The 57,450-nt window shown below is 73.0% G+C and carries 51 protein-coding genes and 6 riboswitches (1 of these 57 only partly in view); of the genes, 31 read left to right on the forward strand and 20 right to left on the reverse strand.

Going from position 1 to position 57,450, the window contains the following annotated elements; translation table 11 throughout:
- The 5 genes from BM142_RS19570 to BM142_RS19590 form a co-directional block, all read left to right on the forward strand.
- The coding region (locus BM142_RS19570) for a flavin reductase family protein (protein WP_139228952.1) at positions 1–306 on the forward strand (306 nt) is incomplete at its 5' end.
- Entirely contained in the window at positions 303–1,556 is a 1,254-nt protein-coding gene (locus BM142_RS19575; protein ID WP_092202398.1) for a bifunctional 3,4-dihydroxy-2-butanone-4-phosphate synthase/GTP cyclohydrolase II, read from the forward strand. The genes BM142_RS19570 and BM142_RS19575, both read left to right, overlap by 4 nt.
- A 456-nt stretch (positions 1,557–2,012) precedes the next feature.
- Positions 2,013–2,687 carry a (2Fe-2S)-binding protein gene (locus BM142_RS19580; protein WP_217640803.1) on the forward strand — a complete coding sequence of 225 codons (675 nt, stop codon included), beginning with the start codon at positions 2,013–2,015 and terminating at the stop codon, positions 2,685–2,687.
- A 19-nt stretch (positions 2,688–2,706) separates the two neighbouring features.
- Positions 2,707–2,880: riboswitch (cobalamin riboswitch) on the forward strand.
- Between the two features lie 86 nt (positions 2,881–2,966).
- Entirely contained in the window at positions 2,967–3,119 is a 153-nt protein-coding gene (locus BM142_RS19585) for a CbtB-domain containing protein (protein WP_217640804.1), read from the forward strand.
- Positions 3,120–3,129: 10 nt separating this feature from the next.
- Complete coding sequence (locus tag BM142_RS19590) at positions 3,130–3,873, forward strand: CbtA family protein (RefSeq protein ID WP_092202404.1); 744 nt, start codon at positions 3,130–3,132, stop codon at positions 3,871–3,873.
- Between the two features lie 182 nt (positions 3,874–4,055).
- On the opposite strand, the gene BM142_RS19595 is transcribed toward BM142_RS19590, so the two are convergent.
- Positions 4,056–4,988: an alcohol dehydrogenase catalytic domain-containing protein gene (locus BM142_RS19595; RefSeq protein WP_217640805.1), complete on the reverse strand. Its 933-nt coding sequence runs from the start codon at positions 4,986–4,988 to the stop codon at positions 4,056–4,058.
- Positions 4,989–5,059: 71 nt separating this feature from the next.
- A riboswitch (TPP riboswitch) is annotated at positions 5,060–5,168 on the reverse strand.
- A 58-nt stretch (positions 5,169–5,226) separates the two neighbouring features.
- Positions 5,227–5,320: riboswitch (TPP riboswitch) on the forward strand.
- Here BM142_RS19595 and thiM point away from each other — a divergent pair.
- The 3 genes from thiM to thiD all read left to right on the forward strand — a co-directional run bounded on the left by thiM (position 5,314) and on the right by thiD (position 7,603).
- Positions 5,314–6,126 carry a hydroxyethylthiazole kinase gene (gene thiM / locus BM142_RS19600; RefSeq protein ID WP_092202512.1) on the forward strand — a complete coding sequence of 271 codons (813 nt, stop codon included), beginning with the start codon at positions 5,314–5,316 and terminating at the stop codon, positions 6,124–6,126. It overlaps the preceding riboswitch by 7 nt.
- Positions 6,123–6,797 (forward strand): thiamine phosphate synthase, encoded by a 675-nt coding sequence (gene thiE / locus BM142_RS19605; protein ID WP_092202408.1) that lies wholly within the window; start codon positions 6,123–6,125, stop codon positions 6,795–6,797. The genes thiM and thiE overlap by 4 nt, the downstream gene beginning before the upstream one ends.
- On the forward strand, positions 6,794–7,603 hold the full coding sequence (gene thiD / locus BM142_RS19610) for a bifunctional hydroxymethylpyrimidine kinase/phosphomethylpyrimidine kinase (protein ID WP_092202410.1): 810 nt from the start codon (positions 6,794–6,796) through the stop codon (positions 7,601–7,603). Before thiE ends, thiD begins: the two co-directional genes overlap by 4 nt.
- A 10-nt stretch (positions 7,604–7,613) precedes the next feature.
- Here the strand turns inward: thiD and BM142_RS24920 are convergent, their stop codons facing one another.
- The 4 genes from BM142_RS24920 to thiC all read right to left on the reverse strand — a co-directional run bounded on the left by BM142_RS24920 (position 7,614) and on the right by thiC (position 11,122).
- Positions 7,614–8,225 carry a nicotinate-nucleotide--dimethylbenzimidazole phosphoribosyltransferase gene (locus BM142_RS24920; protein ID WP_217640806.1) on the reverse strand — a complete coding sequence of 204 codons (612 nt, stop codon included), beginning with the start codon at positions 8,223–8,225 and terminating at the stop codon, positions 7,614–7,616.
- Positions 8,222–8,686, reverse strand: a complete 465-nt coding sequence (locus BM142_RS24925; protein WP_217640807.1) for a nicotinate-nucleotide--dimethylbenzimidazole phosphoribosyltransferase — start codon at positions 8,684–8,686, stop codon at positions 8,222–8,224. Before BM142_RS24925 ends, BM142_RS24920 begins: the two co-directional genes overlap by 4 nt.
- Complete coding sequence (gene bluB, locus BM142_RS24930) at positions 8,683–9,378, reverse strand: 5,6-dimethylbenzimidazole synthase (RefSeq protein WP_217640808.1); 696 nt, start codon at positions 9,376–9,378, stop codon at positions 8,683–8,685. Before bluB ends, BM142_RS24925 begins: the two co-directional genes overlap by 4 nt.
- A gap of 4 nt (positions 9,379–9,382) precedes the next feature.
- The gene (thiC, locus tag BM142_RS19620; RefSeq protein ID WP_305764373.1) at positions 9,383–11,122 is read right to left on the reverse strand and encodes a phosphomethylpyrimidine synthase ThiC; all 1,740 of its coding nucleotides are present in this window, start codon (positions 11,120–11,122) and stop codon (positions 9,383–9,385) included.
- A riboswitch (TPP riboswitch) is annotated at positions 11,116–11,228 on the reverse strand. (Overlaps the previous gene by 7 nt.)
- 103 nt (positions 11,229–11,331) lie before the next feature.
- Between thiC and BM142_RS19625 the strand changes: the two genes are divergently transcribed.
- The 3 genes from BM142_RS19625 to BM142_RS19635 are packed head-to-tail and all read left to right on the forward strand — an operon-like array spanning position 11,332 to position 13,153.
- Positions 11,332–11,883, forward strand: coding sequence for a histidine phosphatase family protein (locus BM142_RS19625; protein WP_092202414.1), 552 nt, complete (start codon positions 11,332–11,334; stop codon positions 11,881–11,883).
- The gene (cobU, locus tag BM142_RS19630) at positions 11,880–12,401 is read left to right on the forward strand and encodes a bifunctional adenosylcobinamide kinase/adenosylcobinamide-phosphate guanylyltransferase (RefSeq protein WP_092202416.1); all 522 of its coding nucleotides are present in this window, start codon (positions 11,880–11,882) and stop codon (positions 12,399–12,401) included. The genes BM142_RS19625 and cobU overlap by 4 nt, the downstream gene beginning before the upstream one ends.
- Positions 12,398–13,153 carry an adenosylcobinamide-GDP ribazoletransferase gene (locus tag BM142_RS19635; protein WP_092202418.1) on the forward strand — a complete coding sequence of 252 codons (756 nt, stop codon included), beginning with the start codon at positions 12,398–12,400 and terminating at the stop codon, positions 13,151–13,153. Before cobU ends, BM142_RS19635 begins: the two co-directional genes overlap by 4 nt.
- A gap of 7 nt (positions 13,154–13,160) precedes the next feature.
- Here BM142_RS19635 and cobN read toward each other — a convergent pair whose 3' ends face one another.
- On the reverse strand, positions 13,161–16,796 hold the full coding sequence (gene cobN / locus BM142_RS19640; RefSeq protein WP_254791089.1) for a cobaltochelatase subunit CobN: 3,636 nt from the start codon (positions 16,794–16,796) through the stop codon (positions 13,161–13,163).
- Positions 16,797–16,847: 51 nt separating this feature from the next.
- Positions 16,848–16,916, reverse strand: a riboswitch (cobalamin riboswitch).
- Between the two features lie 185 nt (positions 16,917–17,101).
- Between cobN and BM142_RS19645 the strand changes: the two genes are divergently transcribed.
- The 3 genes from BM142_RS19645 to BM142_RS19655 are packed head-to-tail and all read left to right on the forward strand — an operon-like array spanning position 17,102 to position 20,396.
- The gene (locus BM142_RS19645) at positions 17,102–18,283 is read left to right on the forward strand and encodes a nitrite/sulfite reductase (RefSeq protein ID WP_092202422.1); all 1,182 of its coding nucleotides are present in this window, start codon (positions 17,102–17,104) and stop codon (positions 18,281–18,283) included.
- The gene (locus BM142_RS19650; RefSeq protein WP_092202424.1) at positions 18,283–18,903 is read left to right on the forward strand and encodes a precorrin-8X methylmutase; all 621 of its coding nucleotides are present in this window, start codon (positions 18,283–18,285) and stop codon (positions 18,901–18,903) included. Before BM142_RS19645 ends, BM142_RS19650 begins: the two co-directional genes overlap by 1 nt.
- Positions 18,900–20,396 carry a precorrin-2 C(20)-methyltransferase gene (locus BM142_RS19655; RefSeq protein ID WP_092202426.1) on the forward strand — a complete coding sequence of 499 codons (1,497 nt, stop codon included), beginning with the start codon at positions 18,900–18,902 and terminating at the stop codon, positions 20,394–20,396. The genes BM142_RS19650 and BM142_RS19655 overlap by 4 nt, the downstream gene beginning before the upstream one ends.
- 313 nt (positions 20,397–20,709) lie before the next feature.
- Here BM142_RS19655 and BM142_RS19660 read toward each other — a convergent pair whose 3' ends face one another.
- Positions 20,710–21,441: a cobalt-precorrin-6A reductase gene (locus tag BM142_RS19660; RefSeq protein ID WP_092202428.1), complete on the reverse strand. Its 732-nt coding sequence runs from the start codon at positions 21,439–21,441 to the stop codon at positions 20,710–20,712.
- A gap of 26 nt (positions 21,442–21,467) precedes the next feature.
- Between BM142_RS19660 and BM142_RS19665 the strand changes: the two genes are divergently transcribed.
- The gene (locus tag BM142_RS19665) at positions 21,468–22,562 is read left to right on the forward strand and encodes a cobalt-precorrin-5B (C(1))-methyltransferase (RefSeq protein WP_092202430.1); all 1,095 of its coding nucleotides are present in this window, start codon (positions 21,468–21,470) and stop codon (positions 22,560–22,562) included.
- Between the two features lie 5 nt (positions 22,563–22,567).
- On the opposite strand, the gene cobM is transcribed toward BM142_RS19665, so the two are convergent.
- Both cobM and cbiE read right to left on the reverse strand, forming a co-directional pair.
- A complete protein-coding gene (gene cobM / locus BM142_RS19670) occupies positions 22,568–23,308 on the reverse strand; it encodes a precorrin-4 C(11)-methyltransferase (protein WP_092202432.1) in 741 nt (246 codons plus the stop codon).
- Complete coding sequence (gene cbiE / locus BM142_RS19675) at positions 23,305–24,537, reverse strand: precorrin-6y C5,15-methyltransferase (decarboxylating) subunit CbiE (protein WP_092202434.1); 1,233 nt, start codon at positions 24,535–24,537, stop codon at positions 23,305–23,307. The genes cobM and cbiE overlap by 4 nt, the downstream gene beginning before the upstream one ends.
- A gap of 55 nt (positions 24,538–24,592) precedes the next feature.
- Between cbiE and BM142_RS19680 the strand changes: the two genes are divergently transcribed.
- The 14 genes from BM142_RS19680 to BM142_RS19745 all read left to right on the forward strand — a co-directional run bounded on the left by BM142_RS19680 (position 24,593) and on the right by BM142_RS19745 (position 40,696).
- Positions 24,593–25,543: a cobalamin biosynthesis protein gene (locus BM142_RS19680; RefSeq protein ID WP_092202513.1), complete on the forward strand. Its 951-nt coding sequence runs from the start codon at positions 24,593–24,595 to the stop codon at positions 25,541–25,543.
- Complete coding sequence (locus BM142_RS19685) at positions 25,540–27,030, forward strand: cobyric acid synthase (protein WP_092202436.1); 1,491 nt, start codon at positions 25,540–25,542, stop codon at positions 27,028–27,030. Before BM142_RS19680 ends, BM142_RS19685 begins: the two co-directional genes overlap by 4 nt.
- A 78-nt stretch (positions 27,031–27,108) precedes the next feature.
- Positions 27,109–27,252, forward strand: a riboswitch (cobalamin riboswitch).
- 72 nt (positions 27,253–27,324) lie between these two features.
- Positions 27,325–29,406 (forward strand): putative cobaltochelatase, encoded by a 2,082-nt coding sequence (locus BM142_RS19690; RefSeq protein ID WP_092202515.1) that lies wholly within the window; start codon positions 27,325–27,327, stop codon positions 29,404–29,406.
- Position 29,407: 1 nt separating this feature from the next.
- Entirely contained in the window at positions 29,408–30,022 is a 615-nt protein-coding gene (cobO, locus tag BM142_RS19695; protein WP_092202438.1) for a cob(I)yrinic acid a,c-diamide adenosyltransferase, read from the forward strand.
- On the forward strand, positions 30,016–31,437 hold the full coding sequence (locus tag BM142_RS19700; RefSeq protein ID WP_092202440.1) for a cobyrinate a,c-diamide synthase: 1,422 nt from the start codon (positions 30,016–30,018) through the stop codon (positions 31,435–31,437). The genes cobO and BM142_RS19700 overlap by 7 nt, the downstream gene beginning before the upstream one ends.
- Positions 31,434–31,778 (forward strand): cobalamin biosynthesis protein, encoded by a 345-nt coding sequence (locus tag BM142_RS19705; protein WP_092202442.1) that lies wholly within the window; start codon positions 31,434–31,436, stop codon positions 31,776–31,778. Before BM142_RS19700 ends, BM142_RS19705 begins: the two co-directional genes overlap by 4 nt.
- Positions 31,775–32,833 (forward strand): Rv2231c family pyridoxal phosphate-dependent protein CobC, encoded by a 1,059-nt coding sequence (gene cobC, locus BM142_RS19710; protein WP_092202444.1) that lies wholly within the window; start codon positions 31,775–31,777, stop codon positions 32,831–32,833. The genes BM142_RS19705 and cobC overlap by 4 nt, the downstream gene beginning before the upstream one ends.
- Positions 32,830–33,924 carry a nicotinate-nucleotide--dimethylbenzimidazole phosphoribosyltransferase gene (cobT, locus tag BM142_RS19715; protein WP_092202446.1) on the forward strand — a complete coding sequence of 365 codons (1,095 nt, stop codon included), beginning with the start codon at positions 32,830–32,832 and terminating at the stop codon, positions 33,922–33,924. Before cobC ends, cobT begins: the two co-directional genes overlap by 4 nt.
- Positions 33,921–35,255 (forward strand): uroporphyrinogen-III C-methyltransferase, encoded by a 1,335-nt coding sequence (cobA, locus tag BM142_RS19720; protein WP_092202448.1) that lies wholly within the window; start codon positions 33,921–33,923, stop codon positions 35,253–35,255. Before cobT ends, cobA begins: the two co-directional genes overlap by 4 nt.
- Positions 35,256–35,572: 317 nt before the next feature.
- A complete protein-coding gene (locus BM142_RS19725; RefSeq protein ID WP_092202450.1) occupies positions 35,573–36,925 on the forward strand; it encodes a transposase in 1,353 nt (450 codons plus the stop codon).
- A 110-nt stretch (positions 36,926–37,035) separates the two neighbouring features.
- Entirely contained in the window at positions 37,036–37,416 is a 381-nt protein-coding gene (locus BM142_RS19730) for a hypothetical protein (protein WP_092202452.1), read from the forward strand.
- Between the two features lie 64 nt (positions 37,417–37,480).
- Positions 37,481–37,876 carry a tyrosine-type recombinase/integrase gene (locus BM142_RS19735; protein ID WP_175527371.1) on the forward strand — a complete coding sequence of 132 codons (396 nt, stop codon included), beginning with the start codon at positions 37,481–37,483 and terminating at the stop codon, positions 37,874–37,876.
- A 649-nt stretch (positions 37,877–38,525) separates the two neighbouring features.
- Positions 38,526–39,890, forward strand: a complete 1,365-nt coding sequence (gene fliD, locus BM142_RS19740; RefSeq protein ID WP_092202456.1) for a flagellar filament capping protein FliD — start codon at positions 38,526–38,528, stop codon at positions 39,888–39,890.
- Between the two features lie 161 nt (positions 39,891–40,051).
- Positions 40,052–40,696, forward strand: coding sequence for an arsenate reductase/protein-tyrosine-phosphatase family protein (locus BM142_RS19745; RefSeq protein ID WP_092202458.1), 645 nt, complete (start codon positions 40,052–40,054; stop codon positions 40,694–40,696).
- On the opposite strand, the gene BM142_RS19750 is transcribed toward BM142_RS19745, so the two are convergent.
- From BM142_RS19750 to BM142_RS19765, 4 genes are read right to left on the reverse strand one after another with little or no spacing between them, the layout of a single operon-like run.
- A complete protein-coding gene (locus tag BM142_RS19750) occupies positions 40,693–41,655 on the reverse strand; it encodes an LCP family protein (protein ID WP_254791091.1) in 963 nt (320 codons plus the stop codon). The two genes, BM142_RS19745 and BM142_RS19750, sit on opposite strands and share 4 nt — an antisense overlap.
- A gap of 11 nt (positions 41,656–41,666) precedes the next feature.
- Entirely contained in the window at positions 41,667–42,992 is a 1,326-nt protein-coding gene (locus tag BM142_RS19755) for an acyltransferase family protein (RefSeq protein WP_139228954.1), read from the reverse strand.
- Between the two features lie 5 nt (positions 42,993–42,997).
- A complete protein-coding gene (locus BM142_RS19760; protein WP_092202462.1) occupies positions 42,998–44,260 on the reverse strand; it encodes a nucleotide sugar dehydrogenase in 1,263 nt (420 codons plus the stop codon).
- Entirely contained in the window at positions 44,257–45,198 is a 942-nt protein-coding gene (locus BM142_RS19765) for an NAD-dependent epimerase/dehydratase family protein (RefSeq protein ID WP_217640809.1), read from the reverse strand. The genes BM142_RS19760 and BM142_RS19765 overlap by 4 nt, the downstream gene beginning before the upstream one ends.
- 153 nt (positions 45,199–45,351) lie before the next feature.
- Here BM142_RS19765 and asnB point away from each other — a divergent pair, with 153 nt between their 5' ends.
- A complete protein-coding gene (gene asnB, locus BM142_RS19770) occupies positions 45,352–47,289 on the forward strand; it encodes an asparagine synthase (glutamine-hydrolyzing) (protein WP_092202464.1) in 1,938 nt (645 codons plus the stop codon).
- A gap of 23 nt (positions 47,290–47,312) precedes the next feature.
- On the opposite strand, the gene BM142_RS19775 is transcribed toward asnB, so the two are convergent.
- The 4 genes from BM142_RS19775 to BM142_RS19790 form a co-directional block, all read right to left on the reverse strand.
- Positions 47,313–47,912, reverse strand: a complete 600-nt coding sequence (locus BM142_RS19775) for a methyltransferase domain-containing protein (RefSeq protein WP_092202466.1) — start codon at positions 47,910–47,912, stop codon at positions 47,313–47,315.
- 154 nt (positions 47,913–48,066) lie between these two features.
- Positions 48,067–49,455, reverse strand: a complete 1,389-nt coding sequence (locus BM142_RS19780; protein WP_092202468.1) for an O-antigen polymerase — start codon at positions 49,453–49,455, stop codon at positions 48,067–48,069.
- Positions 49,456–50,577, reverse strand: coding sequence for a glycosyltransferase (locus BM142_RS19785; protein ID WP_092202470.1), 1,122 nt, complete (start codon positions 50,575–50,577; stop codon positions 49,456–49,458).
- Positions 50,570–51,817, reverse strand: a complete 1,248-nt coding sequence (locus BM142_RS19790; RefSeq protein WP_139228955.1) for a lipopolysaccharide biosynthesis protein — start codon at positions 51,815–51,817, stop codon at positions 50,570–50,572. The genes BM142_RS19785 and BM142_RS19790 overlap by 8 nt, the downstream gene beginning before the upstream one ends.
- Positions 51,818–52,086: 269 nt before the next feature.
- On the opposite strand from BM142_RS19790, the gene BM142_RS24275 reads away from it, so the two are divergent.
- Entirely contained in the window at positions 52,087–53,187 is a 1,101-nt protein-coding gene (locus BM142_RS24275; protein ID WP_254791093.1) for a glycosyltransferase, read from the forward strand.
- A 61-nt stretch (positions 53,188–53,248) separates the two neighbouring features.
- Here the strand turns inward: BM142_RS24275 and BM142_RS19800 are convergent, their stop codons facing one another.
- The 3 genes in view from BM142_RS19800 to BM142_RS19810 are tightly spaced (at most 37 nt apart) and all read right to left on the reverse strand, a layout consistent with a single transcriptional unit that may run on beyond the window.
- Positions 53,249–54,307, reverse strand: a complete 1,059-nt coding sequence (locus BM142_RS19800; protein WP_092202474.1) for an MraY family glycosyltransferase — start codon at positions 54,305–54,307, stop codon at positions 53,249–53,251.
- Positions 54,304–56,133, reverse strand: a complete 1,830-nt coding sequence (locus BM142_RS19805; RefSeq protein WP_217640810.1) for a nucleoside-diphosphate sugar epimerase/dehydratase — start codon at positions 56,131–56,133, stop codon at positions 54,304–54,306. Before BM142_RS19805 ends, BM142_RS19800 begins: the two co-directional genes overlap by 4 nt.
- 37 nt (positions 56,134–56,170) lie before the next feature.
- Positions 56,171–57,450, reverse strand: the 3' portion of a protein-coding gene (locus tag BM142_RS19810; RefSeq protein WP_175527375.1) for a tyrosine-protein kinase domain-containing protein. It continues 271 nt past the right edge of the window; 1,280 of the gene's 1,551 nt are visible here — the last part of the coding sequence; its start codon lies beyond the right edge, outside the window — the gene reads right to left on this strand; its stop codon occupies positions 56,171–56,173.

The raw sequence follows: 57,450 nt of genomic DNA on the forward strand, positions 1-57,450 counted from the left end.
GTCCGGGAGTGCGGTCGCTTCGGGGTCAACGTGCTCGGGTCGACCCAGTCCGCTCTTGCGCTGGGGTTCGCCAAGAAGGGCGGGACCGGCAAGTTCGACGGTGTTCACTGGGAGCTGCACGACGACCGGCCCCGGCTGCCGGGGGCCCCGGGGTGGCTGGCCTGCGAGGTCACGAGCCTGGTCGACGGTGGGGACCACGTCGTGGCTCTCGGCACGGTCGTAGCCGCGGGAACCCTCGACGGCCGGCCGCTGACGTACCACGGTCGGGTGTTCGGCACCCACGCCCATCTCGAGGAGTCGGCGTGACCACCCGGCAGCCGCCGGCCGAGGCGGTGCAGCATGCCGTCGCGGCCCTGGCCGAGGGCCGGATGGTGATCGTGGTGGACGACGCCGACCGGGAGGACGAGGGCGATCTGATCCTCGCCGCCGAGTGCGTGACCGAGCAGCAGATGGCGTTCCTGGTACGCCACACGACAGGGATCATTTGCGTCCCGATGCGCGCCGACCGCGCCGAGGGGCTGCGGTTGCCGCAGATGACCGCGGACAACACCGACGCGCACGGCACCGCGTTCACGGTGACGGTCGACCACGTCGACACGGGCACGGGCGTCTCGGCGGCAGACCGGGCACGGACGGTGCGTGCACTCGCCTCCCCGGCCACCCTTGCGGACGAGCTGCGCCGGCCGGGGCACATCTTCCCGCTGCGAGCTCGGGAGGGTGGCGTGCTGGTCCGGGCGGGGCACACCGAGGCCGCCGTCGACCTGACGACCATGGCCGGACTGTCGGGCGTCGGGGTGATCGGCGAGATCGTGGACGAGGACGGGTCGATGCGCCGCGGCGCCTCCTTGGCCGCGTTCGCCGCCGAGCACGACCTGCCGGTGCTCGCCATCGCCGATCTCATCCGGTACCGGCGGGCCACAGAGCAGCTGGTGGAGCTGGTCGCCAGCTCGCAGATGCCGACGAAGTTCGGGGACTTCCGGGCGCTGGCCTACCGCAGCACCCTGGACGGAAGCGAGCACCTGGCGCTGGTCCTCGGGGACGTTGCGGCAGCGGGACGGACCGAGGGCGGCGCACTGGTCCGCGTGCACTCGGAGTGTCTCACCGGCGACATCCTGGGCTCCCTACGCTGCGACTGCGGCGGACAGCTAGAGCAGGCGCTGCGGGCCGTGGCCGCGGAGGGCTGCGGCGCGGTAGTCTACCTGCGCGGACACGAGGGCCGCGGCATCGGGCTGGCGCACAAGATCCGCGCTTACGCCCTGCAGGAGCAGGGTCTGGACACCGTCGATGCCAACACCGCCCAAGGGCTGCCCGCGGACTCACGCAGCTACGGAGTGGGTGCGCAGATCCTGGGTGATCTCGGCATCACTCGGCTGCGGCTGATCACCAACAACCCGGCCAAGTTCGGAGGGCTGGACGGCTACGGCCTGACCGTCGCCAGCAGGGTGGCCCTGCCGGTGGTGGAGACACCGCACAACGTCCGGTACCTGCGCACCAAGCAGGAGCGGATGGGCCACGTCTTGGAGGTGTCTTCGTCCGACTGGCTACGGGACGGCTGAGACGCCGGGGACTCCCCGTCGGCATCCGTATGGAACCGTGCAGGAACCAGATAACGGTTCCCGCCCCGGGTAAAGTGTGGGCAGTATCCCGATCGGCGGCGCTGCCAGGCCTGTGAGCTGGCCTTTTGCTCCCCCGATTGGACTCGAACCAATAACCCTGCGATTTGATCTTGCGCGGTTTGGTCGCGTTGGGACGCGTTGAAACCGCAGCTCAGGCCTGATCTGAAGCGTTGGCTGCCCCTGTGGGGGACGACTGGGAACGGGTGTATTGGGTGCCTAAAGAGTCCCGATCCCGGCAGTCGCGCGCTTACGACCACTCCCTCCGGCTTGACCTGATTGGGGCGCTCGATGGCCTCGAGCTCCGGGCATGCTGATCGAATGATGGCGCTCCGTTTCGATCATCAGAGCGGGGGCCGAGCAATGGCGGCGGCCGGGGTCCTCGGGCCCTTCTTCTGTGTGGACGAGCGCAGGGCACCCGACTGGACCTGCTGGGCCGCGCTGAGCGCCGACGCGAAGGCGCTCCGCCTCCGGACCGACGAGGTCCGTGCCGTGCTCGCCGCCGGCCCGGGGTCTCCGGACGTCGAGCCCGGGGTGGTTGCTTCGCTCACCCATCTCGGACTGGTCGCCCGGTTGGTCTCGCCGCTGCTGGGGGCGGCGCTGCTGTCGGGCGTGCTGCCCGTGACGCCGGTCGAGGACGTGCACATCGATCTCACAGGTGCGAACCCGCTCCCCCTGGCGTTACCGGCGACCTCAGCGGTCGCCATTGGTAGCGCCGAGGAACTGGCCGCGGCCTTCCAGCTCCATTGGCTGACGCCCGCCGTCCGCCCGTTCACTCGTGCGGTGCGCGCCTTCTGGTCCGTCTCCCCCCGGGTGCTCGAAGGCAACGTGACCTCCGCGGTCGCCGGCGCGCTGCGGATGGCCGGGACCGCTCGTCCCGAGCTGGCCGCGCGGGCCGACGCCGTCCTGGACGCGCTGCTCGGCTCCGGGCCCCTGGCGGGCACAGGGCGGCGGCGTGACGACGGCTCGTTCGTGCGGCGCTCCTGCTGCTTGTTCTACCGGCTGCCCGGCGCGGGGATCTGTGGTGACTGCGTCCTCGACGCACGAGCGCGAGGAGACGAGAACGGCGCGTGAGCCCGGTGGCGGCCGGGTGTAGCGTCACCCGCGCCGCAGTGTCAGGGAAGCCGGTGCAACACCGGCACGGTCCTCGCCACTGTGACCGGGGAGCGGACCCCCACGACACCACTGGTCGCCACACGGCGACTGGGAAGGTCGGGGCGAGCATCGATCCGGGAGTCAGGAAACCTGCTGCGGCGCGTACTGCTGCATTCCACGAGGCATGGATGAAAGGACTCCTCCCGCATGACCTCTCTTCAGCACGCTCAGCCGTCCTCCGCTCACACTCGGATCCAGGTGCCCGCCTGGGCCTGGGCGCTCACGCTGCTCGCCATCTTCGCGCTGTACCTGGTCGCGCAGGACAACGGCGTCGTTCTCGCCCAGTTCGGTGACACCGCGCACGAGTTCTTCCACGACGCCCGGCACTCGCTGGGCATGCCCTGCCACTGAGGCGGCGGTCATGACCGGGACCCTCCACCGTCCCCACACGCTGCAGCCGCCTCCGTTCGCACCGCTCCTCGGCCGCATGGTCCTGGCCGGCCTCGTCGCCGGCGCGCTGGCCGGGATCTACTCCCTGCTCGTCACCGAGCGCGCGATCGCACCGGCCCTCGACCTGGAGGAGACTCGCGCGGCAGCCGAGAGGGGCGCTCACGACCATGGCGGGGCGCTGTTCAGCCGCGGTGAGCAGCTCGTCGGCGGTTTCCTCGGGACCCTGCTGGCCGGCGTGGTGCTTGCGGTGGTCTTCGCGGCCGTCTATGCGCTGGTTCGCCATCGGCTGCCCGGCCACACCGATCTGGCCCGGGTGTGCCTGCTCGCCGGGATCGGTTTCGGCATCTTCGCCCTGCTGCCGGCGCTGAAGATCCCGGCCAACCCGCCGGCCGTCGGTGACCCCGCGACCGTGGGCACCCGCACAGCGGTCTACGGGGCCGTCCTCCTGTGCGGCATCGTCTCCGCGATGCTGGTCGCGGCGCTGGTCAGCTTCCTGCGCAGCCGCGCAGTGAGCACCGCCGCGACGGCCACCGTCGCCGTGGGGACGCTCGCCGTGCTCCTCGGTCTCGTCCTCGGCCTGCTCCCCGGCAGCCCCGACCCGATCGCCGCGGACGTCCCTGCTGACGTGGTGTGGGACTTCCGGGTCGCCTCGCTGGGTCAGCTCGCCGTGCTGTGGACGACCCTGGGTCTGGCCGGCGGCTGGCTTGTCGACTGACCCGCCCATCGATCGGCAGCTGACCGGGTGCGCGCATCTCCGGTTCGGAGCGTGTTCGACCCGATCACGACGTGCGTGACCGGACCTGCCTCGTCGACCCCGATCCGCCCTGGCCATGGGCAGTCGAACGGGCATGCGAGTGGGAAGGCATGAAGGTGGGACAGCGCCCGGGGGCATGACGGTTACGGGATGAGTACGGCACGGCCGAGTACCCGGCCGGCGCGCAGGTCGTCGAGCACCTGCTGGACGTCTTCCAGCGGGTGCCGGGTCACGCGGGTGACGAGCCGGCCTCGAGCGGCGAGGTCGAGGGCCTCCACCAATTCGGAGCGGCGGTTGCCCACCGACGTGACGATGCGCTGTTCCGGCACGACGAGCGACAGTGGATCGAATTCCACCCGGTCGAAGCTGTAGCCGACATAGACCAGGGTGCCGCGCTTGGCGAGGGATGCCAGCGCAGCGGCGCCGGTGGCCCGAGTACCGACCAGTTCGAAGACCACGTCGGCCCCGGCCCCGCCGGTCGCCGCGCGGATCGCGGCGGCCACGTCCTCGCTGGCGGCGTTCACCGTCGTCTCGGCGCCCAGCTCGCGCGCCAGTGCCAGCCGCTCCGGATTGCGAGCGACGGCGATGGGTCGCGCTCCCGCCTCGCTCAGCATCTGCACGAGCGCGAGGCCCACTCCACCGGTGCCGTAGACCACCGCACTGGAGCCGGAGGTGAGTCCGGCCACGTCGACCGCGTGGAGTGCCGTGGTGCCGCTGCAGCAGAGAGCGGCCGCCTCCGCCAGGTCGAGTCCCGAGGGAACGGGCACGGTCGCCGACGCCGGGACGACGACCTGCTCGGCGAACCCCCCGTCGGTGCCGAAGGCCAGGAAGCCCAGCGGGGCGTCGCAGAGATGGTCATCCCCGGTCCGGCACCACCGGCAGCGGCCGCAGGCATGCAGGTAGTGCACCGCGACCCGGTCACCCGGCTGGACGTGCTCGACAGCCTCGCCGACCTCGGCGACGACGCCCGCGACCTCGTGGCCGAGGGTGATCGGCGTCCGGCCCGGGGTGAGCAGCCCGTCCAGGAAATGCAGCTCGGTGCCGCAGACCCCAGCCGCCGCAACGTCGATCAGCACGTCCCACGGGCCTGGCCGAGGCGCCTCGACGTCCTCCGTCCCCAACGGTCGACCGACCTCGTGAAACCGCACAGCACGCACAGCTGCCTCCCTACGCCGGCATGACCCGGACAGGTTCGAACGGTCGGCGGCTCCAGCCGCCCTCTCAGCCCATTCGGATGGGCTCCCGCGATACGGCGGCGAGGCTACCGCCAGGGTCCGAAGCGGCGCGCCCCGAGCCGGCTGTTACGTTCGCGGCGTACGTGGCACGGGGTGTCCCGCCCGGGACTGAGAACACACCCGTCGAACCTGCTCCAGTTGACACTGGCGAAGGGATGTCACCGGCATGTCCGGATTCAGCACGGAAGTCATCGACCTGCGCGCTGCCCGCGAGGCGTTGTGGGAGACCGCGCCCCTGGTGCACTGCCTGACCAACACCGTGGTCCAGGCTCTCACCGCCAACGCGCTTCTGGCCGTCGGTGCCGCGCCGGCGATGGTGGACGCCCCCCAGGAGGCCGGCGACTTCGCCGCCGTCGCCTCGGCCGTGCTCGTCAACGTGGGGACGGTGCACGAGCGCACCGCCGAGGCGATGCGGCTGGCCGCGCGTTCGGCCGGGAAGGCCGGGACGCCGTGGGTCCTCGACCCGGTCGCCGTCGGTGCCCTGGCCTACCGCACCGCGCTGGCCGCCGAGCTGGTCGAACTCCGCCCCACGGTGGTGCGCGGCAACGCCTCGGAGGTGATGGCCCTGGCCGGTGCCGGAGCCGGGGGCCGGGGCGTGGACAGCACGGCGGGCGCCGATGACGCAGGGAGGGCCGCCGTCGAACTGGCCCTGCGCACCGGCGGGGTCGTCGCCGTCAGTGGCGAGGTCGACCTGCTCACCGACGGACAGCGGACGGTCCGGGTCGGGGGTGGTTCGGTCCTGCTCACGCGGACGACGGGTGCCGGCTGTGCTCTCGGTGCGCTGGTCGCCGCCTATCTGGCGGTCACCGACGACCCCTTGCTGGGTGCGGTCGCCGCGCACGCGCACGTCGCGCTTGCCGCCGAGCGCGCCGCGCGTACCGCCGCCGGACCGGGGACCTTCGCGCCCGCGTGGCTCGACGCCCTCGACGCGGTCGACGGGGAGACGCTGGCGACGGCCGACGTGCGTCTCACCGCATGAGGCCGCCGTTCGATCCGACGCTGTACCTGGTCACCGACACCGGCCTCTGCCGGCCGCGGTCCGTGGCCGACGTCGTCCGCGCGGTGGTGGCCGCTGGGGTCACCGCCGTGCAGGTGCGGGACAAGCACGCCTCCCGCAGGGAACTGCTGGCGCTCACCCGCACGGTGCAGGCAGCGGTGGTCGACCACCCCGGCGTGGCGGTCGTCGTCAACGACGCGGTGGACGTCGCGGTGCTGGCCGATGCCGACGGGGTCCACGTCGGCCAGGACGACCTGCCGGTCGAGGAGGTGCGGGCCCTGATCGGTGCGGACCGGCATCTGGGGCTCTCCGTCTCCTCGGCAGCCGAGCTGGACGCGGCCCTGGCGTTGCCGCCGGGAACGGTGGACCTCGTCGGGTTGAGCCCGGTCTGGGAGACTCCGGTCAAGCCCGACGCCGGCCCGGCGCTCGGCCCTGCCCGCGCCGCCACGCTGGCGACCGCGGCCCGTGCAGGCGGGCTGATAGCGGTGGCGATCGGCGGCATCACCCTCGATCGCGCCGCCGAGGCCGCAGCCACGGGCGTCGACGGCATCTGCGTCGTCGCCGCTGTCTGCCCGGAAGCCGATCCCGCGGGGGCCGCTCGACGACTCCGCGAGGAGATCGTCCGCGGGCGTCTGGCGCAGGTGGCTCGATGACGGCCGTGGCGCTGACCGTCGCGGGCAGCGATCCCAGTGGCGGCGCCGGGGTCCAGGCCGACCTGAAGACGTTCAGCGCACTGGGCGTCTACGGGACCGCCGTAGTCACCGCGCTGACCGCGCAGAACACCCGCGGAGTCACCGGGGTGCACGGGGTGCCGGCGCCGTTCGTCGGGCTGCAGCTGCGGACCCTGCTCGACGACGTCGAGGTCCACGCCACCAAGCTCGGCATGCTGGGGACCGCCGAGGTGGTGCGCGAGGTGGCCGCCGTGCTCGCCGAGCGCCGTCCGGGCCCCGTCGTCTGTGACCCCGTGATGGTCGCCACGAGCGGGGACCGGCTGATCGACGAGGCCGCGGTGTCCGCCGTCCGCGACGAGTTGTTGCCGCTCGCCGACCTGGTCACACCGAACGTGCCTGAGGCCGCGGCACTGCTCGACGTCGCCCCGGCCACCGACGTCGACGCCCTCCCGGAGCAGGCCGTCGCCCTCCTGGCGCTGGGTCCGCGCGCCGTGCTGCTCAAGGGCGGGCACCTCGGCGGCCCGGAGAGCGTCGACGTGCTGGCCTCCGCACACGGTGTGCACGTCACCCGGCGCCCGCGTGTGCCCACGACCGCGACCCACGGCACCGGATGCACGCTGTCCTCGGCGATCGCTGCGCTCGCGGCCCGCACACCGGGCGCCGCCTGGCCGGTGCTCGTCGACGGCGCCCGCGACTACCTGCAGCGGGCGCTGCAGGCCGGCGGTGAACTCGGCATCGGCTCGGGCCACGGACCCGTACACCACTTCGCCGGGATCTGGCCGGACTGACCGGCTGTGGTCAGTGGTCGACCCGCGCGGTGCCCCGCCGGAGCGCGAGGCCGTCGAGGAGCAGGCCGGTGGCGAGCACGGCACCGACCCCTTCGCCGGCGCGCAGCCGCAGGTCCAGCAGCGGCTCGCAGCCCAGGTGCTCGAGGACGAGCGCGTGCCCGCACTCGCGGCTCCGCTGACCTGCGACCAGGCAGGCCTGGACGGCGGGTTCGAGCTGCACCGCAACGAGGGCCGCGAGCGAGACCGCGAAGCCGTCGAGGACGACGACCGCGCGCGCCTCCGCCGCCCCCCACGCGACCCCCGTGAGCACCGCCAGTTCGGGACCCCCGAGCTCGGCCAGGGTGAGCAGTGGGTCCTCGCCCAGCATCGGGTGCGGCCGGCGCGCTCGCGCAACGGCGGCGGACACCACGTTGCGCTTACGGTCGAGCATGGCCGCGTCCGCGCCGGATCCGAGACCGACCACCGCGGCAGCGTCGGCACCGAGCAGCCCGCAGGCCAGGGCGGCCGCCACCGTCGTGTTGGCGACGCCGACCTCCCCGAGCGCGACGATGCCGGCAGAGCCGACGTCCCGCCCCAGCCGGCGTCCGACCTCGACCAGGTCGCGGGTGTCGGCGACCGTCATCGCCGGCGTGTGCACGAGGTCGCCGCGGGGTCCCGCCGGACGCAGCGCCGTAGCGCCGTAGCGCCGGGAACGGGTGCCCCGGCCACGCCCGCGTCGACGATCCGCAGCTCCAGGCCGACCGATCCGGCCGCGACGGCGCCGAGCGAGGTCCCGTGGACAGCGGCATCCAGCACGTCCCGGCTGACCGACGAGCTGTAGGGAGAGACCTCGTGCGCCGCGACGGGATGATCCGCGGCGGCCAGCACGAGCACCCCCCCGTCGGCGGAGCCCCGGCCCAGGGCGACGACACGGTCGACCGCCCGGTCCAGCACCCCCAGGGAGCCGGGCACGGTGAGCAGCCGGTCGGCGTGGTCCCGGGCACCGACCACCGCGGGCTGGTCGGGCGCGCGCAGCCGGGACGGCGGCGCGGGCGGCGCACCGTCGTTGTCGGGCCACCGGTCGGCGAGCACGACAGCGCTCAACGGGAGCCGCCGCGACCAGCCGGCGCGTTCCAGCCCAGGCGTCGGCGGGCGCTCGTCGGGCCAGCCGAGGCACAGCCAGCCCAGGTGACCACCCCGTCCGGCAGACCGAGCAGCGCGGCCAGGTCCTCCGGGCGGAAGAGGGTGACCCAGCCGACCCCCAGCCCCTCCGCGCGGGCGGCCAGCCACAGGTTCTGGATGGCGGCGGCACAGCTCCACAGGTCGGCGTCGGGGAAGGTGGCCCGGCCGAGGACCCCCGCGGCAGGGGTGCGCCGGTCGCAGCAGACGACCACGCCCAGCGGGGCCTCGCGCACCCCCTCCAGCTGCAGGTCAAGCAGCCTGCGGGCCGCGTCCTCCTCCAGCAGCGCGGCCTGCCTCAGCCGCTCCCGATCGGTGAGCAGCGCCGCCCGGTCGCGCAGCTCCGGATCGCGGACGAGCAGGAACCGCCACGGCTGGCTGTGCCCGACCGAGGGCGCCGCATGCGCGGCACCGAGGACCCGCTGCAGCACATCGCCGGGAACCGGGTCGGGACGGAACCGGCGGACGTCGCGGCGGGCTGCGATCGCCTCGTACAGTCCGGCCCGGGCGTCCGGCGCCAGTGCCCAGCCGGCGGGGTCGGCGGCCCGCTCGGAGGCCGCCGACCCGTCGCCGACGAGCGGCACCGGGCGAGGCCACATCCGTTCGTCCGCTGTCATGGAGCTACGGCACGACCGGCAGCTGGATGCGGCCACCGTGCGCGGTGAACTCGGCCGCCTTCTCGCGTAAGCCGGACTCGATCGCCTCCTCCGAGGTCAGGCCGCGCTCCTCGGCGTAGCGGCGCACGTCCTGGGAGATCCGCATGGAGCAGAAATGCGGGCCGCACATGGAGCAGAAGTGCGCCGTCTTGGCCGGTGCCGCCGGCAGCGTCTCGTCGTGCATCGACCGGGCGGTGTCCGGATCCAGGGCCAGGTTGAACTGGTCCTCCCAGCGGAACTCGAACCGGGCATCGGACAGCGCGTCGTCCCACGCCTGGGCACCTGGATGCCCCTTGGCGACATCGGCGGCGTGGGCGGCGATCTTGTACGCGATCATGCCGTCCTTGACGTCGTCCCGGTCGGGCAGGCCGAGGTGCTCCTTCGGGGTGACGTAGCAGAGCATCGCCGTGCCGTGCCAGGCGATCATCGCCGCGCCGATGGCCGAGGTGATGTGGTCGTACCCGGGCGCGATGTCCGTGGTGAGCGGCCCGAGGGTGTAGAAGGGCGCCTCGTGGCACAGCTCGAGCTGGAGGTCCACGTTCTCCTTGATCTTGTTCATGGGCACGTGCCCGGGACCCTCGATCATCACCTGGACGTCGTGCTCCCACGCCACCGTCGTCAGCTCTCCAAGGGTGCGCAGCTCGGCCAGCTGCGCCTCGTCGTTGGCGTCGGCGATGCTTCCCGGCCGCAGGCCGTCGCCCAGGGAGAAGGTGACGTCGTAGGCCCGCAGGATCTCGCAGAGCTCGGCGAAGCGCGTGTACAGGAAGTTCTCCTCGTGGTGGGCCAGGCACCACGCCGCCATGATCGATCCCCCGCGGCTGACGATGCCGGTCTTCCGCTTGGCGGTGAGCGGCACGTACCGCAGCAGGACGCCGGCGTGCACCGTCATGTAGTCCACGCCCTGCTCGCACTGCTCGATCACCGTGTCGCGGTAGACCTCCCAGGAGAGCTCCTCGGCCTTGCCGCCCACCTTCTCCAGCGCCTGGTAGATCGGCACGGTGCCGATCGGCACCGGGGAGTTGCGCAGGATCCACTCGCGGGTGCTGTGGATGTTGCGGCCGGTGGAGAGGTCCATGACCGTGTCGGCGCCCCACCGGGTCGCCCAGGTCATCTTGTCCACCTCCTCCTCGATGGAAGAGGCGACGGCGGAGTTGCCGATGTTGGCGTTGACCTTCACCAGGAACTCCCGGCCGATGATCATCGGCTCGGCCTCCGGGTGGTTCACGTTGGCCGGGATCACGGCCCGGCCCCGGGCCACCTCGGCACGCACCTGCTCGGCTGGCACGCCCTCCCGGACGGCGATGAACTCCATCTCGGGAGTGACCAGGCCGCGCCGGGCGTAGCCGAGCTGCGTCACGCCCGCGTTCCCGGCCGCGCGCCTGGGACGGCGGCCGCCGCCCGCGAAGACCGCGTCGAGATTGCGCAGGTCGCCCGGCCGGCGACCGTCGTCCTCGGCCCGGACCGGTCGCCCGTCGTAGTGCTCGGTGTCGGCTCGCTCCGCGATCCACGCCGCCCGAACGGGCGGGAGCCCCGCCCGGACATCGGTGTCGACGGCCGGGTCGGTGTACGGGCCGGACGTGTCGTAGAGGACGACGGAGTCGCCGGTGCCGAGCACGACCTCGCGCATCGGCACGCGCATGTCCGGACGCGAGCCCGTCAGGTAGGTCTTGCGACTGCCCATGGAGGTGGTGGACAGAACTGTCAAGGGGATCCCCTCCCTACGCCGGTACGAACCGGATCAGGTTGTGGCGGTCAGCGGCCGTCTCAGCCGTCTTCTCAGCCCGATACGCCGGGCTCCCGCGGTGGCGGTCAGCAGCCTAACCCTCTGGGACAGACCCGTTCCCCGCAGCTGGTGACCCCCCTGCCAGGAGCCCACCGACCCGCGCCCGGCACTGGCCTACGCTGCGTTCCACCATGACCGGCCCGCTCACCCTGCTGCTCGTCCGCCACGGGCAGAGCGAGTGGAACGCCGCCGGGTTGATGCAGGGCCAGACGCCGCACCCGCCGCTGACCGCGCTCGGCCAGGCCCAGGCGGCGACGGTCGCACAGGAACTTGCCGCCCTGCGGCCGGGGGCGCTGGTCTCCAGCGACCTGCTTCGCGCCACGCAGACCGCCCGGCACTGCGCCCGCTCCACCGGCCTGCCGTTCTCCACCTCCTCGGAGCTGCGCGAACAGGGTTACGGCGTCCTCGAGGGCCGCCCGTCCCGGGAGTTGTGGGACCTCGTGGACTGGACCGACCCGCACTGGGCGGCCGAGGGCGGAGAAAGCCTGGCGCAGCTGCACCGGCGGGTGTCGGTCTACCTCGGGCAGCTGGCCGCCGAGCCACCGGCCGACGTCGTGGCGCTGGTCACCCACGGAGACACGATCCGGGCGGCCCAGGCGGTCGTCTGCGGGCTCGGGCCCGAGGCCATGCCTGCGGTCACCCCGCCCAACGGCTCGGTAACCCGGCTGCAGCTGCGCTCATGAGCCGGGTCCTGGTCCTCGGCGGCTCCCGTTCGGGCAAGTCCGCGCACGCAGAGGCGCTGCTGGCGGGACGCCTCGACGTCACATACCTGGCGACGTCCGCCCCCTCCGGCGACGACCCCGAATGGGCCGCGCGGATCGCGGCCCACCGTGCCCGCCGGCCGGCGTCGTGGACGACGGTCGAGACGACGGCGCCCTCGGACCTGCTGCGTGGAGGCACGGTCCTCGTCGACAGCGTGACCACCTGGGTCGCCGCTCTGATGGACGAGAGCGGCGTCTGGGGCGACGAGCCCGGCGCCGGGGAACGGCTGGCCGCCCGGTGCGACGCCCTGGTCGACGCCTGGACGACGACCTCGGCCCACGTCGTCGCGGTGAGCGACGAAGTGGGGCTGGGCGTGGTCCCGGAGACCCGCTCCGGCCGGAAGTTCCGCGACGCCCTCGGAGCGGTCAACCAGCGGCTGGCCGGCAGCGCGGACGAGGTGTGGTTCGTCGTCGCCGGCCTTCCCCAACGCCTGCGATGAGGTGGACCGGGCCGCTCGAGTCCGCCGCGCTGCTGACCGTGTTTCCCGTACCGGCCCGGGCGGCGGCCTCGACGCGGGGCGTCCTGCCCTGGGCGCCGCTGATCGGTCTGGCCCTGGGCGGGGCCGCCGCCGGCGCGGCCGTTCTGGGCGACCGGTGGGTGTCCCCCACCGTCGGTGCGGTGCTCGCCGTCGCGGTCCTGGCGGTCCTGACCCGCGGGCTGCACCTGGACGGGCTGGCCGACACCGCCGACGGACTCGGTCCGCTGCGAGGACGGGAACGAGCCCTGCAGGTCATGCGGCAGGGCGACGTCGGCCCGTTCGGCGTCGTCACGCTCGTGCTGGTCCTGCTCCTCCAGGTCGCCTGCCTGGCCGCGCTGGCGGCTGCCGACGGCGGCTGGCTCCCGCTCTGGGTGGCGGTCGTCACCGGGCGCCTGGCGATGGCCCGGACGGGCCTCCCCGGCGTGCCGGTCGCGGAGGGTTCCTCGCTCGGGCGCACCGTGGCCGGCACCGTCTCGCCGCCGTGGCTCACGGGCTGCGCGCTCACCGCCGCCGCCCTGATCGCAGTCGCCACCGGCGGGGAACTGTTGCGCGCTGCTCAGCTCGCCGGCTGCGCCGTCGCCGGCCTGCTCGCCGCCGAACTCCTGTTCCGCCGGGCGCGGCGCCGGCTGGGCGGCGTCAACGGTGACGTCATGGGCGCGATGGGCGAGATCGCGACGACGGCGACGGTCTTGGCCGCCGCCGTCGTCCTCTGAGCCCGGGTCAGGACGAGGGGACCCGCTGGGCGGGGGTGTCTCCGCCCTCGAGGTCGCCCTCGGTGTCGAGGTAGGCCTGCTGCAGCCCGGCGAGCAGGGCCGGGTCCGGCTCGGCCCACATCTTCCGGTCGACCGCCTCCAGCAGCCGCTCGGCGATGCCGTGCAGCGCCCACGGATTCGACGTCTCCAGGAACTGGCGGTTCTCCGGGTCCAGCACGTAAGTCTCCGCGAGCTTCTCGTACATCCAGTCGGCGACGACGCCCGTGGTGGCGTCGTAGCCGAACAGGTAGTCGACGGTCGCGGCGAGCTCGAAGGCGCCCTTGTAGCCGTGCCGGCGCATCGCGGCCAGCCACTTGGGGTTGACCACCCGGGCCCGGAACACCCGGGAGGTCTCCTCGACCAGCGATCGGGTCTTCACCTGCTCGGGGCGCGTGGAGTCGCCGATGTAGGCCGCCGGCGCCGTCCCGGTCAGCGCGCGAACGGTCGCGACCATCCCGCCGTGGTACTGGAAGTAGTCGTCGGAGTCGGCGATGTCGTGCTCGCGGGTGTCGATGTTCTTGGCCGCCACCGCGATCCGCTTGTAGGCGGTCTCCATGTCCGGCCGGGCGTTGACGCCGTCCAGCCCGCGGCCGTAGGCGTAGCTGCCCCACACCGCGTAGACCTCGGCCAGGTCGGCGTCCCCCCGCCAGTTGCGGGAGTCGATCAGCGACAGCAGGCCGGCCCCGTAGGCGCCCGGCTTGGAGCCGAACACCCGGGTGGTGGCCCGCCGCCGGTCGCCGTGCGTCGCCTCGTCCGCGTCGACATGTGCCTTGACGAAGTTCTCGTCGTCGGACTCGGGGAGCGCGGCCACCAGGGTCACCGCGTCGTCCAACATGGTGACCACGTGCGGGAAGGCGTCGCGGAAGAAGCCGCTGATCCGGACGGTGACGTCGATCCGCGGCCGGCCGAGCTCGGACAGCGGGATCGGCTCCAGGCCTGTCACCCGGCGGGACGCGTCGTCCCAGACCGGGCGGACGCCGAGCAGCGCGAGCACCTCCGCGATGTCGTCGCCCGAGGTGCGCATCGCCGACGTGCCCCACACAGACAGCCCGACCGAGCGCGGATGCTCCCCGTGGTCGGTGACGTAGCGCTCGACCAGCGACTCGGCCATGGCCTGCCCGGTCTCCCAGGCCAGCCGGGAGGGGATGGCACGGGGGTCGACGGAGTAGAAGTTCCGTCCGGTCGGCAACACGTTGACCAGCCCGCGCAGGGGGGACCCGGAAGGCCCGGCCGGCACGTATCCGCCCTCCAGGGCGTGCAGGGTCATGCCCAGCTCGTCGGTGGTGCGCTCCAGCCGGGGCACCACCTCGTCGACGGCGAACCGCAGGACGGCGGCGACCGCGTCGTCGTCCCGTCCCAGCACGTCGCCGACGACGAGCGGCACGGCCTCGGGCGTCCAGCCACGCTCCTCCATGCCGGCCACCAGGGCGGCGGCCTGGGCCTCCACCGCGTCGGTGGCGTGCAGCCCGGCGGTGCCGTCCTCGGTCAGGCCGAGCGCCTCGCGCAGGCCGGGAAGCGCCACGGCGCCGCCCCAGATCTGCCGGGCGCGCAGCATCGCCAGCACCAGGTCGACCCGGTTCGCACCGCTCGGCGGGCTGCCCAGCACGTGCAGCCCGTCGCGGATCTGCGAGTCCTTGATCTCGCACAGCCAGCCGTCCACGTGCAGGATCAGCTCGTCGAACTCGGCGTCGTGCGGCCGGTCGGCCAGCCCCAGGTCGTGGTCGAGCTTGGCGGCCTGGATCAGCGTCCAGATCTGCTGGCGGACGGCGGGCAGCTTCGCCGGGTCCATCGCGGCGATGTTGGCGTGCTCGTCGAGCAACTGCTCCAGCCGGGCGATGTCGCCGTAGGAGTCGGCGCGGGCCATCGGCGGTACCAGGTGGTCGACCAGCGTGGCGTGCGCGCGACGCTTGGCCTGAGTGCCCTCGCCGGGGTCGTTGACCAGGAACGGATAGACCAGCGGCAGATCGCCGAGCGCGGCGTCCGGCCCGCAGGCCGCCGACATGCCGACGGTCTTGCCGGGCAGCCATTCCAGGTTACCGTGCTTGCCCACGTGCACCATCGCGTGCGCCCCGAAGGAGCTCCGCAGCCACCAGTAGGCGGCCAGATAGTGGTGGGACGGCGGCAGGTCGGGGTCGTGGTAGATCGCGATCGGGTTCTCCCCGAAGCCGCGGGGCGGCTGGACCATCACCACGACGTTCCCGGCCCGCAGTGCGGCGAAGACGATCGCGCCGTCGGTCTCGTCGACGAACAGCGAGCCGGGCGCCTGGCCCCAGTGCTCCTCCATCGCCTCCCGCAGGTCGGCCGGCAGGGTCTCGAAGAAGGCGCGGTACTCGGCGGCCGGGATGCGGACCCCGCTGCCCTCGACCTGTTCGAGGGTGAGCCAGTCGGCGTCCTGCCCGCCGGCGGCGATCAGGGCGTGCACCAACGCGTCGCCGTCGAGGTCGGCGACTCCGGGCAGCGCGTCGGGGCCGTCGAACGGGCCGATGTCGTAGCCCTGCCCGGCCATCGCGGCCAGCAGCCGGACGACCGACGCCGGGGTGTCCAGGCCCACGGCGTTGCCGATGCGGGCGTGCTTGGTCGGGTAGGCGCTCAGCATCACGACGATCCGGCGCTCAGCCGGCGGGGTGTGCCGCAGCCGGGCATGCGCGACGGCAGTCCCGGCGACGCGCGACGCGCGCTCGGGGTCGGCGACGTACTGGGTGAGGCCGTCGGCGTCGGTTTCCTTGAAGGAGAACGGCACGCTGATCAGCCGGCCGTCGAACTCGGGGATGGCGACCTGGTTGCCGACGTCGAGCGGGGACAGCCCGTCGTCGTTCGCGGCCCAGACCTCGCGGCTGCTGGTCAGGCACAGGCCCTGGATCACCGGGATGTCGAGGGCGGCCAGTTCGCCCACGTCCCAGGCGCCGTCGTCACCTCCTGCCTGCGCGGCGGCGGGGCGGGAGCCGCCCGCGGCGAGCACGGTGACCACCATGGCGTCGGCGGCGCGCAGCGTCTCGAGCAGACCCGGGTCGACGGTGCGGAGGCTGGCGGTGAAGACGGGCAGCGCCTGACCGCCGGCGTCCTCGATCGCGGCGCATAGCGCCTCGACGAACGCGGTGTTCCCGGCCAGGTGATGGGCGCGGTAGTACAGGACGGCGACCGTGGGGCCGTTCGTCGTCCGTGCGTCCCGGGACAGCACGCCCCAGTCGGGAGCGACCGTCGGCGGGTCGAAGCCCTCACCGGTCAGCAGCACGGTGTCGGAGAGGAAGCGGCGCAGCTGGGTGAGGTTCTCCGGGCCGCCCTGCGCCAGGTAGCCGTGCGCCTCCGTGGCGACGCCCATCGGCACGGTGGAGAGCTCCATCAGCTCGGCGTCGGGTACCTGCTCGCCGCCCAGGATGACTACCGGCGCGGCGCCGGCCACCAACGGCGCAAGCATCTCCTCGTACTGGCGCCGCACCCCGAGGATGCGAACGACGACCAGGGCGCTGCCCTCGACCAGTGCGGCGATGCCGGCCTCGTCGAGCCGCGCCGGGTTGCCGAGCCGCCAGCCCCCGCCGCTGGCCCGGGCCGAGAGCAGATCGGTGTCGCTGGTGGACAGCATGGTGAATTCGGGCTGGTCGCTCAACGCGCTACCTCACTCGGGGTCCGCGCCCCGGGTCGTCGGGCACGGCAGCCGGAGTGTCTGGCTCGCCCGGTTCTCGGGCTCACAGTGGCGGGACCGCGCCGGGCTTTCACCGGCTTCCTCGCTGCACTGCCGTGATGAGCCAGACGCTACCGCCCCGGCCGGCGCTCTCCACCGGCCTCGGGTCGACCGCGCTCCTCGACCGGCCGCGGGTCGACCGCGCTCCTCGACCGGCCGAGGCTCCCGCTCGGTGCCGGGCCCCGCGCCGGGGCAGAGGACCGAGGGCAGGAAGTAGCCTCGCCAGCGCCATGACTTCCGGAACGACCGCAGCCCTCCCTACCCGCGACCGGGTCGACGCCTGCCCGGGGGCAGTGCAGACGCATGCCGCGGCCGACGGCCCGCTGGCCCGGGTCCGGGTCCCCGGTGGAGCACTCTCGGGAGCGCAGTTCCGGGTGCTGGCCCGGGCCGCCGTGGAATTCGGCGACGGCACTCTCGAACTCACCAGCCGCGGCAACGTCCAACTTCGCGGGTTGACAGCGGGCACGGGGGCGGAGTTGGGCGAGCGGCTCGCCGCCGCCGGTCTGCTGCCCAGCGCCACCCACGAGCGGGTGCGCAACGTGCTGGCCAGCACGCTGACCGGCCGGGCGGGCGGGCTGCTCGACGTCCGGCGGTGGGTCGCGGCGTTCGATGCCGGGCTGTGTGCCGACCCGGCGCTCGCGGACCTCCCCGGCCGCTTCCTCGCCACCTTCGACGACGGTCGCGGCGACGTCGCCGGCCTCGGCGGCGACGTCGGGTTGCTCGCCCTCGGTCCAGCCTCGGCGGCCCTGCTGCTCGGCGGTACGGACACCGGGCTGCGCACGACGCCGGAGGACGCGGTCGGCCTGGCCCTCGCCGCGGCGCGCGCCTTCCTCGCCGAGCGTGCCGAGCAGGGCGGCACCGCCTGGCGTCTGACCGAGCTGGCGGACGGCGTCGAGCGGGTCGCCGCCCGGCTACCGGGCTCCCGCACAGAGCCGGTTCGCGTCCCCACGGCCCCGGACATCGGCCCCGCCGGGGAATTCGCCCAGAACGACGGGCGGACGGCGCTGGTCGCCGTCGTCCCACTGGGGCGGCTGACCGCCGATCAGTCCGACCTCCTCGCCGAAACGGCAAACGAGCTGCAGGTCACGCCGTGGCGCGGCGTGGTCCTCCCCGACCTTCCCGACGCGTCGGCGGCCGCCGCGCTCGCCGGCGCGGGGCTGGTGGTCGACCGCGGCAGCCCGTGGCTACGGGTCACCGCCTGCGCCGGTCTGCCCGGCTGCGCGAAGTCCCGGGCCGACGTCCGGACGGACGCGGCCGCTGCCGTCGCCGTCGGAACCCTCCCCGCGGACGGCGCACGGCAGCACTGGGCGGGGTGCGAGCGCCGCTGCGGCCGTCCGCGGGGCGCCGTCGTGGACGTCATCGCGACAGGCGCCGGCTACAGGATCGAAGTACACCGAGTCGAGAAGAGCTGATGTACGAGTACGAAAAGGACGGCGCCGCGATCTACCGGCAGTCGTTCGCCACCATTCGCCGCGAGGCTCACCTCAGCCGGTTCCCGGCCGACATGGCGCAGGTCGTGGTCCGGATGATCCACGCCTGCGGTCAGGTCGACCTCGTCGACGACGTCGCCTTCTCCCCCGCCGTCGTCGAGCGTGCCCGCGAAGCGCTGGACGCCGGGGCGCCGGTGCTCTGCGATGCGCAGATGGTCGCGTCCGGGGTCACTCGCCGGCGGCTGCCGAAGGACAACGACGTGGTCTGCACCCTGAACGATCCGCGCACCCCCGCGCTGGCCGCCGAGCTCGGCACCACTCGCACCGCCGCGGCACTGGAGCTGTGGGGCGACCGGCTCGACGGCGCGGTCGTCGCCATCGGCAACGCACCCACCGCGCTGTTCCACCTGCTTGAGATGGTCGCCGCCGGAGCACCCCGGCCCGCCGCCGTTCTCGGCATCCCCGTGGGCTTCATCGGTGCCGCGGAGTCCAAGGAGGCACTCGCCGCCTCCGACCTCGAGTTCCTGGTCGTCCGCGGACGACGCGGCGGCAGCGCCGTCACCGCGGCCGCGGTCAATGCGATCGCGAGCGACGTCGAATGACCGGGCGTCTCTTCGGCGTCGGGCTCGGCCCCGGCGATCCCGAGCTGGTCACCGTCAAGGCCGCCCGGCTCATCGGCGCCGCGGACGTCGTCGCCTTCCACGCTGCGCAGCACGGCCGCTCGGTGGCTCGCGCCGTGGCCGCCCCCTACCTGCGCGAGGGGCAGATCGAGGAACTGCTGATCTACCCGGTCACGACCGAGACCACCGACCACCCCGGTGGCTACCAGGGCGCCATCGACGAGTTCTACGAGACCGCCGCCGCCCGGCTGGCAGCGCATCTGGACGCCGGGCGGACCGTGGTCGTGCTCGCCGAGGGCGACCCGTTCTTCTACGGCTCCTACATGCACATGCACAAGCGGCTCGCCCGCCGGTACCCGACCGAGGTCGTGCCCGGGGTGACCAGCGTCAGCGGCGCCGCGGCGGCCGTCGGCCGACCGTTGGTCGAGCGCGACGAGGTGCTCACCGTGCTGCCGGGCACCCTTGGCGCGGACAAGCTCACCGAGTGGCTGGCCACCACCGACTCCGCAGCGGTGCTGAAGCTCGGCCGCACGTTTCCGGAGGTCCGCGAGGCGTTCGACCGGGCCGGCGTCCTGGACCGGGCCATCTACGTCGAGCGGGCGAGCACCGACCGGCAGCGCACGATGCCCCTGGCCGACGTCGACCCCGCGAGCGTCCCGTACTTCTCGCTCGCCCTGCTGCCGAGCCCGCTGACCGACGCGACTGTCGCGCCCTACCGGCCGGCGGCCGGCGAGGGGCACGTGGGCGAGGTCGTCGTCGTCGGGCTGGGCCCTGGCGCGCGCAGCTGGACGACGCCCGAGGCCGCCGACGCCCTCGCCTGCGCCGACGTCCTCATCGGCTACGGCCCGTACCTGGACCGGGTGGCGGTCAACCCGCGCCAAGAGCGCTTCCCCAGCGACAACCGGGTCGAGGCCGACCGCGCGGCGCACGCGCTGGAGCTCGCGCAGGCGGGACGGCGCGTGGCGGTGGTCTCCAGCGGGGACCCGGGGATCTTCGCGATGGCGGCCGCCGTCCTCGAGGTGGCCGAGCGGCCGGAGTTCGCGGGCATCCTGGTGCGGATCGTGCCCGGGCTGACGGCCGCGCAGGCCGTGGCCGCCAAGGTGGGCGCCCCCCTGGGCCACGACTTCTGCGTGCTGTCCCTGTCCGACGTCCTCAAGCCGTGGGACGTCGTCGTCGACCGGCTCCGCCACGCGGCCGCTGCCGACCTGGTGATCGCCCTCTACAACCCGCGGTCGAAGCACCGGCCGCATCAGCTCGGCGAGGCGCAGAAGGTCCTCCTCGAGAGCCGCTCGCCCGACACGGTCGTCGTGGTCGGGCGCGACGTCGGCGGGCCGAAGGAACAGCTGATCGTGACCTCGCTCGGCGACCTCGACCCGGAGACCGTCGACATGCGCTGCCTGCTGCTGATCGGCTCCTCGCAGACCCGGGTCAGTCCAGCCGGGCGGGTCTACTCCCCCCGCACGTATCCAGGGTGAGGCCTGGCGTCGTCATGACACTTGCGGGTCGAAGGCCGGAACGTAGACCCGTGCTCGTGTCTTGCCGACCGCCCGAACCAGACCCTCGGACGTGAGCCGGTTCGAATTTCTGAATCATGGACCGATCCCGGAGCTCTGCTCGAAGAATCCTTCAAGATTCCCCAATGATGGCGCCAGGTCCGCCCCTCGCGGTCGTGGATCCTCACGACCGGACCGGGCTTACCCTCCACCGACGTGTCCGCCACGGCAGCGACGTCGTGCCCCGATCGGCGCCGGGCCGCGAGCCGTTATCGGGTGCGAAGTTCGGGGCGGCTCACCGGTTGCGCAGCCAAGTCAGCGCATCCTCCACGGTGGCGACCGTCAGAACGCCGGGCGGCACCGGGGGGCGGCGGACCAGCACCACCGGCAGCCCCAGCTCACGGGCTGCGGTGAGCTTCGCCGCAGTCATGTCACCGCCGCTGTCCTTGGTGACGACGACGTCGACGCCGTGCTGCCGCATCAGCGCCAGCTCGTCGGTGACGGTGAACGGACCCCGGGCGAGTACCACGGTGGTGCGCTCCGGCAGCGGCGGCGACGGCGGGTCGACCGACCGGACCACGCACCGGGCGGTCAGCCCGGCGAAGGCGGCCAGGCCCAGTCGACCGGTGGTGAGGAAGACGGAACCGAAGCCGGCCACCGCGACCGCAGCCTCGGCCAGCGAATCCACCCAACGCCAGTCGTCGCCGGGCTGGGGGAACCAGCCCGGTCGCTGCAGCCGCAGCAACGGAACGCCGGTGAGGTCAGCCGCCGCGAGCGCGGACGCGGTCATCGTGGCGGCGAAGGGGTGGGTCGCGTCCACCATCGACTGCACAGGATGCGACTGCAGCCAGGCGGCCAGCCCGGCCGCGCCGCCGAACCCGCCGATGCGCACCTCGCCCGGCGGCAGCAGCGGGTCGGCCACCCTCCCGGCCAGCGAGCTCAGCACGTCGGCACCCTCGGCAACCAGCGCCGTGGCCAGCCGCCGCGCCTCCCCGGAGCCCCCGAGGATCAGCACCCGGCCGGTCACGCGCGTGTCCCGTGCATGCTGATCACGTGACCGACGCGGGCAGGGAGCGCAGCACCGGACTGCGCTACGGGTGGACGACGGGAGCCTGCGCGACCGCCGCCACGACCGCCGCCTACACCGCGCTGCTCACCGGGGAGTTCCCCGACCCGGTGCAGATCGACCTCCCCCACGACAAGCACCCGGCCTTCGCGCTGGCCCGCGAGCTGCTCAAGGACGGCGCGGCCACCGTCGGCATCGTCAAGGACGCCGGCGACGACCCGGATGTCACGCACGGCGCGCTGGTGTCGGCCCGGGTGACCCACGGCGCCCCCGGCAGCGGCGTCGCGTTCCGGGCCGGGGAGGGAGTCGGCACGGTGACGAAGCCGGGGCTGCCGCTGGCCGTCGGCGAACCGGCGATCAACCCGATGCCACGGCGGTTCATCCGCGAGCACGTGGCCGCCGTGGCCGCGGCGCACGGCGGCACCGGCGACGTCGTCGTGGAGCTCTCGGTCGAGAACGGTGCGGAGCTGGCCCGGAAGACGTGGAACCCGCGGCTCGGGATTCTCGGCGGGCTGTCGATCCTGGGCACTACCGGCGTCGTCGTCCCCTACTCCTGCTCGTCGTGGATCGACTCGATCCGCCGCGGCATCGACGTCGCCCGCGCCGCCGGGCACCGGCACGTGGCCGGCTGCACGGGCAGCACGAGCGAGCGCGTGGTCGCCGAGCTCTACGCGTTGCCCGAGGACGCGCTGCTGGACATGGGCGACTTCGCCGGCGCCGTCCTCAAGTACCTGCGCCGCCATCCCGTGCCGCGGCTGACCATCGCCGGAGGCATCGGGAAGCTCGCCAAGCTCGCCGACGGCCACCTCGACCTGCACTCGGGCCGCTCGCAGGTGTCGCCGGAGTTCCTCGCGTCGCTGGTGGCCGGTGCCGGCGGGCCGGCGACGCTCGTGGCGGGCGTGCGGAGCGCCAACACCGCGCTCGATGCGCTGCAGCAGTGCCAGGCAGCGGGGCTGCCACTGGGCGACCTGGTCGCCGCGGGGGCCCGCGAGACTGCGCTCGGCGTGCTCCAGGGCGCTCCGGTCGAGGTCGTCGACGTCGTGGTGATCGACCGCGCGGGCTCGATCGTCGGCCGCGCGTAGGTGGTTCACCGGGGACGCGTCGTCGAGTAGAGGTGGCTGTCAGGGAACTCCGCCGCGCCGAGCACCGCGCCGACGATCACCACCGCCGTCCGCCGCACCCCCGCGGCCTCGACCTGCGCCGCGATGTCGGCCACGGTGCCGCGCAGGATCAGCTCGTCGTCCCGGCTGGCGCGGGCGACGACCGCGACCGGGCAGTCCGCCCCGTAGTTCGGGATCAGCTCGGGCACCAGCTCGGCGATCCGCTGCACGGCCAGGTGGAGCACGAGCGTCGCACGGGAGGCGCCGAGGATGGCGAGGTCCTCCCCCGGTGGCATCGGCGTCGAGCGGGCCGACGTGCGGGTCAGGATGACCGTCTGCCCCACGCCCGGCACGGTCAGCTCCCGCTTCAGGGAGGCGGCCGCGGCGGCGAAAGCCGGCACGCCCGGGACGACGTCGTAAGGAACGCCAGCCGCGTCGAGCCGGCGCATCTGCTCGGCCATCGCGCTGTAGACCGACGGGTCACCCGAGTGCAGCCGGGCGACGTCCAGCCGGGCTTCCTGGGCGGCGACGAGCTCGGCGGTGATCTGGTCGAGGTCGAGGTCCGCGGTGTCGACCAGCCGGGCTCCGGCGGGTGCGGTGTCCAGCAGCTCCCGGGGCACCAGCGCTCCGGCGTACAGGCAGACCGGTGAGGCGGCGATGATCCTGGCGGCCCGCACGGTGATCAGATCGGCCGCGCCCGGCCCCGCACCGATGAAGTGCACCGTCACGGCTTGATCACCGACCAGATCGTCACGGGCATCGCGGGCTTCCAGCCGGTGAACCGGCCGACCGGCTCGGCTCGTTGCAGGCCGATCCGTACGAGGTCCCCACCCACGCGGGCGAACCAGCCGGCCAACACCGCCTCGCTCTCCACGGTCACCGCGTTGGCGACCAGCCGCCCCCCGGCCGGGAGGGCCACCCAGCAGGCCTCGAACAGGCCCGGTGTGGTGAGCCCGCCGCCGATGAAGACCGCATCAGGGTCGGGCAGCCCGAACAGCACCTCCGGGGCCCGCCCCTGGACCACGCGCAGCGCGGGGACGCCGAGGCTCGCGGCGTTGCGCCCGATCCGCCCGGCGCGCTCGGCCGAGGCCTCGATCGCCACGGCGCGGCACGTCGGATGGGCCCGCATCCACTCGACGCCGATCGACCCCGAGCCCGCGCCGACGTCCCACAGGACCTGGCCCGGGATGGGCGCCAGCCGGGCGAGGGCGACCACCCGCACCTCGGACCTGGTGAGCTGCCCGTCGGACTCGTAGACCTCGTCGGGCAGCCCGGGGGTGGTGGGCAGAGGGACGGTGCCGGGGTCGGCCCGGCACTCGAGGGCCGTGATCGCCAGCGCGGGCCCCGGCCCGTCCCAGGCCGCCGCGGTGCCCGAGTGAGTGGACTCGTCGGGCCCGCCCAGCCCGCCGAGAACGGTGACCCGGCTCTGCCCGTAGCCGCGGGCCGTCAGCAGCGCGGCCACCTGCGCCGGGGTGTCGCCGTCGGAACCGAGCACCAGCAGCCGCCTGCCGGGCTGCACGTGCGGGTGCAGCAGCTCCAGGGCACGGCCCACCAGGCTGACGACCTGAGTCTCCTCGACCGCCCACCCCAGCCGCGCGCAGGCCAGCGACACCGACGACGGCGCGGGGAGCACCCGCACGCGGTCGGCACCGAGCAGGCGGGTCAGCGTCGTGCCGACGCCCGACAGCATCGGGTCGCCGCTGGCGAGGACGACGAGCGCGCGGCCGGCGTGGCGCTCGACCAGACCCGCCAGCGCCTCGAGCATCGGGGACGGCCAGGGCACCCGCTCGACCGGGACCGACGCGGGCACCAGCGCCAGCTGGCGCGCACTGCCCACCGCCACCTCGGCCCGCTCGATCTCCGCGCACGAGGCCGGCGCCAACCCGGCCCAGCCGTCGGCACCGATGCCGACCACCACGACGGGCGGGTGGCCGTCCAGACGGGGAAGCGGGCGCATGTCCGCCGATCCTAGGGACGGGCGTTTCTCGGGGCTTGACACGATGACCGGCGTGATGGCTCTGGCGCGACGTTCCTCGACCGCGACCGGGCTGGCCCTCGGGGTGGCCGCGGACCTGCTGCTGACCGATCCCGGGAGACGTCATCCGGTAGCCGGGTTCGGCGCCATCGCCACCGCGCTCGAGAGCCGGGTCTGGCGCGACTCCCGCCCGGTGGGCACCTGGTACGCGCTGGCTCTGACAGGGGCGGCGATCACCCTCGGCGCCGCACTGGACCTGTGCACCCGACGGCTGCCGCTGGCGCGCGTCCTCGTCACCGCGGCGGCCGCGTGGACCGTGCTGGGCGGCACGTCGCTCGGCCGGACCGCGGTGGCGACGCACCGCGCGCTGGACAGCGGCGACGTCCTCGCCGCCCGCGCCGTCCTGCCCTCGCTGGCCGGGCGCGACCCGAGCGGTCTCGGCGAGCCCGAACTTGCCCGGGCCACCGTGGAGTCGGTCGCGGAGAACACCGCCGACGCGGCCGTCGCCCCGCTGTTCTGGGGCGCGGTCGCCGGCATCCCGGGACTCCTCGGCTACCGGGCGGTCAACACCCTCGATGCGATGGTCGGGCACCGGTCGCCCCGCTACGCCCGCTTCGGCTGGGCGGCCGCCCGGCTCGACGACGTCGCCAACTGGCTGCCCGCCCGGATCACCGCCGCGCTGACCGTGGCGTGCGCGCCCGCGGTCGGCGGCTCGGCCGCCGGCGCCCGGCGCGCCTGGATGCGGGACGGCGCCGCGCACCCCAGCCCCAACTCCGGCCGGTGCGAGGCCGCGCTCGCCGGCGCCCTGGGACTGCGCCTGGGGGGGCGGAACGTCTACGGCGGCCGGGTCGAGGACCGGCCCTCCCTCGGGAGCGGCCTCCCGCCGGCGGGCCCGGACATCCTCCGCGCCGTCCGGCTCTCCCGAGCGGTGTGGCTCTCCGCCGCGGCCCTCGCCGTCCTCGCCCGCCTGGCCGGGCGGCGGGCATGAGCGGGGCGCTGCTCGTCGCGGGCACGACGTCGGACGCCGGCAAGTCCGTCGTCACCGCCGGGATCTGCCGCTGGCTGGTCCGCCAGGGGGTCTCGGTAGCTCCGTTCAAGGCGCAGAACATGAGCAACAACTCGATGGTCACCGCCGACGGCGCGGAGATCGGCCGCGCCCAGGTCATGCAGGCGGCGGCCGCCCGCGTCGAGCCCGAGGCGGCGATGAACCCGGTGCTGCTGAAGCCCGGCGGCGACAACAGCAGCCAGGTGGTCGTGCTGGGCCGGGTGGTCGCCGACGTCACCGCCCGGTCCTACCGGCCGATGAAGGGCGCGCTTCTCGAGCAGGTGCTGCACTGCCTGGCCGACCTCCGGGCCCGCTTCGACGTCGTCATCTGCGAGGGCGCCGGATCACCCACCGAGATCAACCTGCGGGCCGACGACATCGCCAACATGGGGCTGGCCCGGGCGGCGGACCTGCCCGTGGTCGTGGTCGGGGACATCGACCGCGGCGGGATCTTTCCCGCCCTGTACGGCACCGTGGCCCTGATGCCGCCGGAAGATCAGCGGCTGGTGGCCGGGTTCCTGGTCAACAAGTTCCGCGGCGACGTCGGGCTGCTCACACCCGGCCTGGAGGAGCTGGCCCGACTGACCGGGCGGCCGACACTGGGCGTGCTGCCGTGCCTGGCCGGCCTGCACCTCGACGTCGAGGACTCCCTGGGCCTGCCCGCCACCGGCACCGCCGGGCCACCCGCGCACGGGGAGGACGTGCTGCGGATCTCGGTGGCCCGGTTCCCGCGACTGTCGAACTTCACCGACCTCGACGCCCTCGCCGCCGAGCCCGGTGTGCTCGTCCGGTACGCCACCCGCCCGGAGGAGATCGCCGACGCCGATCTGGTGATCCTGCCGGGCACCCGCTCCACCGTCACGGACCTGGCGTGGCTCCGGGAGACCGGTCTGGCCGACGCGGTCCTACGGCGCGCGGCCGCCGGGGCGCCGGTCCTGGGCATCTGCGGGGGCTATCAGATGCTGGCCCGGACCATTCGCGACGAGGTGGAGTCCCGGGCGGGCACCGTGCCCGGCCTGGGGCTCCTGCCGGCCGATGTCCACTTCGCCCGCGAGAAGACGCTCGGCCGGCCGGTCGGACGGGCCCTCGGCGAGCAGGTGCACGGCTACGAGATCCACCACGGGGTCGTCACCGTCGACGACGCGGCGGAACCGTTCCTCGACGGCGCAGCCTCGGGCTCCGTTTGGGGGACGACCTGGCACGGGGCGCTCGAGAACGACGGTTTCCGTCGCGCCTTCCTCACCGAGGTCGCCCGGACCACCGGCCGGCGCTTCGTGGCGGCGCCGGACACGAGCTTCGCCGCCGTCCGGGAGGAGCGCCTCGACCGGCTCGGAAACCTCGTCGCCGAACACGCCGACACCGATGCCCTGTGGCGGCTGATCGAGTCCGGCCCGCCGGCGGGCCTGCCGATGCTCCCGCCCGGGGCCTGACCCGCCGGTGGTCGACGGGCGGGTGTCGGGCGACGACGCGGACATGGTCTGATAGCCGGGCCACACGCGACGGCAGTGGAGGAAGCCCGGTGAGATTCCGGGCGCGGTCCCGCCACTGTGACCGGGGAGTCCGCCCCCAAGCACGGCCACTGCACCAGAGGGGTTCTCCCCTCCGAGGCGGGAAGGTCGGGAACGGGCGTCGATCCGGGAGCCAGGAGACTCTCGCCGTCGTCCCTGCCACCTCCGGGCGTGGACACCCGGGGAGAGGACGCGTCCTATGCGCGGTCGACCCGCGTGACCTACCCCTTCGGCGCCGTCGTCGGCATGGACGACATGCGGCTGGCGCTGTTGCTCAACGCCGTCTCACCCGCCATCGGCGGTGTGCTCGTCCGCGGCGAGAAGGGCACCGCCAAGTCCACGACGGTCCGCGCCCTGGCCGCCGTCCTGCCGCCCGTCGACGTCGTTCCAGGCTGCCGCTTCGCCTGCGAGCCCGCCGCGCCGGACCCCGGCTGCCCGGACGGTCCGCACTCCGCCACTCCCCGTGACCTTCCGGCGCCCGGCCAGACCCGCCCGGCCCGTCTGGTGGAACTGCCCGTGGGTGCCTCCGAGGACCGGGTCGTCGGGTCCCTGGACCTCGAGCGCGCACTGACCGAGGGGGTCAAGGCCTTCGAGCCGGGCCTGCTCGCAGCGGCCAACCGCGGCGTCCTCTACGTCGACGAGGTCAACCTGCTGCACGACCACCTGGTCGACCTCCTCCTGGACGCCGCCGCGCTGGGCACCGCCTACGTGGAGCGCGAGGGCGTATCGGTGCGGCACGCGGCCCGGTTCCTCCTCGTCGGGACGATGAACCCCGAGGAGGGCGAACTCCGCCCCCAGCTGCTCGACCGGTTCGGGCTGACCGTGGAGGTGGCCGCCCCCAGGGACCCCGCACAGCGCGCCGAGGTGGTGCGCCGCCGGTTCGCCTACGACGCCGACCCCGCCCGGTTCGCTGCTTCGTGGGCCGACGAGGAGGTTTCGCTTGCCGCCCGGATCGCCGACGCCCGGGCCCGCCTGCCGCACGTCGTCCTCTCCGACGACTCACTGCGCCAGGTGACCGCGGTCTGCGCGGCTTTCGACGTGGACGGTCTGCGCGCCGACATCGTCACCGCCCGCGCGGCCATCGCGCACGCTGCCTGGTGCGGCCGCGAAGCGGTTGACGAGGAGGACGTGCGGGTCGCGGCGCGGCTGGCGCTGCCGCACCGCAGGCGGCGGAACCCGTTCGACGCGCCCGGTCTGGACGACGAGACCCTGGAGCAGGCCCTCTCCGACGCCCGTCCCGACGACGGCGACCCGGAAGGCGGTGACCCCGATGACAGCGGTCCCAGCGACGGCGGCCCGTCCGGGGGCGGCCCGCCGCCCGGCGACGATCCCGACGGCCACGATGGCCCTGTCGGCCCTTCCGCCGACGCGCCTGTCTCCGGCCAGAGCGATCCGACGACGGCGCCCCGCGGGGAGGGCGGCGAGCGGGCCGACGCCGCGCCGGCACCCGAGCGCGCAGCGGTCGCGCCGTCCGACCCGTTCCGCACCCGACGGCTGGAGGTGCCGGGCATCGGCGCGGGCGCGGCCGGGCGGCGGTCGCGTGCGCGGTCGGAGCGCGGGCGCGTCGTGGGGTCGAAGCCCCCCCAGGGCAGCGTCACCCGGCTGCACCTGATCGGCACCGTGCTCGCGGCCGCGCCGCACCAGGTCGCCCGCGGCCGGCGCGGCCCCGGTCTGCGGATCCAGCGGGAGGACCTGCGCCAGTCCACGCTCGAGGGCCGTGAGGGCAACCTGGTCCTGTTCGTCGTCGACGCGAGCGGCTCCATGAGCTCCCGGGCGCGGATGGGCGCGGTCAAGGGCGCGGTTCTGTCACTGCTGCTGGACGCCTACCAGCGCCGCGACAAGGTCGGCCTGATCACGTTCCGGGGCTCGAACGCCGAGGTCGCGCTGCCGCCGACATGGTCGGTGGAGGCCGCCGCGGCCCGGCTCACCGACCTACCCACCGGCGGCCGCACCCCGCTCGCCGCCGGACTCCTGCGCGCGCACGAACTGCTGCGGGTCGAGCGTGTGCGCGATCCGCAGCGCCGCCCATTGCTGGTCGTCGTCACCGACGGCCGGGCCACCGGGGCGCGCGGCGGCAGCCACCTCGCCGACGCCCACGCCGCGGCCGGCCTGCTGGCGACGGCGGGAACAGCGGGCGTCGTCGTCGACTGCGAGTCCGGGCCGGTCCGGCTCGGACTGGCCAGAACCCTGGGTGCCCACCTCGGAGCCCAGACCCTCCACCTGGAGGAGCTGGCAGCCGACTCGCTCGCAGCGACGGTCCGCCAGGCCCATCAGATCGCTCCACGGAAGGCTGCCTGAGATGCCCCAGGGCAAGGTCGAGGTCGTACCCGAGGATGGGCTGAGCACCCGGCAGCGGCGCAACCGGCCGCTGCTGGCAGTCCACACCGGCGAGATGAAGGGCAAGTCCACCGCGGCGTTCGGCATGGCCTTACGCGCCTGGAACCAGGGCTGGCCGATCGCAGTCTACCAGTTCGTCAAGAGCGCCAAGTGGAAGATCGGCGAAGAGAACGCGCTCAGCGCGCTGGGCCGGCTGCACGAGACGACCGGTGAAGGCGGCCCCGTCGTCTGGCACAAGATGGGCAGTGGCTGGAGCTGGTCGCGCCGGCAGGGCACCGAGACCGACCACGCCGCCGATGCGGCCGAGGGCTGGGCGCAGATCAAGCGCGACCTCGCCGCCGAGGCGCACCGCTTCTACGTCCTCGACGAGTTCACCTACCCCATGAAATGGGGCTGGGTGGACGTCGACGAGGTGGTCGAGATCCTGGTGAAGCGGCCCGGCAACCAGCACGTCGTCGTCACCGGGCGCGACGCGCACCCGAAGCTGATCGAGGCCGCCGACCTCGTCGTGGAGATGACCAAGCTCAAGCACCCGATGGACGCCGGCCAGAAGGGCCAGCGGGGAATCGAATGGTGACCTCGGGCGGGCGGGTGATGCCACGGCTGGTGCTGGCCGCGCCGAGCAGCGACGCCGGCAAGACGTCGATCGCCACCGGGCTGATCGCGGCGTTCACCGCCCGGGGCCTCACCGTCTCCCCGCACAAGGTCGGCCCCGACTACATCGATCCCGGCTACCACGGTCTCGCCGCGGGGCGTCCGGGCCGCAACCTCGATCCCTGGCTGGTCGGTGAGGACCGGATCGCGCCGCTGTTCCTGCGCGGAGCCACGCATCCATGGCCGGCCGACCTCGCCGTCGTCGAAGGGGTCATGGGCCTGTTCGACGGGGCGACCCATCCCTCCGTCGAACCCGGCTTCGCCTCGACGGCGCACGTCGCGAAACTGCTGCGCGCCCCCGTCGTGCTGGTCGTCGACGCCTCCGCGCAGGCCCGCAGCGTCGCCGCCGTGGTGCACGGTTTCGCGACCTTCGACCCCGCCGTTCGCTTGGGCGGCGTGATCCTCAACCGGGTGGGCAGCGACCGGCACGAGGCCATCCTGCGAGAGGCCCTCGGCGCGGCCGGCGTGCCCGTGGTCGGTGCGGTCCGGCGGCTGGACCTGCTGCACACCCCGTCCCGGCACCTCGGCCTGGTGCCGGCCGCCGAGCGGTCCGCCGAGGCTCTCATCACGGTGCGCCGGCTCGGTGAGGTCGTCGCCGACGCCGTGGACCTCGACGCCGTGCTCACGCTGGCCCGCACCGCTCCCCCGTTGGACGCCGACGCGTGGGACCCGGCCGCCGAGGTCGCGGCGGTGCCCGGGCGGCCGCGGATCGCCATAGCGGGTGGCCTGGCATTCACCTTCGGGTACGCGGAGAACGCCGAGCTCTTGACCGCCGCCGGGGCCGAGGTCGTTCCGGTCGACCCGCTGCGCGACGAGGCGCTACCCGCGGGCGTCACCGGACTGGTGATCGGCGGCGGCTTCCCCGAGGTCTACGCGGCGGAGCTGTCGGCCAACGAGACGCTGCGCGCCGACGTCGCCGCCCTGGCCGGGCGCGGCGCACCGATCGCCGCGGAGTGCGCAGGACTGCTCTACCTCGCCCGCGAGCTCGACGGCGTCCCCATGAGCGGCGTCCTGGACGTCGCGACGGCGATGTCGCAGCGGCTGGTCCTGGGCTACCGCGCGGCGGTGGCCCCGGTGGACTCGGTGCTCGCGGCCGCGGGGACGCGGGTGCGCGGCCACGAGTTCCACCGCACCCACGCCGACCCGGCGGCCGGATCCTCCCCCGCATGGCAGTGGTCCCCTACCGCACCGGAGGGGTTCGTGCACGGCAGCGTGCACGCCTCCTACCTGCACCTGAACTGGGCGGGCAGCCCGGCGATGGCCGAGCGGTTCGTCGCCGCGTGCGCGCCGGCCGGCGCCGTTGGACTGCCGGCGGAACGCCTGGGGGCGGCGCAGTGACTACGGTCGGGGTCGGCGCCGTCCCGGGTGTGACCGCCGAGGAGGTGCTGGCGGCCGTCGACGCCGTTCTGCCGCCCGGGGCCGCCGGGGTGCGGCTGGCCACGCTCGATGTCCGGGCCGCCGAGCTTGGGATCGCCACAGCGGCCGCCCGGCGCGGCTGGCCGTTGACCGGGTACGCCGCGGCCGAGCTGGCGCAGGTCCCGGCGCCCTCCCCCTCCGACCGGGTGGCGGAGCTGGTGGGCACCCCGTCGGTGGCCGAGGCCGCGGCGCTGGTGGGCGGCGGGACGCTGGTGGTGGGCAAGACGGTGGTCGGCCGGGTCACCGTGGCGGTGTCGGCATGACCGATCCCTCCCGTCACGAGCTTCGTCACCACGGGGACGCCGACCTCGCCCCCGGGCTGATCGACCTGGCGGTCAACGTGCGGGCCGGGACGCCACCGCCCTGGCTGCGAACCGTGCTGCACGAGGCACTGGATGCCAGCGCCGGCTATCCCGACGCCGGTCCGGCCCGCGCCGCCGTCGCGGCCGCGCACAGCCGGGACCCCGCCGAGGTGCTGCTCACGGCCGGCGCCGCGGAGACGTTCGTGCTGCTCGCCCGGGCGCTGCGCCCGCGCCGGTCGGTGCTCGTCCACCCGTCGTTCACCGAACCGGAACTGGCCCTGCGCTCGGCCGGCCATCCGGTGTCCCGACTGCTCCTCCGCGCCGAGGACGGCTATCGGCTGGACCCGATGGCCGTGCCGGAGGACGCCGACCTCGTCGTCCTCGGCAACCCCACCAACCCGACGTCGGTGCTCCACCCCGCGGCCGACCTCGTGGCGCTCGCCCGCCCCGGCCGCGTGCTGGTCGTCGACGAGGCGTTCGCCGACACCGTCCCGGGCGAGCCGGAGTCCCTGGCCGGCCGCAGGGACGTGCCGGGCCTGCTCGTGGTGCGCAGCCTGACGAAAACCTGGGGTCTGGCCGGCATACGGGTGGGCTACGCCCTCGGATCGGCCGACCTCGTCGCCGCGCTCGCGGCACACCAGCCGCACTGGCCGGTCTCCACGCCGGCGCTGGCCGCACTGACCGCCTGCACCACGCCGGCTGCCCGCGCGGAGGCCGAGGCGGCCGCCCGTGAGCTGACCGGCCGGCGGGCTGCCCTCCTGGAGGCGCTCCCGGGCTGGGTGGTGGTGGAGGGCCGGCCGCGCTCGTCCTTCGTCCTCCTGCTCGTCCCCGACGGTGCGCGCGTGCGGCAGACGCTGCGACACCGGGGCTGGGCGGTGCGCCGCGGCGACACCTTTCCAGGGCTCACCGCGGACCACCTCCGGGTCGCCGTCCGGGATCCGGCGACCTCGCGCGGGTTCGCGGCCGCCCTGGCCGAGGTCATGACCACACACCGCATTCCCGAGGAGATCCGTTGAGCACCGTCCCGACGCCGTTCGCCGACACCCTTCTGGGCGCCACGATCGCCGCCGTCGTCCCTCGGGACGCCGCGGCCGAGCGGGCTGCCCGCGAGCGGCTGGACCAGATGACGAAGCCGCCGGGTTCGCTCGGCGTACTGGAGGACGTCGCCGCGCAACTCGCCGGGATCGCCGGCAGTTGCCCGGCTCCGCTGCTCACACCGGCGACGGTCGCCGTCTTCGCCGGAGACCACGGGGTGCACGCCCAGGGCGTCACGCCGTGGCCGCAGGAGGTGACCGGGCAGATGGTGGCCAACTTCCTCGCCGGTGGAGCGGTGGTGAACGCCTTCGCCGCGGAGGTCGGCGCCACGGTGGTCGTGGTCGACGTGGGCGTCGCCGGCCCGCTCGACCCCGCCGACGGACTGCTGGACCGCAAGGTCCGACCAGGTACCGCCGACCTCGCAGTGGGACCGGCGATGACCCTCGACGAGGCGCGCCGGGCAGTCGAGGTGGGCATCGAGGTGGCCACGTCGCTGGCCCCTGACTCGGGGTCGCTCATCACCGGTGACATGGGGATCGCCAACACGACAGCGTCGGCGGCACTCGTCTGCGCGTTCACCGGGACGTCGCCTGCGTCGGCCACCGGTCGCGGGACGGGCGTCGATGATCCGACGCTGGCCCGGAAGGTCGCGGTCGTCGGACGCGCCGCCGCCCGGGTGACGGAGCAGCCATCGACCCCGCAGGCGGCACTGGCCGTCCTCGCCGAGGTCGGCGGTCTGGAGCATGCCGCCCTGGCCGGGTTCATCCTCGGGGCGGCCGCCCATCGAACCCCCGTGCTGCTCGACGGCGTGATCGCAGGGTCCGCGGCGCTCGTGGCCGCGGCGCTGTGTCCCGCGGCGCTGGACTACACGGTGGCCGGGCACGTGTCGGCCGAGCCGGGACACCGCATCGCGTTGGCCCACCTCGGACTGCGCCCCCTGCTCGGGCTTGATCTGCGTCTCGGGGAGGGAACCGGTGCCCTCCTGGCGTTGCCCCTGGTGACCGGCGCGGCCCGCGCGCTGCGCGACGTCGCGACGTTCGACTCCGCCGGCGTCACCGAGAAGAGCGGATGACCGGGACGTCCCGCGGCGCCGGTTCCGAAGTGGTCCATCCCGTCGGTCTGCGGCTGCACGGACGGACGGTGGTCGTGGTCGGCGGCGGCCAATCCGCCCACCGGCAGGTGGCCGGCCTGATGGCGGCCGGTGCTGTCGTCACCGTCGTGAGCCCGCAGGTGACCCCGGCGCTGGAGGCGCTGGCCGCGCCGGGGTCGCTGACGTGGCAGGGCCGCCGGTACGAGCCCGGCGATCTCGACGGTGCCTGGTTCGCGGTGGCGGCGACCGACGACTCCGGCGTGAACACGGCGGTGTCCGAGGAGGCCGAACGGAGACGCATCTTCTGTACCAGTGTCGACGACCACGCAGCCTCCAGCGCGTGGACGCCCGCCGTCGGGCGGCTGGGCGACCTGGTGGTCGGGGTGCACGAGAACGCACGGCCGGAGCGCGCCGCAGTGGTGCTTGACGCCGTCCTGGCGGGTCTGACCGACGGGAGCATCGCCGACGGGGCCCGCTCGCCGGTCGGCACGGGCACTGGATGCGTGACGCTCGTCGGCGGCGGACCGGGCGATCCGGGGCTCATCACCGTGCGGGGACACCAGGCGCTGGCGCAGGCCGACGTCGTCCTCGCTGACCACCTGGCGCCGCAGTCGCTGCTGGCGTCGCTGTCATCCGAGGTCGAGGTCATCGACGCCTCGAAGCTGCCGCGCGGACGGTCCATGGCACAGGAACAGATCAATGCGCTGCTGGTCGAGCACGCCCTCGCCGGCCGGCGGGTGGTGCGCCTCAAGGGCGGCGACCCGTTCGTCTTCGGCCGCGGGATGGAGGAGTTCCAGGCGTGCCTCGCCGCCGACGTGCCGGTCGAGGTCGTGCCCGGCGTGACCAGCGCGATCGCCGTCCCCGCCCTGGCCGGCATCCCGGTCACCCACCGGGGCATGACCCACGAGTTCGTTGTCGTCTCCGGGCACCTCCCGCCCGGACACCCCGACTCACTGGTCGACTGGGCGTCGATAGGGCGGCTGCGCGGGACCGTCGTCGTCCTCATGGGGGTGGTCACCGCGCCGGCCATCGCTGCCGCCCTGATCGAGCACGGCCGCGCGCCGGAGACTCCGACTGCCGTCGTCAGCAACGGCTCGACGGCCACGCAGCGCACGATCCGAACGACGCTCGCAGATCTGCCCCGGACGATGGCCGACGAGGGCATCCGCCCACCGGCGGTGTGGGTCGTCGGCGACGTCGTCGGCCTGACGGGACGTCAACTCGGTACGCCGGACGGCGGCCGCCAGCACCGGCTGGCCGAGCGCGCGGCGCCAGCAGATGCGCCCGATCGGCAGACGGACATGGTGCTCTAGCCCTGAGCGTCCCGACCTCTGACCGGCTGGCGCTGGTTGACGGCCAGCCGACTCCTACCCTGAAACTGCAAAAACGGTAATAAGCTGGGGGTAATGCGGTATCGCGACACTGGGATGGAGACCACACCCGTATAACCTGGGGTTTTGAGCTGACCAGGGGACTTGGAACCCCTAACCGCACAGTTGTCAGGTCGGGTTTGACCGCTGCCGACCCGGCTGCACCCTTACAGCCTTATGAGCAGTCGGTAGCACGGAACATCGTTGAACTTCTCGGATCTTGACTTGAGGTGATGGCCTCTCGTTCCGAGGAGTCATCGGTGTCGCTCACTACTCTCGCCCTGACCGCCGAGCTGCCCGAGCTCGACGAGTCGCTGACCTGGTCGCAGCTGGAGGCGTGGGCGGTGGCGATGCGCGAGGAGTTGCCCGCGGCCGCGCTGGCCGCGGCGTTGGAGGATCTGCAGGACAAGCTGATCGACCGGGTCTGCGGGCCGAAGTGGCTGCCGGTGCGGGACCTGCCGGCACCTTTCGGCTGCCCGGGATGCGGGGTGATGAGCGACTTCGCCCGCAAGGGCAAGCGCACCCGCCCGCGCCGGTTCGACACCGCCGCCGGGATCGTGCGCATCCAGCTGGCCAACGTCGGCTGCCGGTCCTGTGGGCGGGTGTTCGCGCCCCTGCTGCTGATGCTGGATCTGTCCGGAAAGCGACGCACCGACCGGCTGATGGTGGAGCTGGCCGAGCTGGCCACCCAGATGTCCTTCGCCCGGGCCGGGGCGACGGCCGCCGCCTTCGGCGTGCCCGGCTCGGCCGGGCGGGCGCACTCGGCGGTCGCTGACCTGGCGCCGCTGCTCGACGGCATCGGCTGCGCCGACTCACCGCACGCTCCCGGCCGTGCCGACGTGGTGGTCCTCGACGGCACCGGGATGCGCGCCGGCCGCCGCCGACTCGGGGTCACCTGCAACATCGCCCTGGGGGTGACCGGCCGGACCGGTCCGCGGCGGCGCCGCCAGGCCACCACGGCCCTGCTGGGACTGACCCTGGACCAGCCGTGGGCGGCGATGACGGCGCAGCTGCGCGACCTGGAACCGCCGGCCGTGGTGGTCGTCGACGGCGAGCTGGCGATCACCCGGCTCGCCGAGAGCGTCTGGCCCGACGTGCCCATCCAGCGCTGCTGGTGGCACCTACCCCGGGCGCTGCGCTGGGCGCTGTATGCCGACAAGGCACCGCACCCGTGGGCGAACGCCAAGCGCGCGGAGCTGACCGCCCTGCTGCACCGGGTCGCCCGCGAGCGCCTCACCCACACCCAGGCGCTGGATGCCTACGACGCCTTCGCCGCCACCGTCACCGCCGAGGGCCACCACGCCGCGCGGGAGTTGCTGGCCGGCGCCCGCGATCAGGTCTTCACCTGCCTGCGCCCCGACGTTCGCCGCCGCCTGGCCCACCTCGGCGGACCCGAACTCGGATCCGGCGTGCTCGAGCGCGTCATGCGTGAACTCAACGCCCGCACCGACATCGGCGGCAGCCGCTGGTCCACCGAGGGCCTGCGCGACCTCATCACCATCAAGCTCGCCCGGATGACCAACCACCCGGCCTGGACGACCCTGCGCCAGACTGTCAGCCCACCCAGCGCCATCGCCTTCAAGATCGCGACAGCGAACTTCAACGCTGCCTGACGCTACCGAGCAGTCAGTTCGCCGAGGCCCATGCGCCCCTGGTACCGCAGCGTGCCTGCGGATACCGCTACCGCCCGTGGATTTTCTGGCGGTAAACTGGGCCGTGGGCCGTGGGCCGTCCTCCGCCGCTGGGCACCCATCGCGCTATCCGCTGTTACCAGATCGGCAGCGGCTACCGCGCCCGCACGCTCGCCCGCGACTACGACGGCCGGACGCGCGCGGTGGAACGGTGGGGGAAGACCAGAGCCGCCGCCGAACGGGCACTCAAGCTCGCCGTGCGGGACCGCGCCCGCACCCAGGCCGACCAGCAGCTCACCGCCGACACCCGGCTGTCCGCGCTCGCCGAGGCCTGGTACGCCGCCCTGACCGACCTGTCCCCCACCACGATGCAGGCCTACCGCGCCCGCCTCGACCGGCAGATTCTCCCCGGTCTCGGGCAGCTGCGGATTGGTGAGCTGAGCATCGGGATTCTGGACCGGCACTTCGGCTGATCATCGAGCAGCACGGCTTGGCGACGGCCAAGATGACCCGCTCGGTGCTGTCGGGATGTGTGCGATGGCCTCCCGCCACGACGCGCTCGACCGCAACCCGCTGCGTGACGTGGGCGCACTCAGCGCGCAGGTGAAGAACGCGCCGCGCGCGCTGACGGTGCCGCAACTACGGCAGCTCCGGGCGGCCCTGGCCTACGACGAGCAGGCCATCGCCCGCGACCTGCCCGACTTCGTCAGCCTGATGATGGGTACCGGGATGCGCATCGGCGAGGCCGCCGGGCTGACGTGGGCTGCGGTGAACCTGAACGCCGGCACGGTCGAGGTGCGGGCCGCGGTCGTCCGGGTGGCCAGCCAAGGACTGGTCCGCAAGAGCACCAAGACCGACACCGGACTGCGAATGCTCGTCCTACCGTCCTGGTGCGTCGACATGCTCCGGGACCGCGCCTCCCGGCCCGACTGAACCGCCCCGGCGAGTTCGGAGACTCTGGTGTGCCCTGCGTTCCGTGGAGTCGCATTGCTGGACTTCATGCCCCAGTGATCGATGTCCGGTTCTCGAACTCTATGGGTGTGAGCCAGCGAGGGCGGAGTGGTGGCGGCGGCTGTGGAAGATCTCGAGGTAGTCGAACATCGCGTTCGCCAGCTCGAGCCCGGGACGCTCAGGGCGCTGATCAATGCGAACGGGCAGCAGATCGACTACGGCCTCGGCTGCGGGAGGGACAGCGAGCTGTCGCGGGACGGGGCTGTGGTCCGGTTGCGGCCGAGCGGCATCCAGCAGCCGGCTGCGTCACCGCCGCCGAGCGGGACCACCACCACATGCCCTGCCCCGACTGCGACAGCCAGCAAGCTCTCGGCTCAACGCTTCTGCCGTTCACCAGGAACCGAGAAGAGGCCCCTCCCCGTAGTCCATGAGCGCCAGTGGGCTCATGTGAGCGCACCGAGTGCGTTCATCGGGTTGCGTCCGGCCGGGACGTCCTTCTTTGGGGTGGGAACCCGGGAAAAAGCTCGCCCTCGGCGGCGTCCGGCCCGATGTCCCCGGTGAGGAACCTGATCGTTCGGGGCGCCTCCACCGAAAGTGGATCTTTACGACCACCTGCGCAGGGGACGAGAACATGACGATGAGCATCGGCGGCCTGATTTCCGGGCTCGACACGAACACTCTGATCACCCAGCTCCTCCAGGCCGAGGCCGTCCCGCAGGCAGCGCTGAAGACCCGGCTATCGATCGCCACGGCCACGGCCGCGGCGTACCGGTCGGTCAACACCCGGTTCGACGCCCTGCGCGCCGCCGCGGAGACCATGCTCAAGCCGGAGACCTGGACGGCGGTGAAGGCCACCAGCAGCGCGACCAGCGTCGCCGCGACCGCCACCGCGGGCGCCCCCGCCGGGTCGCTGACCTTCGACGTGAAGAACACCGCCGCCGCCCACTCGGTGGTGAGCGGCATCAACTGGACGGCGACCACCGACCCCTACGGGATGACCTCGCCGATCGAGGTACGGGCCGCCGACGGCACCGTGAAGGGCACGATCACCGTCGGCGGGGACGGCACCCTCGCCGACGCGGTGAAGGCCATCAACGACAGCGAGTTCGGGCTCAGCGCCACCGCGGTCAAGGTCGCCGACGGGCAGTACCGGCTGCAGGTGACCTCGAAGACCTCCGGTGCGGCGGCCTCCTTCGACCTGGGCGACGCCAGCACCTTCGCCGTCGCCACCCAGGGGGTCGACGCCAAGCTCACCGTAGGTAGCGGCACCGGCGCCTACGACGTGACCTCCTCGACGAACACCTTCGCCGACCTGATGAGCGGGGTGACGATCACCGTCAGCAAGCCCGAGACCGGCGTCACCGTGGAGGTGGACGCCGACCCCGCTGCGGTCGCAACGAAGATGCAGGCGATGGTCGACGCCGCCAACTATGCGTTGAGCGGGATCAGGGCCAACACCGATCCCGATGGCGGCGCCGCCTCGACCCTCAAGGGCGACAGCGCCCTGCGCACGCTGGCCGGCCGGGTGCTCGACGCGGTGTCTTTCGCCGTGGGCGATGACGGTTCGCCCGCGACGATCGGGATCCAGCTCAACAAGGACGGCACGATCGCCTTCGATGCGGCGAAGTTCAGCGCCGCGCTGGCCGACGACCCGGCGCTGGCGCAGCGGCTCGGCGCCGGCGGATCCGCCGGACCGGGTCCGGACGGCGTCAGCGGCAACACCGACGACGTCGTCCCGGGCGTGGCCCAGCGGCTGCTCGACGTCGCCAAGGTCGCGTCCGACACGACCATCGGCACGCTCACCCTGCTCGCCCAGGGCCGCGACGACCTGGCGGGTGACATCCAGGACAAGATCGAGGCCTGGGACGTCCGGCTGGTCGCGCGCAAGGCGGCCCTCACCCGCCAGTTCACCGCCATGGAGACGGCACTGGGCAGCCTGCAGAACCAGTCCTCGTGGCTAGCCGGTCAGATCAATTCGCTGCCGTCCTGGTCCTGACCGCCGTCGGTAACGCCCACGAGCGAGTGCTGCCGGCTTCACGGGCTTCTGATGAGGTAGCCCTGCGCCTCGTGCCGACCGCTGGGGTGATGCCGCTATCTCGGGGTTCCCGTTCCTCAGCGCCGGTCTCGCTGTATGGCCACCGGTAAGCTTGCTAGCTGATGACGTCGGCCGACGGCCTCGCTGGGGCGAGCCTCTTGTTCGTATGCACGGGAAACCTGTGCCGGTCCGCTGCGGCCGACCGGATGCTGACCGCCTGGGCCATGCGCAGCGGCCGTTCGGTCGCCGTCCGCAGCGCAGGCACTCTCGCGCGGCCGGGACGCCCCATCCACCCGAGCACCGCTCGGGCTCTACGGGCTCACGGCGTCTCCGGCGACGGCTTCACGTCACACCGCCTGTCCGAGGACGACGTCGACTGGGCCGACTTGGTGCTCACGATGACTGCCGAACACCGCGAGGAGGTTGTGGCCCTCAACCCTCGCGCCATGCAGAAGTGCTTCACCGTGCTCGAGGCCGCGGCGCTGTCACGCGCCGTCGTCGAGCAGCAGCTGCGGCTGGCCAGCGGTCGCCGCGGGCCGGCGGTGGCCGCTGCCTGGCGGGAGACCCGACTGCGGTTCGCCAGGCCCCTGGGGCCGGACTTCGACGTCGTCGATCCCATCGACGAACCGGAGGACCTCCATGCCGACGTGGTGGATCAGATCGCCGTAGCGCTCGGCTACATCACGCCCTTGCTGGAGGAGGACAGGGAGCAGGGAGCGCCGACCGTGCGCATGCCCCGCCTGCCTCCCGTGCCGCGGGCCGCCTAGTTCGGCACGGCGGGCAACGTGTCGAGGCCGAACTCCGCCGCATGGGCCTGCAGGGAGTCGTTGCGTAGGTAGCCCCAGAGCTCCTCCGCGCGGTCCTGCTGCAGGTACACGACGCTCTGCGCTCCCTCCCGCCCCGTGCCGGCCACCGGCGCGGTCAGGAAGGTGAGCCCGTCCGGCCGCAGGGACCTGAACTCGTAGGTGAGGTCGAGCAGGGCGGAGGCCGACAGCGTCTCGTCCACGACCATGGCGTCGGTCAGCGCCAGCAGGAAGGAGTCCAGCGCCCCCATGTCCCTCAGCACGTTCTGCTGCGACAGCGACGTGAACACCGACCGCAGGTACTGCTGCTGACGCTGTACCCGGTCGAAGTCGCCGCCGGGCAGCCCGTGGCGCTGCCGCACGTACTGCAGCGCCTCCTGCCCGTCGAGGTGGTTCGCGCCGGCCGTGTAGGTGTACGGGCCACTGGTGGTCGTCTCCGCCACCTCGACGTCGACGCCGCCGAGCGCGTCGGTCATCTGCACGAAGCCGGCGAAGTCGATGGCCGCGTAATGGTCGATACGGACGCCGGTCAGCGTCTCGACGGTCTCGATCAGCAGGCCCGGCCCGCCGTAGGCGTAGGCCGCGTTGAGCTTCGCCATGCCGACCCCGGGCACCGACACCCAGGAGTCCCGGGGAAGGCTGACGACCTGCGCGTGGCGCCGTTCCCCGGTGACGCGCACCAGCATCATGACGTCGGACCGGCCGTCGGGAAGCTCCCCGGGCGCCACCTCGGCCCGGGTGTCGGAGCCCACCACGAGGAAGGTCAGCGGCGCGGCACCCGATGCGGCCTCGGTGGGCGCCGCGGGCCGGGCGGCCTCGTCCAGACCGCCGAAGGCGTCAGTCCGCTCCAGATTGCCGGCGTAGCGGTTCGTGACGTACCAGCCCGCACCCAGACCGAGCAGCACGAGCACGGCGATGCTCACGGCGAGGGTGATCAGCGCCCGAGGGCGTCGGCTCCGGCGGGAAGCGGGGGCCGTGTCGTCGGCGCCCCACCGGTCGGTGTGGCCGGATCCGTCGATCCGTCCCTCTGCATGCCGGCCCACGGCCCTCCCCCAGTCTGCGTCGCGCTCGATGTCGTTGCGATGTGGCGCCGCCGTGCGGCGACGGGGGGCGGCGGCGCACCGGACGGGCCGGCTCCGGAGCCGCCCCCCAAGGGTTCCCGGCGGCGGAGGAACGGCGCCTCGATCCACCGGTAGGACGCCGCCGCCATGGCCACCGACAGCGCCACCTCCAGAACCTGCTTCGGGAGGGTGAACGGCACCACGTCGGCGGCCGTGACCACCAGGATCACCGGATAGTGCCAGAGGTAGAGGCCGTAGGAGCGCACCCCGACCCAGCGCAGCCACGGTGCCGTCAGCACCCGCGCGATCCTGCCCTGGCCCGAGAGGTAGGCCGCGCCCACGACCACGGCCGAGGCCACGGCGACGCCGGTCAGGGCCACCCGGTAGGGCGTGCCGGCCCCGGCGAACGGGAAGACCAGCACCACCGCGGCGAGGAACAGGGCCGCCGGCACGGCGAGCCAGGTGAGCACGGTCCGCAGCCGGTCGAGGCCGTCCCGCTCCCGCAGCAACACGACGACCACGGCCAGGACGCAGCCGAGCAGCAGGTGGTCGGCCTGGGTGTCCGTCCCGTTGTAGATCCGAGTCAGCGCTGCCTCGCCGTCGCCGTCGACGGCGAACCGGGCGGCCACCGCTGAGATGCAGCCGAGGCCGGCCACGGCAGCGGCCGCCCAGATCCGCCCCGTCGCGCGGAGGACGAGGAGCAGGACGATCGGCCACACCAGGTAGAACTGCTCCTCGACGGCCAGCGACCAGGTGTGGTCCAGCATGCCGAGCGAACCGCTGCCCTCGAGCGCCCGGACCCAGTTGCCCAGGTGCACCAGGACCATGGGCAGCCCCTCGAGGGTCGCCGGAGCCCGGTCCATGGACGGCCACATCAGTGCGACCACCACGCAGGAGGCCACGACGACGAACCAGGCCGGCAGCAGGCGCAGGGCGCGACGGACGTAGAACCGCCGGAGGATTTCCCAGACGTTGCCGTGCGACCCGTCGAGCAGCAGGAGGGTGATGAGGAACCCGGAGAGGGAGAAGAAGAGAAAGACCCCCACCTGACCGCCCGGCAGGACAGCCAGCCCGATGTGCAGGCCGAGCACGAGCAGAACCGCGATGCCCCGCAGACCGTCCAGCGCCGGGACGTACCCCTGGCCGGCCTTCCCCGGGGCCGGAGAGCGGGATGCCGAGGGCCGGGTGGTTACGGCCACGTCGCTCAGAGCCGCTCGACCGCGTCACCGCGGAGGACGCCCCGGGTGTCGAGTATCGGGATGCCGTCCAGCAGCCCGCCGAGGTACTCCTCGTGGGCCTGCAGCAGGACGACGGCATCCGCCTTGCCGGCCGCCGCCACCAGGTCGGGCTCGGCCTTGATGATCCGCAGCGGCTCGCCGCGGGACGCCGCGTTCCAGTCGGTGACGTAGGGATCGTGGAAGCGGACGTCGGCGCCCATCGCGATCAGCTTCTCGGCCACGGGCACGGCCGGGGACTCCCGCTCGTCGGCGATGTCGGCCTTGTAGGTGACGCCGAGCAGCAGCACGGTCGAGCCGCGGACGGCCTTGCCCTCGTCGTTGAGCCGGTCCTGGATCCGGCGGGCGACGTAGCCGGGCATGCTCGCGTTGATCTCCTGCGCCAGCTCGACGAAGCGGAACGGGTAGCGCAGCCGCGCCTGGACGGTGTGGGACAGGTAGTTGGGGTCGATGGGGATGCAGTGCCCGCCGACTCCGGGCCCGGGATAGAACGCCTGGAACCCGAACGGCTTGGTGCGGGCGCACTCGATGACGTTCCACAGGTCGATGCCCAGCTCGTGCGAGAAGCGGGCCATCTCGTTGACCAGGGCGATGTTGATGTGCCGGTAGGTGTTCTCCAGGAGCTTGGCCATCTCGGCCTCCCGGGTGCCCTTCGCCGGCACGACGGTGTCGACGAAGCCGCCGTAGAACTCCGCCGCCCGCTGCGTGCAGGCGGCGGTGACCCCGCCGACCACTTTCGGAGTGTTCTTGATGCCGAACCGCGTGTTCCCGGGGTCGACCCGCTCCGGCGAGAAGGCCAGGTTCAGCTCACGCCCCACCCGGAGCCCGCCGCCCTCGATCAGCGGCTGGAAGAGGTCCTCGGTGGTGCCGGGGTAGGTGGTCGACTCCAGCACGACAAGGGTGCCGGGGCGCAGGTGCTCGCCGAGCAGACGGCCCACGGCGGCGACCGCACCCAGGTCCGGAGCGCCGTCCCCGGACAGCGGTGTCGGCACGCAGACGACGACGACCTCGGCGTCGCGGATGCACCCCGGGTCCACGGTGGGCGTGAAACGGTCGAGCATGGCGGCCACACTGGCGTCCGCCACGTCGTCGACGTGCGAACGGCCGGCCACCAGCCCGGCCACGACGGCCTCGTCACGGTCCAGGCCGACGACGCGGTGCCCGGCGGCAGCCATCTCGACGACCAGGGGCAGCCCCACGTACCCCAGGCCGACGACGACGACGTCGCTCACCGGGCCACCCCCGCACAGAACCACGACACCGTCCGCTCCAGGCCGACCCGCAGCTCCGTGGGTACCACGCCGGGGAAGAGCGCCCGGAGGGCGGCGTTGTCCGCCTGCGAGTGCGGCACGTCGCCGGCCCGGACTGGTCCGTGCTTCAGGGTCGCCGGGCGGCCGGTCACCTCCTCGACCAGCCCGACCAGTTCCAGCAGTGTGGTGCGGGACCCGAAGGCGAGGTTGACCGGCTCGGGTGAGACCACCCGGCGCACCACCGCGTCCAGCAAGATGTCGCAGACCGTGCCGACGTAGGTGAAGTCGCGGGACTGCGTCCCTGTGCCGTTGACCGTCAGCGGGCGGCCGGCCAGGACGGCGTCGACGAAAGCCGGGATGACGGCCGCGTACGCATGCCCTGCCGCCTGGCCCGGTCCGTACACGTTGAAGAAACGGAACGGCAGGGTGTCGAGCCCGAAGGAGGACTGGTAGGCCAGGAGGTACTGCTCCGTGGCCAGCTTGCTGACCGCGTACGGACTGAGCGGGCGCACCCACTCGCGCTCGTGCTTCGGCAGTGCCGGGTTCGCCCCGTAGACGGAGCTCGACGACGCGGCCGTGACGTAGGACACCCCGTGCGCACGGCACGCCTCGAGGAGCAGGAGCGTGCCGGTGGCGTTGGCCGCGTGCGAGGCCACCGGGTTGGCGATCGAGCGCGGCACGCTCGGGATCGCCGCGAGGTGCACGACCGCGTCGATGTTCCGCAGCGCCCGGTCCAGCACATCGGGGTGGAGCAGCGATCCCTCTACGATCTCGACGTCCACGCCGTCGAGATTGCGGAGCGATCCGGTCGAGAAGTCGTCCAGGACGCGGACCGCGCCCACTGCGTCACTGGCCAGCGCGGCCACCGCCAGGTTGGAGCCGATGAAGCCGGCGCCACCGGTGATCAGCAAGCGTGTCAAGAGGTCCCCCTCGCCGGCCCCCGTGGCGGCCCTGTGTCAAGGTCGCGACTCTACGTGTCCTCGCAACCCGCCTGGGTGACGAAAGCGGCGGCTGGGGCCAGTGGTACCGACCGGTTCTCTTGGACCTCCGACCCTGGCTACGATCGGGCTCTCATGTGTGGGATCACCGGCCTCGCCGGGGCGGGCGCGGCCGGTGACCGCGCCGTCGTCCGCGACCTCGTGCGTCGGGCCTCGGCGGCGATCGCGCACCGCGGTCCCGACGGACAGGGCGAGTGGGTGCCGGCCGAGGACCCCGTCGCCCTGGGGCACCGCCGGCTGGCGGTCATCGACCTCAGCGACGCGGCGGCACAGCCGATGCTCGACCCCTCAGGACGCGCCGTGGTCACCTTCAACGGGGAGATCTACAACTTCCGGGAGCTGCGCGCCGCGCTCGAAGCCCGCGGGCACGTGTTCCGGACCAGATCGGACACCGAGGTGCTGCTGACCGGGTGCCGGGAGTGGGGAGCTGCCGGCGTGGCCGGCCGCGCCGTGGGCATGTTCGCCTTCGCCTACGTCGACCTCGACGCCGGTCTGCTGTGGCTCGTCCGGGACCGGTTCGGCGAGAAGCCGCTCTACTGGTACTGCGCCGAGGGCACGCTCGCCTTCGCCAGCGAGCTGAAGGCACTGGTGGACATGCCGGCCTTCCCCCGTGCAGTCGACCCGGCGGCCGTCGCCGACGTCGTCGCCCGCGGCTGCGTCTCGCAGCAGCGGACGATCTACCAGGGGGTGCACCAGGTCCCGCCCGGCTCCGCGCTCGGTTTCCACCTGTCGCCCTCCATGGCCGCCGAGGCGGGGACCAGGGTCACGTACTGGGACGCCGCAGCCGAGGCTCGCGAGGCGATGGGGCGGCCCTTTCCCGGCAGTCTCCAGGACGCCGTGGCGGCGGTCCACGCCGAACTCGACCGCAGCGTCCGCACCGCCAGCGTGAGCGACGTGCCGGTGGGAGCGTTTCTCTCCGGCGGCGTCGACTCCTCGCTGGTGACCGCCAGCATGCAGGCTCAGGCCGGCGCCTCGGTGAAGTCGTTCACCATCGGCTTCGAGGACGCCCGCCTCGACGAGACCCGCCACGCCTACGAGGTCGCGCGCGCCCTGGGCACCGAGCACACGACCTGGACCCTAGGCACCGCGGACGTCCTCTCCGTCGTGCCCACCCTGGCCGGCATGTACGACGAGCCCTTCGGCGACTCCTCCCAGGTCGCCACGCACCTGGTCGCCCGGCTGGCCCGCGAGCACGTCACCGTCGCCCTGTCCGGCGACGGCGGCGACGAGTTGTTCGCCGGCTATAACCGGCACACCCTGGCACCGAGGCTGAGCAGGCGCCTGAGCCGCATCCCGAGACCGGCTCGCACGCTGGCCGCCCGAGCGCTCCTGCGCACGCATCCCGACTGGTGGGATGCGTTCCCCCGCCCCGGCGCGCACCGCAGCCCCACCGGAGCGCTGGGCGCCCGCATGCAGAAGGTCGCTTCCGTCCTGGACTTCCGGGACCCCGACGACCTCTACGGGCGGCTCACGGCAGCCGCGTCCCACGCTGCGCTGCTGGCCACGCCGGCCACGTCCACTCCCCCGCTCGCCGGGGACCTCCCCCTGACCGCCGCCATCATGCTGGCCGACGTCCAGGGCTACCTGCGCGACGACATCCTGGTGAAGGTCGACCGGGCGGCGATGGCGACGTCGCTCGAGACGCGCGTGCCGCTGCTCGACCCCGCCGTCTACCGCCTGGCCTGGTCACTGCCGGAGCACTACAAGGTGCAGGGTTCCCGCGGCAAGCTGGTGCTGCGGGCGCTGCTCTCCGAGTACCTGGACCCCGCTCTCTTCGAGCGGCCCAAGATGGGCTTCGCCATGCCCGTCGCCGAGTGGCTGCGCGGCCCCCTGCGGACCTGGGCCGAGGACCTCCTGAGCCCTCCGGCGCTGGCGGAGTCCGGATGGCTGGACGCGGCTGCCGTGCGGTCACTGTGGACCGCTCACCTCACCCGCCGGGCCGACCACGCGCACGCCCTCTGGAACGTGCTCATGCTGCAGGCCTGGCTCGGCCGGTGGGGCTGGGCTGGCTGAGCAGGCGATATTCCGATCCTTGGCTACTGGCCGGGACGCCGAAGTAGAAAGTCAATCTCGTAGCACGGCATGACCCAGCACAGATGCTCCTCATAGAACTCTTGCGTCCATCGCGAGCGATTCACCCATGCCCCCGCCAGCTTCTTCAGTGCGTGCCGTACATAGAATGGCCGCGACGACTTGAAGACGTGGCGAGCCGAGATAAGATCCAGCGGCACTGGATCGACATACTGCGGTACTCCACGACGAAATCCGGAAGATTGCACCCAGTACGAAAATGTGTAGAGTCCAAAGAAGGATCGATGAGTTGGGTCCGAGTAGAACGCCGGGTTGGAAAAGTGTGGAATAACCGCGCGGAAGTCCCCATTCGGCTTTAGCACACGAGCCGCCTCCCGCAACAACGCTAGCGGATCGTCGATGTGCTCCATGAAGTGCTCCGAGTAGATGGATGACACCGACGCATCCGGCAGCGAGCGGAGAACCTCGACCGCGTCGGCGACGACGTCAACCCCTGGAAGTTGCATAATGTCGATGCCGACCGCCTCTGCCTGCTGCTTGGTACTACCGCAGCCGAGCTCGAGGTGCAGCGGTCGCCTGGAGAGCGGGTGGGGGTGCGAGATCATGTGATGTATCTTTTTCTTTCGAGTTGCGGTTCCACTGACCTGCTCGCCCCCGAGGCGCTGGCTCGCACAGGACTGTTGGACGCGCCGGCCGTGCGGTCCCTGTAACCGACCACCTCGCCCGCAGCAGACCACGGTCAGGCCCTCTGGCACGTGCTCATGCTGCACGCCTGGGTGAGCCGCTGGCGTTGACGCGGCGCGCTCCGGCGACCGACCGGCCCCCGGCGCGCCGACGGGCGAGCAGGTGCAGGATTCCCAGCGCGAGCAGCAGGACGAGCGTCATGGTGGACGTCATCCGGTTGGCGAAGACGGCCAGACCGGTGCCACCGATGATGAGCCCCCCCGTCAGCAGCCCTGCTGGGGACGGGACGGCCCGGCGTGTGAAGAAGCCGCAGAGACAGCCGGCCACCAAGGAGCCGGCCACTGCGCCGGGGGCCCGGAAGTCGCGGTACCAGGGCTCGAGCCACGTGTAGACGTTTGTGGGCGCCGGCACCCGGATGTGTGCCGCGATTTCGTCCCACTTCGGCGCTCCGGGTACGACGTCGAACACAGCGCTGAGCGTGGCCGCACCCCACAACTGCGGGTTGTAGTCACCGTAGTACGTGGGACCGCGCGCCTCAGGAGGCCAGGCGTCGTTCCGTGACTCGACCAGCATCCCGAACGCCGGTATCCCGCCGCCCGCATAGTGGAGGACACCGGTGAAGCTGCTGTCCCGCATTTCTGGGCTGACCGCGTAACGAACGGCCGGATTGGTCGTCCCCGTCTTCCCCAGCATCAACGCAATCCCCTGGAAGACGACGAGACCGACCAGCAGGGCCCCCACGGCGTGTCTCACGCGAAAGCGGACACCCAGATCCAGCGAACCGGCGGCTCGGGTGAGCAGATAGACACCGGCTGCCCAGACAAGTGTCGAAAAGATGTTGGTCCGCTGCAGCGTCGCGGCTTGGGCCACGATCAACCAGGTCATCAGCCCGTAGCGGATGAGTACCGGCACGTCCCGCAAACCGCGGACGAAGCCGGGGAAAAGGGTCAGCACGAAACACAGCGGCGCGAGATAGAACAGCGCCTTACCATATACGGGAAAGGCCTCCATGTATGGGGTCTGACTGTTGCCACGGATGGAGACCGGGTCGTAGATCAGCGTGGACAGTCCGAACAACTGAGCGATCGTCCACAGATACAGGGCGAAGCCGATGTTGAACAGGACGAAGATCGACCAGTAGGCGGGCAGGCCCATGAAGGCGATGGACGCTCCGGACTCCGCCCCCTCCCCGGCAGAGACGGCGCCGGGTTCGTGCGTCCCTCGCCGGGCCACCAGGACCCACGCGCCGAAGTTGAAGGCGACGATGGAACCGGTGATCACCAGCCAGGCGGTCACCGAGAGGGCGACGTAGTTCATGAGGCCGCTGCCCACGATCAGGAGCCCACAGGCCCACGCGCCGTTATGCAGCGCTACGGCCATCGCCAGTCGCTGATGGGCCAGCCAGGTCAGCGCGGTCGCCGCGGCGAGGACGATGCCCAGGATCAGGGCGTACAGGTCGGACATCTATCGCTCGTCCCCGGGGAGTGCACGGTGTGGTGGCGCCTCGGCCACGTCGGGGGGGCTCCACGGCAGATCCGGGAAGAGGATCCGCCAGAAGACCGGCGCCCACGCGCCGTAGCTGTACTTGCCGGCGACCGCAACACGGGCCTGGGCCCCGATGCGCGCGCGCTCGCTCGCGGGCATGGTCAGCATCTCGACGAGGCGCTCGTGCCACTCGCCCCCGTGCGCCGGGGCGAGGCCGCCGATGTCACGGAGCACCGTGTGGTTGACGCCCACGGGAGAGCCGACGGTGGGCACGCCCGCGGCGCCGTACTGCAGCAGCTTGTAGGCGCACTTGCCGCGGGCGAACTCGTCGTCGGGCAGCGGTGCGACAGCGACGTCCGCCCGCACCAGCTCCTCTCTCACCGTGGCCGGCGACCAGGCGACCCGGCGGACGGCGTGCTCGATGCCCGGAAGCGGTCCGTTCCCCCGGCTCACCACCGTCACCAGCGCGCCGTGCGTCTGGTGGAGCCGGGCCAGCGCCGGTGCGATGTGGGCGAGGTACTGCTCGGTTCCCGGTGACCCCACCCAGATGACGTTGGGCCGGTCACCCACCTCGTGCTCGGCCTTGGCGTCGTAGTCGTCGACCTCGACGCAACTGGGCACGACGACGACCTCGTCGTTGTGGTGCCGTGCGGCCTCGGCCAATGTCGCGTTCCCCGCGACGACGACGTCCGCGGCGGCGACCGCGCGCGTCCAGGCGCGGGGTTTGCTGAAGATCCGGTGCACACCGCGCCGGTGATCGGCGTAGAGCGCGTCGTCGAAGTCGTAGACCCCCCGCCGGGCGCGGGTCAGCAGACCCGCCTCCACCCGGCCCGTCGTCAGCGGTGTCGCGGTGCGGGAGAGCAGCAGCGTCGCATCGCCCAGCCGGTCGCGGAGCCGGCGCAGCTCCACCTCCGCGCGGAGAGCCGCACGCGGCCGCGACGCGATCCGCGCGAAGGATGCGTCGGCGGCACCGAGATAGTCGTAGTTGGTCGCGACCACGCCGAGGTGACCCAGCCAGTCGTAGACGCGGACGCGGCTGCTGGGCCCCGCCTGCCCGTATGCCGACACGGTGACGAGGCCGGGCGTCGTCGCATCAACCATGGGCCGGTACCACCTCGCATCGGTCGCTCGCCCGACGTCTCCGCAGCTTGCGGAGCCGCCGTCTGACGACCACGGCCATCGTGGTGTACACGGCGATCATCCCGACGGCCGCGCCGTGCGTACCGAGTATGACGATGACCGGGACCACGACCGCCACCACCATGACCGAACCCACGACCGCGCCGACCGATCCCGCCTTCAGGTCGCGCAGACCCTGGCAGGCAGCCGAGTCGTACTGGTACATGGCGTACGGGATGGCCGCGACGGAGAGCACGGCCACCAGTGGCGCTCCGTCCCGGTACTCCGGCCCGAGCAGGAACGGGAAGACCACCGTGCCCACCGAGGCGGTCACCAGCGCGACGGCCGCGGAGAAGGCCAGGAACGGCTTCCAGGTCCGCTCCCACGCCATCAGGGAGCCAGAGGCCGCCACCCGCCGGGTGAGCACACCGGTGAAGGCGATCGGGATGAACCAGGAGAGGGCGGCGAGGGACGAGGCGGCGCTGTAGACGCCGACCTCGGCGCTCGACCGCACCGCGCCGAGCGCGAGGCGGTCACCGTGGATGACGAAGGACTGGCCCACCGAGGTGAGCACGGCGGGCACGCTGAAGCAGATCAGCGCCCGCCCCTGGACGAGCAGGACCCGCCAGGAGCAATGGGTGCGCAACCGCGGCTCACCGGAGCGCTGCCCCGCCGCGACCTGGCCCAGGATGGTCAGGGCCAGGCAGGAGCTCGCGACGGCGAGCGCGGTGGCCACCGTCAGCCGTCCCGCGAAGTAGACGGCCGCGGTGAGAGCCAGCTGGAGCCCGGCGGCCAGCACGTCCAGGCCGATCGCCTGTCGGTGCCGTCCCCGCCCGTGCAGGCCCTCGCGGAGCAGCGAGGCGCACAACGCGAGGGCGGAGTAGAGGACGAACGCGGCCTGGGCGGCGAAGCCCGGGTCGGTGAACGCACCAAGGAGGGGAAGCCCCACGAAGACGGCGACGGCCCCGTGCGGCACGGCCATGGCGCCGGCGAGGACGGCGTAGCGCGGCCAGGTCCACCACGTGGAGGGCTCGGCCAGCACCACCCTCGCCCCCGCGCCGAGCCCCAGGCCGCTGACGAGCAGCAGCAGCGTCGCCAGCGTCGTGGCGAGGACGAGGGAGCCCCGGTCGGCGGGCCCGAGCCAACGGGCGCTCGCCACCGCGACCATCATCTGCACTCCGGCCTGCGCCGCCGACCACAGGGGGAGCTGGAAGCGCCGCACGGCGCGAGCTAGCACGGGGCCGGCGCTCACTCCGCTGCCCGCGCGGCCGCAGCTACGGCGTGATGCGACCGGAAGGTACGCTCGCCACCATTCTGGTGGACGGCCGGCTGCGTTTCCTGCGGCGCACGGTGCGTGTGATTCCCGGGTGACGGTTGTGCCCGCCGGGAATTGACGGGAGAACCGCCGGATGCGCATACAGGCAATTGGCCCAACGGTGCTCCATAGCGAGGGGAAGTCGTGTGAAGCAGCGTACCGGACGAATTCTGCATGTGGCGGCGGTCGACTTCACCGCCGCGAAACTCCTGGCTCCGCAGCTGGATCAGCTGGCGGCGCGGGGGTACGACGTCCATGTCGCCTGCGGACGCACGTCGGAGACGCACTGGGCCCGGCTGTCCCCCTTCGCGACGCACGACGTCCGCTTCCCACGGTCGGCCTCGCCGAGCAAGATGCTGATGGCCGCCGGGGGCCTGGTACGGCTCGTGCGCCGCATTCGCCCCGCCCTGCTCCACCTGCACACACCAGCGGCCGCCCTGCCCGTGCGGCTGCTGCCGAGACCGGCGTGGGCGGGCGACATGAAAATCGCTTACACCGTGCACGGATTCTCGCACCAGTGGCCTCCCCGGGGGGCGGCGGAGACGGTGGTGCAGCGCCTGGAGAAGCGCCTCGCACGGCGTACCGACCTGATGCTCTTCCAGAGCGAGGAGGACCTCGTGGAGGCATCGGTCCGCCGCTACCACGGACCGTTGGTCCTCCTGGGCAACGGGGTGCAGGACGAATGGTTCGATATCCCCTTTCCCGAGAAAAACGGAAATGGGACGTTCCGGCTGGTCTTCGTCGGCCGACTGGTGCGCGAGAAAGGAATTCTCGACCTGCTGCAGGCGATTCGGGGCGTGGCCGGTCTTCATCTCGACGTCGTCGGGGACGCGTTGCCCTCCGACCGGGACGGGGTCGCCGGAGAGGTGCGCCGGTTGGCCGCGGCGTGCGGAACCGGGGCGGTCACCCTGCACGGCATGGCGGAGCCGGCGACGGTGCGCGCGCTCCTCGGGAGCGCACATGCCCTGTCCCTGCCGAGCTACCGCGAGGGCGTGCCGCGCAGCGTCATCGAGGCCCTCGCCGCCGGTCGTCCGGTCATCGCCTCGGAGATCCGCGGAAACCGGGAACTGGTCCGGCACGGGGACAACGGCCTGCTGCACCGGCCGGGGGACGTGGCAGGGCTGAGGCAGGCAGTGGTGACGCTGCGCGACCTGGACCCCGTGGAGTACGAACGGATGGCGACGGCAGCCCGACGGAGTGCAGACCCGGAGCGCAGGGAGACCGCGGTGTACGAGCGCCTCGTTCGGGCGTACGAGGCACTCGGGGTCGTGCCGTGACGATGGTGCGCTGATCGCCGGCGCGTCCGCGCCCGGCGGGTCCGGGCGCACGCCGTTCCCCTCAGCCGACCGGAGCAGGCGCACCCGCGAGGGCGGAGGCGGCCACGGGACCGGCGCCGGCAGGCCGGAGACGGTCGAGCGCGCGCGGTAGCGCGGCATAGCCGGCCAGCACGGCGGCCTGCACACCCACGCAGAGCAGCGCGATCCCGAGGTGCCCAGCGGTGGCCCCGGCCAGGCCGGCCAGCGCGACCACCAGCGTGCAGCCGCTGACGAGGACACTGGCCGGCACGTGACCGAGGCCGCTGAGGGTCAGCCGCTGGTACACATGCTCGCGGTGCGGACGGGTGACATCCTTTCCCGCGCACAGACGCCGCACGAGGGTCAGCCCGACGTCGAGGACGTAGACGGACAGGACGGACAGCGCCGGCCAGGGATGCACGCCGACCATCACCGCGCCGGCCACGCACATGGCCAGGAACGCCCCGAGGGCGTAGCTGCCGGCGTCGCCCAGGAAGAACGTGACGCGAGCCGGCCCGTTCCACGGCAGGAACGCGGCGAACGCACCGGCCCCCGCCAGTCCGGCAGCGGTCAGCCATGCCTGGTGCTCGAGGAGACCGAGCACGGCCAGACTGGCGCCGCCCACCGCACCGTGCAGGCCCGAGATGCTGTTGATCCCGTCCATGAAGTTGGCGACGTTCACGTACGCCGCCACGAGCAGGGCGGCCGGCAGCCACAGCCACCAGGAGGACGTCACAGCCGACAGCGCCGCACCGGCCAGTGCGGCCAGGCCCCCCTGCCAGCGCAGCCGCGCTCCGATGCTGAGGCCACGTTTGTCCTCGACGAAGCCGAGCACGGCGAAGAGCGCCACAGCGCCCGCCACCGCCCGCAGCGCCGCGGCGTCCCTCGCGGCGACGCCGGCGCTCACGGCGAGCAGGACGGCGGCGATCGCCACCGCCACCGCGATCCCGGCACCGCGGAGCACCGGCCGGTCGTGCGACGACCGCTCCGTCGGGACGTCGTAGAGGGCGAGCCTGAGGAGCAGACGCGGGGTGCACGCCAGGAGCGACGTCGCGAGCACCGCACTCGACAGCAGCGTGCCGACGACCAGCACGGCGGTCACCTGTTCGCGGCGCGGTACAGGCCCGGAGCGGGCTCGTGGACGGGCTCGACCGACTCGACCGGGACCCCGGCACCGTCGTCGGCGCGGCGGCCGAGCCGGTTCAGCGTCCGGTCGTCCAGCGGCGGGACCGGGACGTGGCTGATGAGAGGGTGGACTGCTCGGCGGCTGCTCTCCTGCTGCCCGGTGAGGTTCTCGTGCAGCTTCTCCCCCGGACGCAGGCCGGTGTAGACGATGTCCACGGGCCGGTCACAGAGTGCGACGAGGTGTCGGGCGACGTCGGCGATGCGGACCGGTTCGCCCATGTCGAGGACAAGTGCCTCGCCGCCGGAACCGATGGCGCCGGCCTGGATGACCAGCTGGACGGCCTCGGGAATGGTCATGAAGTAGCGGGTGACGTCGGGGTGGGTCACGGTGACCGGACCGCCGCGCGCGATCTGGGCGGCGAAGGTCGTCAGGACCGATCCCCGGCTGGCCAGCACGTTGCCGAACCGCACGGACAGGAAGGACCCGCTGTTCATCCCGGCGTAGGCGGCGGTCAGCTGCTCGGCCGTGCGCTTGGTGCGGCCCAGGACGTTGACCGGATCGGCGGCCTTGTCGGTGGAGACGTTGATGAAGTGCCGGACGCGCACGGAGGTAGCGGCGGCCAGCACGTTGCGGGTGCCGAGGACGTTGGTCTTCCATGCCTCGTCGGGGTACTGCTCCAGCATCGTCAGGTGCTTGAGCGCCGCCGCGTGGAAGACGACGTCCGGCCGGCGCTGGCCGAAGATGCGCATCAGCGTCTCCACGTCACGGATGTCGGCCAGGACGACCTCCGGCGAGTCGAGCCTGGCCTCGCCGTGCATGCTGAGCTGCACCGCATGCAGGGCCGACTCGTCGCGGTCCAGCATGATCAGTTCAGCGGGCGCGTAGCGGGCGACCTGCCGGCACAGTTCGGAGCCGATGGAACCGCCCGCCCCGGTGACCAGGACACGCTTCCCGGCCAGATATCCGGCGATGGCGTCGACGTTGGTGTCGATCTGGCGGCGGCCCAACAGGTCGCTGATGTCGATGTCCCGGACGTCGCGGATGCCGACGTCGCACCCGAGCAGCTCACCGAGCCGCGGCAGGATCTTGACCACGAGCCCGGCCTCGCCCGCCCGTCGGGAGAGTTCGCGGACCAGTGCGGCGTCGGCGAGCGGGAGTGCGATGACCAGCACCTCTGCCCCGGAGTCGCGAGCCGCCGCGGCGATGTCGTCGCGGCCCCCCAAGAGGCGGACCCCGTCGATGCGCACGTGCCGTTTCGTGGGGTCGTCGTCCAACACGCCGACGGGCAGGTAGGCGCTCGACGGGTCACCGAGCATCGAGCGGACCATCTGGTGCCCGGCGCTCCCGGCGCCGAAGACCAGCGTCCGTCGGCCGCTGTGGGGCCGGGCCGACCGCTCGCGCAGCCTACGGACGATCAGGCGCACGGCGAGCATGCCGACCAGACCGACCGAGAGCCCCGTGACCGGGACGGAGAGCGGCAGCAGGCGCCGCAGCTCTCCGACCGTGTTGGCGACCAGCAGTGCCGCCGAGGACGCGGCGACCGCGGTCGCCATCGCCGTCAGCTCCCCGACGCTGCCTACCGGGTGCCGCCCCTGATGCACGCGCAGCGCCGTGGAGGAGAGGAGGTACGTGGTGACGGCGATCAGGACGGCGATCGCCAGCCCGCGCCGGTCGATCTGGTCGACGGCGCCCTCGTACCGGGCGACGGTGAGCGCCGACAGGGCGACGGCGAGCAGGCTCGCGTCGATGATCGGCAGTCCCCACCGGCGCATCCGCCAGCGCCACGTCGTGCGCCGATCCATCGCGTCTCCTCGTCCTCGCACGACGGCGATCACGCCCTCAGCGCCGTCCGGGCACCGGCGGCAGCGGTGCCGCCGCCGCGCGACCGCGTGCGGCCAAGTCGCCGTTCGCGGCCGGGCGCCGCTCGCCGCCGGATGCCGGCCGCGCCACGGTTCCGACATCGCGCGACCCCGGCGCGGGCGTGCCGGGCCTAAGCCGGCTCGACGAGGCACCGGCGGTGGTCGCCCGTCCCGCGTCGGCCTCGTAGCCGTAGGAGTAGCCGTAACCCCGCGTTGCCGCGGCGGCCTGCGGCACCCGGTTGAGGACGACGCCGAGGAGCTTTCCGTCGATGCGCCCCAGGGTGGCGGCGGCCTCGGCGAGCTCCTCGCGACGGGTCTTGCCGTAGCGGACCGAGAGCAGGCAGCCGTCGGCCTGGGCCGTCAGCACGGCGGCGTCAGTCACCGGGAGCAACGGGGGGGCGTCGATGAGCACGAAGTCGTTGGTCTGCCGGAGGTGCTCGAGCAGGCTGCGCATGTTCGCCGAGCCCAGCATCTCGCTCGGGTTGGGCGGCATGGGTCCGGCACCGAGGACGGAGAGCCGCCCGTCCCCCCAGGGCTGGGTGACCTCGTATAGGGCGGCGGTGCCACCGAGGACGTTGCTCAGCCCTGCGCCGCTGATTAGGCCCATGTACTTGGTCACCCGGGGGCGGCGGAGGTCCGCCTCGATCAAGGTCACCCGGCTGCCCGACTGCGCCAGCACCGTGGCCAGGTTGACGGCGAGGGTGGACTTGCCCTCGCCGGGGATCGAGCTGGAGACGACGATGACCCGCGGCGGGTTGTCGACGTCGAGGAACTGGAGGTTGGTGCGGATGGCGCGGTATGCCTCGGCGACCCGCGAGTGCTGGTCCAGCTCGGTCACCATGTGCTCGTCGGCGAGCCGGGCGTCCTCGAGCACCGTGCCGATGACGCCGACGCCGGTCAGTTCGATGACGTCCGTCGGCAGCTTCACCGTGTTATCCAGGCGGCTGCGGACCAGAGCGAGGCCGATGCCCATGAGGAGCCCGAGGACGATGCCCAGGCCGAGGTTGCGTGCCAGGTCGGGGCTGACGGGGGCCTCCCGGTAGTCCGCTGGCTGCACGGTTGTGACCTTGATCGTCGACTTCTCTGCCCCCGCGGGCGTCTCCAACTGCGTCACCTGCTCGGCGAACTGCCGGCCCAGGGATGCAGCGATGTCCTGCGCCCGGGGCGCAGAGCTGTCGGTGACGGTCACGGTGAGGATGACGGTGTCCGGCACCGGGGATGCGGTCACCTTCTCCGCCACCTCCTCCGGCGTCAGCGGGA

The sequence above is a fragment of the Blastococcus tunisiensis genome (genome assembly GCF_900112815.1).
GTDB lineage: Bacteria > Actinomycetota > Actinomycetes > Mycobacteriales > Geodermatophilaceae > Blastococcus_B > Blastococcus_B tunisiensis.

Coding starts and splice junctions, on each gene's coding strand:
- BM142_RS19590 (WP_092202404.1), top strand. CDS start 3,130: ATGACCGGGACCCTCCACCGTCCCCACACGCTGCAGCCGCCTCCGTTC.
- thiM (WP_092202512.1), top strand. CDS start 5,314: ATGTCCGGATTCAGCACGGAAGTCATCGACCTGCGCGCTGCCCGCGAG.
- thiE (WP_092202408.1), top strand. CDS start 6,123: ATGAGGCCGCCGTTCGATCCGACGCTGTACCTGGTCACCGACACCGGC.
- thiD (WP_092202410.1), top strand. CDS start 6,794: ATGACGGCCGTGGCGCTGACCGTCGCGGGCAGCGATCCCAGTGGCGGC.
- BM142_RS24920 (WP_217640806.1), bottom strand. CDS start 8,225: ATGACGGTCGCCGACACCCGCGACCTGGTCGAGGTCGGACGCCGGCTG.
- bluB (WP_217640808.1), bottom strand. CDS start 9,378: ATGACAGCGGACGAACGGATGTGGCCTCGCCCGGTGCCGCTCGTCGGC.
- BM142_RS19625 (WP_092202414.1), top strand. CDS start 11,332: ATGACCGGCCCGCTCACCCTGCTGCTCGTCCGCCACGGGCAGAGCGAG.
- cobU (WP_092202416.1), top strand. CDS start 11,880: ATGAGCCGGGTCCTGGTCCTCGGCGGCTCCCGTTCGGGCAAGTCCGCG.
- BM142_RS19635 (WP_092202418.1), top strand. CDS start 12,398: ATGAGGTGGACCGGGCCGCTCGAGTCCGCCGCGCTGCTGACCGTGTTT.
- BM142_RS19645 (WP_092202422.1), top strand. CDS start 17,102: ATGACTTCCGGAACGACCGCAGCCCTCCCTACCCGCGACCGGGTCGAC.
- BM142_RS19650 (WP_092202424.1), top strand. CDS start 18,283: ATGTACGAGTACGAAAAGGACGGCGCCGCGATCTACCGGCAGTCGTTC.
- BM142_RS19655 (WP_092202426.1), top strand. CDS start 18,900: ATGACCGGGCGTCTCTTCGGCGTCGGGCTCGGCCCCGGCGATCCCGAG.
- cbiE (WP_092202434.1), bottom strand. CDS start 24,537: ATGCGCCCGCTTCCCCGTCTGGACGGCCACCCGCCCGTCGTGGTGGTC.
- BM142_RS19680 (WP_092202513.1), top strand. CDS start 24,593: ATGGCTCTGGCGCGACGTTCCTCGACCGCGACCGGGCTGGCCCTCGGG.
- BM142_RS19685 (WP_092202436.1), top strand. CDS start 25,540: ATGAGCGGGGCGCTGCTCGTCGCGGGCACGACGTCGGACGCCGGCAAG.
- cobO (WP_092202438.1), top strand. CDS start 29,408: ATGCCCCAGGGCAAGGTCGAGGTCGTACCCGAGGATGGGCTGAGCACC.
- BM142_RS19700 (WP_092202440.1), top strand. CDS start 30,016: ATGGTGACCTCGGGCGGGCGGGTGATGCCACGGCTGGTGCTGGCCGCG.
- cobC (WP_092202444.1), top strand. CDS start 31,775: ATGACCGATCCCTCCCGTCACGAGCTTCGTCACCACGGGGACGCCGAC.
- cobA (WP_092202448.1), top strand. CDS start 33,921: ATGACCGGGACGTCCCGCGGCGCCGGTTCCGAAGTGGTCCATCCCGTC.
- BM142_RS19735 (WP_175527371.1), top strand. CDS start 37,481: ATGGCCTCCCGCCACGACGCGCTCGACCGCAACCCGCTGCGTGACGTG.
- fliD (WP_092202456.1), top strand. CDS start 38,526: ATGACGATGAGCATCGGCGGCCTGATTTCCGGGCTCGACACGAACACT.
- BM142_RS19745 (WP_092202458.1), top strand. CDS start 40,052: ATGACGTCGGCCGACGGCCTCGCTGGGGCGAGCCTCTTGTTCGTATGC.
- asnB (WP_092202464.1), top strand. CDS start 45,352: ATGTGTGGGATCACCGGCCTCGCCGGGGCGGGCGCGGCCGGTGACCGC.
- BM142_RS19775 (WP_092202466.1), bottom strand. CDS start 47,912: ATGATCTCGCACCCCCACCCGCTCTCCAGGCGACCGCTGCACCTCGAG.
- BM142_RS19780 (WP_092202468.1), bottom strand. CDS start 49,455: ATGTCCGACCTGTACGCCCTGATCCTGGGCATCGTCCTCGCCGCGGCG.
- BM142_RS19785 (WP_092202470.1), bottom strand. CDS start 50,577: ATGGTTGATGCGACGACGCCCGGCCTCGTCACCGTGTCGGCATACGGG.
- BM142_RS19805 (WP_217640810.1), bottom strand. CDS start 56,133: ATGGATCGGCGCACGACGTGGCGCTGGCGGATGCGCCGGTGGGGACTG.